Source organism: Mesorhizobium sp. M1D.F.Ca.ET.043.01.1.1, from assembly GCF_003952385.1.
In the GTDB taxonomy this organism is placed as follows: domain Bacteria; phylum Pseudomonadota; class Alphaproteobacteria; order Rhizobiales; family Rhizobiaceae; genus Mesorhizobium.
Window position 1 is genome coordinate 280540 of record NZ_CP034444.1, and the last position, 57671, is coordinate 338210.

The 57671-nt window shown below is 64.7% G+C and carries 47 protein-coding genes and 1 pseudogene (1 of these 48 running past the window's edge); 28 read left to right on the forward strand and 20 right to left on the reverse strand.

Annotation, left to right across the window (positions count from 1 at the left end):
* The 5 genes from EJ067_RS01490 to EJ067_RS01515 all read left to right on the forward strand — a co-directional run.
* Positions 1-693: the 3' portion of a GlxA family transcriptional regulator gene (locus EJ067_RS01490; RefSeq protein ID WP_126084345.1), read on the forward strand. The gene continues 276 nt to the left of window position 1, outside the view; 693 of the gene's 969 nt are visible here — the last part of the coding sequence; its start codon lies off the left edge, out of view; it ends in the stop codon at positions 691-693.
* 324 nt (positions 694-1017) lie between these two features.
* A complete protein-coding gene (locus tag EJ067_RS01495; RefSeq protein ID WP_126084346.1) occupies positions 1018-2322 on the forward strand; it encodes a Xaa-Pro peptidase family protein in 1305 nt (434 codons plus the stop codon).
* Positions 2323-2590: 268 nt separating this feature from the next.
* Positions 2591-3268, forward strand: a complete 678-nt coding sequence (locus EJ067_RS01505; protein WP_126084347.1) for an isochorismatase family protein — start codon at positions 2591-2593, stop codon at positions 3266-3268.
* 5 nt (positions 3269-3273) lie between these two features.
* Complete coding sequence (locus tag EJ067_RS01510; protein WP_126084348.1) at positions 3274-4236, forward strand: alpha/beta hydrolase; 963 nt, start codon at positions 3274-3276, stop codon at positions 4234-4236.
* A gap of 250 nt (positions 4237-4486) precedes the next feature.
* Entirely contained in the window at positions 4487-6127 is a 1641-nt protein-coding gene (locus tag EJ067_RS01515) for an ABC transporter substrate-binding protein (RefSeq protein WP_126084349.1), read from the forward strand.
* Between the two features lie 75 nt (positions 6128-6202).
* Here EJ067_RS01515 and EJ067_RS01520 read toward each other — a convergent pair whose 3' ends face one another.
* Positions 6203-7282 carry a LacI family DNA-binding transcriptional regulator gene (locus EJ067_RS01520; protein WP_126084350.1) on the reverse strand — a complete coding sequence of 360 codons (1080 nt, stop codon included), beginning with the start codon at positions 7280-7282 and terminating at the stop codon, positions 6203-6205.
* Between the two features lie 190 nt (positions 7283-7472).
* On the opposite strand from EJ067_RS01520, the gene EJ067_RS01525 reads away from it, so the two are divergent.
* The 4 genes and pseudogenes from EJ067_RS01525 to EJ067_RS01540 all read left to right on the forward strand — a co-directional run bounded on the left by EJ067_RS01525 (position 7473) and on the right by EJ067_RS01540 (position 12988).
* Complete coding sequence (locus EJ067_RS01525) at positions 7473-8309, forward strand: ABC transporter substrate-binding protein (RefSeq protein WP_126084351.1); 837 nt, start codon at positions 7473-7475, stop codon at positions 8307-8309.
* Between the two features lie 167 nt (positions 8310-8476).
* Positions 8477-10000: an amino acid ABC transporter permease/ATP-binding protein gene (locus EJ067_RS35615; RefSeq protein ID WP_126084352.1), complete on the forward strand. Its 1524-nt coding sequence runs from the start codon at positions 8477-8479 to the stop codon at positions 9998-10000.
* 72 nt (positions 10001-10072) lie between these two features.
* Positions 10073-11197: an FAD-binding oxidoreductase gene (locus tag EJ067_RS01535; RefSeq protein WP_126084353.1), complete on the forward strand. Its 1125-nt coding sequence runs from the start codon at positions 10073-10075 to the stop codon at positions 11195-11197.
* Between the two features lie 105 nt (positions 11198-11302).
* Positions 11303-12988, forward strand: a pseudogene (locus tag EJ067_RS01540) (hypothetical protein).
* 26 nt (positions 12989-13014) lie between these two features.
* Here EJ067_RS01540 and EJ067_RS01545 read toward each other — a convergent pair.
* From EJ067_RS01545 to EJ067_RS01555, 3 genes are read right to left on the reverse strand one after another with little or no spacing between them, the layout of a single operon-like run.
* On the reverse strand, positions 13015-13878 hold the full coding sequence (locus tag EJ067_RS01545; RefSeq protein ID WP_126084354.1) for a hypothetical protein: 864 nt from the start codon (positions 13876-13878) through the stop codon (positions 13015-13017).
* A gap of 12 nt (positions 13879-13890) precedes the next feature.
* Positions 13891-14652, reverse strand: a complete 762-nt coding sequence (locus tag EJ067_RS01550) for a glycerophosphoryl diester phosphodiesterase membrane domain-containing protein (protein WP_189510301.1) — start codon at positions 14650-14652, stop codon at positions 13891-13893.
* Between the two features lie 24 nt (positions 14653-14676).
* Entirely contained in the window at positions 14677-15468 is a 792-nt protein-coding gene (locus EJ067_RS01555; RefSeq protein WP_126084356.1) for a hypothetical protein, read from the reverse strand.
* A 148-nt stretch (positions 15469-15616) separates the two neighbouring features.
* Here EJ067_RS01555 and EJ067_RS01560 point away from each other — a divergent pair, with 148 nt between their 5' ends.
* From EJ067_RS01560 to EJ067_RS01590, 7 genes are read left to right on the forward strand one after another with little or no spacing between them, the layout of a single operon-like run.
* Positions 15617-16249 carry a DUF4129 domain-containing protein gene (locus tag EJ067_RS01560; protein ID WP_126084357.1) on the forward strand — a complete coding sequence of 211 codons (633 nt, stop codon included), beginning with the start codon at positions 15617-15619 and terminating at the stop codon, positions 16247-16249.
* Entirely contained in the window at positions 16246-17460 is a 1215-nt protein-coding gene (locus EJ067_RS01565) for a DUF4350 domain-containing protein (RefSeq protein ID WP_126084358.1), read from the forward strand. Before EJ067_RS01560 ends, EJ067_RS01565 begins: the two co-directional genes overlap by 4 nt.
* Positions 17447-18403: a MoxR family ATPase gene (locus tag EJ067_RS01570; protein WP_126084359.1), complete on the forward strand. Its 957-nt coding sequence runs from the start codon at positions 17447-17449 to the stop codon at positions 18401-18403. The genes EJ067_RS01565 and EJ067_RS01570 overlap by 14 nt, the downstream gene beginning before the upstream one ends.
* Positions 18400-19704, forward strand: a complete 1305-nt coding sequence (locus tag EJ067_RS01575) for a DUF58 domain-containing protein (protein WP_126084360.1) — start codon at positions 18400-18402, stop codon at positions 19702-19704. Before EJ067_RS01570 ends, EJ067_RS01575 begins: the two co-directional genes overlap by 4 nt.
* Positions 19701-20720, forward strand: a complete 1020-nt coding sequence (locus tag EJ067_RS01580; RefSeq protein WP_126084361.1) for a stage II sporulation protein M — start codon at positions 19701-19703, stop codon at positions 20718-20720. Before EJ067_RS01575 ends, EJ067_RS01580 begins: the two co-directional genes overlap by 4 nt.
* On the forward strand, positions 20707-21570 hold the full coding sequence (locus tag EJ067_RS01585; RefSeq protein ID WP_126084362.1) for an RDD family protein: 864 nt from the start codon (positions 20707-20709) through the stop codon (positions 21568-21570). The genes EJ067_RS01580 and EJ067_RS01585 overlap by 14 nt, the downstream gene beginning before the upstream one ends.
* A gap of 21 nt (positions 21571-21591) precedes the next feature.
* Positions 21592-21867, forward strand: a complete 276-nt coding sequence (locus tag EJ067_RS01590) for a hypothetical protein (RefSeq protein WP_189510303.1) — start codon at positions 21592-21594, stop codon at positions 21865-21867.
* 17 nt (positions 21868-21884) lie between these two features.
* Here EJ067_RS01590 and EJ067_RS01595 read toward each other — a convergent pair whose 3' ends face one another.
* On the reverse strand, positions 21885-22571 hold the full coding sequence (locus tag EJ067_RS01595) for a D-lyxose/D-mannose family sugar isomerase (RefSeq protein ID WP_126084363.1): 687 nt from the start codon (positions 22569-22571) through the stop codon (positions 21885-21887).
* A gap of 211 nt (positions 22572-22782) precedes the next feature.
* Between EJ067_RS01595 and EJ067_RS01600 the strand changes: the two genes are divergently transcribed.
* Positions 22783-23841: a D-TA family PLP-dependent enzyme gene (locus EJ067_RS01600; RefSeq protein ID WP_126084364.1), complete on the forward strand. Its 1059-nt coding sequence runs from the start codon at positions 22783-22785 to the stop codon at positions 23839-23841.
* Positions 23842-23952: 111 nt separating this feature from the next.
* On the opposite strand, the gene EJ067_RS01605 is transcribed toward EJ067_RS01600, so the two are convergent.
* The 3 genes from EJ067_RS01605 to EJ067_RS01615 form a co-directional block, all read right to left on the reverse strand.
* Entirely contained in the window at positions 23953-24753 is an 801-nt protein-coding gene (locus EJ067_RS01605) for a heme ABC transporter permease (protein ID WP_126084365.1), read from the reverse strand.
* 247 nt (positions 24754-25000) lie between these two features.
* Positions 25001-26770, reverse strand: coding sequence for a glucan ABC transporter ATP-binding protein/ permease (locus EJ067_RS01610; protein WP_126084366.1), 1770 nt, complete (start codon positions 26768-26770; stop codon positions 25001-25003).
* A gap of 373 nt (positions 26771-27143) precedes the next feature.
* The gene (locus EJ067_RS01615; RefSeq protein WP_126084367.1) at positions 27144-35723 is read right to left on the reverse strand and encodes a glucoamylase family protein; all 8580 of its coding nucleotides are present in this window, start codon (positions 35721-35723) and stop codon (positions 27144-27146) included.
* A 355-nt stretch (positions 35724-36078) separates the two neighbouring features.
* Here EJ067_RS01615 and EJ067_RS01620 point away from each other — a divergent pair, with 355 nt between their 5' ends.
* Positions 36079-36624: a DUF4019 domain-containing protein gene (locus tag EJ067_RS01620; protein ID WP_126084368.1), complete on the forward strand. Its 546-nt coding sequence runs from the start codon at positions 36079-36081 to the stop codon at positions 36622-36624.
* A 50-nt stretch (positions 36625-36674) separates the two neighbouring features.
* On the opposite strand, the gene EJ067_RS01625 is transcribed toward EJ067_RS01620, so the two are convergent.
* Genes EJ067_RS01625 through hutI form a run of 5 tightly spaced genes read right to left on the reverse strand, consistent with a single transcriptional unit; the run spans position 36675 to position 42603 of the window.
* Complete coding sequence (locus EJ067_RS01625; protein WP_126084369.1) at positions 36675-37262, reverse strand: HutD family protein; 588 nt, start codon at positions 37260-37262, stop codon at positions 36675-36677.
* A gap of 4 nt (positions 37263-37266) precedes the next feature.
* Positions 37267-38937: a urocanate hydratase gene (gene hutU / locus EJ067_RS01630; RefSeq protein WP_126084370.1), complete on the reverse strand. Its 1671-nt coding sequence runs from the start codon at positions 38935-38937 to the stop codon at positions 37267-37269.
* Between the two features lie 36 nt (positions 38938-38973).
* A complete protein-coding gene (gene hutG / locus EJ067_RS01635; protein ID WP_126084371.1) occupies positions 38974-39789 on the reverse strand; it encodes an N-formylglutamate deformylase in 816 nt (271 codons plus the stop codon).
* A gap of 52 nt (positions 39790-39841) precedes the next feature.
* Positions 39842-41377 carry a histidine ammonia-lyase gene (gene hutH / locus EJ067_RS01640; protein ID WP_126084372.1) on the reverse strand — a complete coding sequence of 512 codons (1536 nt, stop codon included), beginning with the start codon at positions 41375-41377 and terminating at the stop codon, positions 39842-39844.
* Positions 41374-42603: an imidazolonepropionase gene (gene hutI / locus EJ067_RS01645; RefSeq protein ID WP_189510683.1), complete on the reverse strand. Its 1230-nt coding sequence runs from the start codon at positions 42601-42603 to the stop codon at positions 41374-41376. The genes hutH and hutI overlap by 4 nt, the downstream gene beginning before the upstream one ends.
* Positions 42604-42702: 99 nt before the next feature.
* Between hutI and EJ067_RS01650 the strand changes: the two genes are divergently transcribed.
* On the forward strand, positions 42703-44058 hold the full coding sequence (locus EJ067_RS01650; protein ID WP_126084374.1) for a formimidoylglutamate deiminase: 1356 nt from the start codon (positions 42703-42705) through the stop codon (positions 44056-44058).
* 14 nt (positions 44059-44072) lie between these two features.
* Entirely contained in the window at positions 44073-44819 is a 747-nt protein-coding gene (gene hutC, locus EJ067_RS01655; protein ID WP_189510304.1) for a histidine utilization repressor, read from the forward strand.
* 204 nt (positions 44820-45023) lie between these two features.
* Here hutC and EJ067_RS01660 read toward each other — a convergent pair whose 3' ends face one another.
* The gene (locus EJ067_RS01660) at positions 45024-45368 is read right to left on the reverse strand and encodes a RidA family protein (RefSeq protein ID WP_041000950.1); all 345 of its coding nucleotides are present in this window, start codon (positions 45366-45368) and stop codon (positions 45024-45026) included.
* Between the two features lie 226 nt (positions 45369-45594).
* Between EJ067_RS01660 and aztA the strand changes: the two genes are divergently transcribed.
* From aztA to EJ067_RS01690, 6 genes are all read left to right on the forward strand, one after another.
* Positions 45595-46425, forward strand: a complete 831-nt coding sequence (aztA, locus tag EJ067_RS01665) for a zinc ABC transporter ATP-binding protein AztA (protein ID WP_126084375.1) — start codon at positions 45595-45597, stop codon at positions 46423-46425.
* Positions 46425-47300, forward strand: a complete 876-nt coding sequence (aztB, locus tag EJ067_RS01670) for a zinc ABC transporter permease AztB (RefSeq protein WP_126089454.1) — start codon at positions 46425-46427, stop codon at positions 47298-47300. The genes aztA and aztB overlap by 1 nt, the downstream gene beginning before the upstream one ends.
* 34 nt (positions 47301-47334) lie before the next feature.
* Positions 47335-48276, forward strand: a complete 942-nt coding sequence (aztC, locus tag EJ067_RS01675; RefSeq protein ID WP_126084376.1) for a zinc ABC transporter substrate-binding protein AztC — start codon at positions 47335-47337, stop codon at positions 48274-48276.
* A 123-nt stretch (positions 48277-48399) separates the two neighbouring features.
* Positions 48400-48822 carry a YeeE/YedE thiosulfate transporter family protein gene (locus EJ067_RS01680; RefSeq protein ID WP_126084377.1) on the forward strand — a complete coding sequence of 141 codons (423 nt, stop codon included), beginning with the start codon at positions 48400-48402 and terminating at the stop codon, positions 48820-48822.
* 3 nt (positions 48823-48825) lie between these two features.
* Positions 48826-49263: a DUF6691 family protein gene (locus tag EJ067_RS01685; RefSeq protein WP_126084378.1), complete on the forward strand. Its 438-nt coding sequence runs from the start codon at positions 48826-48828 to the stop codon at positions 49261-49263.
* A 91-nt stretch (positions 49264-49354) separates the two neighbouring features.
* On the forward strand, positions 49355-49693 hold the full coding sequence (locus tag EJ067_RS01690; protein WP_126084379.1) for a TIGR01244 family sulfur transferase: 339 nt from the start codon (positions 49355-49357) through the stop codon (positions 49691-49693).
* Positions 49694-49848: 155 nt separating this feature from the next.
* Here EJ067_RS01690 and EJ067_RS01695 read toward each other — a convergent pair whose 3' ends face one another.
* Positions 49849-50316 carry an Lrp/AsnC family transcriptional regulator gene (locus EJ067_RS01695; RefSeq protein WP_126084380.1) on the reverse strand — a complete coding sequence of 156 codons (468 nt, stop codon included), beginning with the start codon at positions 50314-50316 and terminating at the stop codon, positions 49849-49851.
* A gap of 139 nt (positions 50317-50455) precedes the next feature.
* On the opposite strand from EJ067_RS01695, the gene hppD reads away from it, so the two are divergent.
* The gene (gene hppD / locus EJ067_RS01700) at positions 50456-51571 is read left to right on the forward strand and encodes a 4-hydroxyphenylpyruvate dioxygenase (RefSeq protein ID WP_126084381.1); all 1116 of its coding nucleotides are present in this window, start codon (positions 50456-50458) and stop codon (positions 51569-51571) included.
* 21 nt (positions 51572-51592) lie between these two features.
* On the opposite strand, the gene EJ067_RS01705 is transcribed toward hppD, so the two are convergent.
* The 3 genes from EJ067_RS01705 to hmgA form a co-directional block, all read right to left on the reverse strand.
* Positions 51593-52129, reverse strand: a complete 537-nt coding sequence (locus EJ067_RS01705; protein ID WP_126084382.1) for a DinB family protein — start codon at positions 52127-52129, stop codon at positions 51593-51595.
* Positions 52130-52156: 27 nt separating this feature from the next.
* Positions 52157-53170, reverse strand: a complete 1014-nt coding sequence (locus EJ067_RS01710; protein ID WP_126084383.1) for a fumarylacetoacetate hydrolase family protein — start codon at positions 53168-53170, stop codon at positions 52157-52159.
* A gap of 109 nt (positions 53171-53279) precedes the next feature.
* Positions 53280-54593: a homogentisate 1,2-dioxygenase gene (hmgA, locus tag EJ067_RS01715; protein ID WP_126084384.1), complete on the reverse strand. Its 1314-nt coding sequence runs from the start codon at positions 54591-54593 to the stop codon at positions 53280-53282.
* A gap of 129 nt (positions 54594-54722) precedes the next feature.
* On the opposite strand from hmgA, the gene EJ067_RS01720 reads away from it, so the two are divergent.
* Positions 54723-55166 carry a MarR family transcriptional regulator gene (locus EJ067_RS01720; protein WP_126084385.1) on the forward strand — a complete coding sequence of 148 codons (444 nt, stop codon included), beginning with the start codon at positions 54723-54725 and terminating at the stop codon, positions 55164-55166.
* Between the two features lie 109 nt (positions 55167-55275).
* Here the strand turns inward: EJ067_RS01720 and tdh are convergent, their stop codons facing one another.
* Together tdh and EJ067_RS01730 are read right to left on the reverse strand one after the other, a co-directional pair.
* Positions 55276-56310: an L-threonine 3-dehydrogenase gene (gene tdh, locus EJ067_RS01725; RefSeq protein ID WP_126084386.1), complete on the reverse strand. Its 1035-nt coding sequence runs from the start codon at positions 56308-56310 to the stop codon at positions 55276-55278.
* Between the two features lie 52 nt (positions 56311-56362).
* Positions 56363-57550 carry a glycine C-acetyltransferase gene (locus EJ067_RS01730; RefSeq protein WP_126084387.1) on the reverse strand — a complete coding sequence of 396 codons (1188 nt, stop codon included), beginning with the start codon at positions 57548-57550 and terminating at the stop codon, positions 56363-56365.
* Positions 57551-57671: the final 121 nt, after the last annotated feature.

The window sequence follows — 57671 nt, forward strand, 5'->3', positions numbered from 1 at the left end:
GTCGTCGCCGACGAGGCAATGAGCTGGATCCGCAAGAGCCTGCGCGGCGGCGCGCATATCGGCGCCGTGGCCGATGCGGCGTTCTTCCTCGCCCGCGCCGGCCTGCTCGACGGCCATGCCTGCACCTTGCACTGGACCAGCCAGGCCGCCTTCACCGAGGCCTTTCCGGAGATCGAGCTCAGACGCGATCTCTTCGTCATCGACCGCAAGCGCTTCACCTCGGCCGGCGGCGTCGGCAGCCTCGACATGATGCTGGAAATCATCACGCGCGACTATGGCGCCGAACTCGCCGCGGGCGTCGCCGAATGGTTCGTGCACTCTCCGCTGCGGTCGAGCCTCGACCGCAAGCTGATGCCGCTGCGCCTGCGCACCGGCGTGCAGAACGAGCTGGTGCTGTCGGCCATCGCCGTCATGGAGGACGCGGTCGAGGAGCGGCTTGGCATGGCTGAACTGGCGGAACGGCTCGGCGTTTCGCCGGACAAGCTCGAGCGCAATTTCCGCGCCGAGCTCGATATCTCGCCCAACGGCTACTACCGGCGGCTCAGGCTGAAGCGGGCGGCGGACCTTCTTGCGCATTCGACGCTGATGGTGCGCGACGTGGCGCTGGCCTGCGGATTTGCCTCGATGTCGAGCTTTGCACGGGCCTTTCGCGAGGAGCACGGGCAGGCGCCGAAGGCGATGCGGCGGCATTAGCCAGCGTCGGGCGCAGCCGCCTGCTTCGTCATCCTAGGGCGAAGCGACGCGCAGCGGAGCGAAGACCCAGGGATCCATGCCGTTACTTCCGAGCTTCACAGCCGTGCAGAACTGGGAGACCGTGATTCCTGAACATTTTTTCTGCAGCGTTGTGCTTTGCGGCCAACGTCACGGCATGGATCCTAGGGTCTACGCGCGTCGCTTCGCTCCTTGCTCGGCCCTAGGATGACGAAGGGAACGGCGCGGCGCCCGGCACAACATCTGCGGAATACCGCACAAGCTCAAAACCCGGCCCGGCTATGTTCGCACGAACAGGAGGCACCCATGAGCATCGTTGTTTTCGATCCGGACAGCACCGAGGATGTGGACTTCAAGGACCGCATGCGCCATCCGGCCGCGGCCGATCCGGCCGGCGGCATGTGGCTTTCCGACACCGAGCCGTCCTTCATCGACGCAGATGCACTCCGTAAGGGTCGCCTTACCAAGCTGCGCGCCTGGATGCGCGAGGCGGGCTATGGCGGCGTCGTTTTGTTCGATCCCTACAACCAGCGCTACGCCACCGGCTCGCGCAACATGTTCGGCTATTTCCTGCGCAACTCGACCCGCTACTTCTTCATCCCGACCGAAGGGCCGGTCGTACTGTTCGAATATCCGCAGAGCTACCATGTCTCCATGGTGCTCGACACGATCGACGAGGCGCGGCCTTCGAAACTGGTCTGGTCGTCGGTCTCCGGCCGCGACGACGAGACCGCGGGACCGTTCGCCGACGAGATCATCGAGCTTCTGAAGAAGCATGGCGGCGGCTCGATGAAGCTCGGGCTCGACCGCTGCAGCCATCTGCAGGCGCTGGCGCTGGAAAAGCGCGGCTGCGAGGTAAAGGACTGCCAAGGCGAGATTCTCGCCGTGCGCGCGGTGAAGACGCCGGAGGAGGTGAAATGCCTGCAGGCTTCGATGGCGGGCGCTGAAGCCGCGGTGGCCGCCGTGCGCGAGGCTATCAAGCCCGGCGTTTCCGAGAACGAGCTCTTCGCCATCATGTATCACGAGGTGATCCGCCAGGGCGGCGAGTTCATCGAGACCCGGCTCTTGACCTCGGGTCAGCGCACCAATCCGTGGTTCAACGAGGCGAGCGGCCGCAAGATCAGGCCGGGCGAGCTGGTCGCGCTCGATACCGACACGATCGGCTGCTACGGCTATTATTCGGACTTCTCACGCACGTTCCGCTGCGGCCCGGGCAAGCCGACGCCCTACCAGAAGTCGCTCTACCGCATGGCGCATGACCAGGTGCAGCACAATATCGGGATCGTGAAGCCCGGCATGGCTTTCCGCGAGATCGCAGAGAAAGCCTGGAAGATCCCGGACCGCTTCGTCGACCAACGCTACACCTCGGTCATGCACGGCGTCGGCATGCATGGCGAGACGCCGTTCATCGCGCATTCGATGGATTACGAGACCTATGGCCGCGACGGCATTATCGTGCCGGACATGGTGGTGAGCGTGGAAAGCTATATCGGCGAGAAAGGCGGCCGCGAGGGCGTCAAGCTGGAGGACGAAATCCTGATCACCGAGACGGGAACCGAGCTGCTTTCGCGGTTTCCTTATGAAGACGAGTTTCTGGAGCCGCAGGTTTGAATCGGGTACGCAGTATTTGGTTCGGCGCGATGTCACAGAGTTTCGAAACTGGCCACGGCAACCGCGCCTTCGTCATCCTAGGGCGCAGCAAGGAGCGTAGCGACGCAGCGCAGACCCTAGGATCCATGCCGTTCCATCTCCGCTTCGCCACGGTGCGGAATTCTGTTAGGCAGCGATCGACGATCACGGTAACGGCATGGATTCCAGGGTCTTCGCGACGCCGCCTCGCGGCTGCTTCGCCCTGGAATGACGAAGTCTGAGAAACCGCATGAAAAATCCCGTTTCCATCCGGCGCGGCACCGTGGCCGCGGTGTTCATCGATCTCCAGGAGGAGCATCGCAGGGACAAGCGCTATCTGGTCGAAGGGTTCGGCGACATTCTCGCCAATGTCCAGCGGCTGCAGGAGGCGGCGCGGCGCAATTTCGTGCCGCTCCACCACTGGGCCTATATCGTCGACCTCGCCGAGGCGCGGCCGTTCCACCCGATCGACGAGAGCGGCAAGTCGGCTTTCTCCGACAAGGGCGATCCGCTGACAGCAATCTGCCATGAAGTAACGCCGCAAAACGGCGAAGCCATGCTGGTCAAGCAGGAAGCGAGCGCCTTCGGCAAGAACGATTTTGGCGACAAGCTCAAGGCAGCCGGCATCGAATGGCTGGTGATCGCCGGCGTGTGGACCGAAGCCTGCATTGACGCCACGGTCAAGGACGCGGTGTCGCGCGGTTTTCGCGTGCTGCTGGTCAAGGACGCCTGCGGCAGCGCGAGTGCCGCCATGCACCAGACCGGCATCCTCAACCTCGCCAACCGGCTCTATGGCGGCGCCGTCACGAACACGCTCGACGCCTGCCGGCTGATGGCCGGGGACACGGTGAACGTTTGGCAGGTCGAAGGCTCGGTGCCGCTGCGCTTCACCTTCGAGAATGCGGCGCGGCTCTACGCAGAGCTCTGACGGCGATGGCCGGCGACCCAGCTGACCAGGGCAGCCGCGGCAAATATGCCGCCCTAGTCGATCCGGAGCTTTGGGATTACATCGACAAGGTCAATTCCTGGTACCCGTCGGAGATCGTCGCCGCACCCATCACCGAGCAGCGCGCGGTCTACGACCGGATGTGCGTCGCATTTCACCAAGGTCGCCCGGAAGGCGTGACCGCCATTGATGGCCTCGTTGCCACGACGGCGCAAGCGATCCCGGTGCGGCGCTACCGCATGGCAGACAAACCGGCGGCGACGATCGTCCTTTACTACCACGGCGGCGGCTTCGTGCTCGGCAACCTGGACAGCCATGACGACATCTGCGCCGGGATCTGCGCTGGCACCGGCTTCGAAGTGGTCTCGGCTGACTATCGCCTTGCGCCGGAGCACCTGCATCCCGCCTCCTTCGACGACGCTCTGGCGGTATTCGAATGGGTCGCGGCCACCAGTGCGCTGCCGATCGTGCTGTGCGGCGAGAGCGCCGGCGGAAACCTCGCCGCGGCGGTGGCGCAGGCGGCGCGGCACCATGCCCGCCAAGCCGTCGGCCAGGTGCTGATCTATCCCGGGCTGGGCGGCGGCGAGACGGGGCGCTCCTACGCCGAGCATGCCGAAGCGCCGCTGCTTACACTCGCCGATATCGACTTCTACCGCCGCGTCCGCTCAGCGCCAGGACAGTCGCCGGACGACCCGACCTTCTCGCCGCTCAAGGATCGCGATTTCTCCGGCCTGCCGCCGACCGTCATCGTCACCGCGGAATGCGATCCGCTGTCGTCCGACGGCGAGGCCTATCGCGACAAGATCCTCGCCGCCGGCGGCCGCGCAGTGTGGCGCGAGGAGCCCCGGCTGGTGCACAGTTTTCTGCGCGCCCGTTCGACGGTGCCGCGCGCGGCGGAGGCTTTTGCGAGAATCATCGGCGATATCGCCAGGCTGGGCGCCGGTGATTGAGCGCTAATCTCCCCCCTTGTGGGAGGTCGGCTGTTTCCGCCCCCTGCGGAACAGCGCACAAGAACTGCGGAAAACCAGACATTTCGCTGCGGAAAGCGGCCCTATCATCCCCTCGCAGGCAACGGCGCCCCGGAGGCCGTCCCCGCCCCCGCGTCTGACGGCAGCGGGGCGCCCGTTGGATTTTTGTGCGCGTCGCTGCTGCCAAGAACCGCCGCGCGGGCGACACGCACCAATGACAGAGGGAACGACGATGAAATTCATGCTGACCGACAGAAAACTGCACCCGCAAGCCAAGCCGACCGCCGACGATTTCAGGAAAGGCGCGATCAGCCGGCGCGAATATCTGGCGCTCATGGCGGGCCTCGGCGTCAGTGCCGCCGGCGCGCTGGCGCTGGGAGGGCTCGTACCCTCGCCTGCCCGCGCCGAAGAGCCGAAAAAGGGCGGCGTGCTCCGCGTCGCCATGAACGTCAAGGGTTTCAAGGACCCGCGCACCTTCGACGGCGTCGAGATGTCGAATGTCGCGCGCCACTGCAACGAATATCTGGTGCGCTGGAAAACCGACTTCAGCTTCGAGCCCTGGCTGCTCGAGAGCTGGGAGACCAGCGACGACGCCAGGACGATCACGCTTCACGTGCGCAAGGGCATCATCTGGTCGAACGGCGACGCCTTCAATGCTGACGACGTGATCCACAACCTCAACCGCTGGTGCGACGCCACGGTCGCCGGCAATTCGGTCGCGGCCCGCATGGGCGCGCTGGTCAATGCCGACACCAAGAAGCCGGTCGACGGCGGCATCCAGAAGGTCGACGACTACACCGTCAAGCTCAACCTGCCGAAGCCCGACATCTCGCTGGTCGCCGGCATGGCCGACTATCCGGCGCTGATCATGCACCGCTCCTATGAGGGCGACGGCGATCCGAAGAAGGCCCTGGCCATCACCACCGGCCCCTGCGAGCTGGTGAGCTGGGATGCCGAGACGGGCGCAGAGGTGAAGCGCAAGGACAAGCCGTGGTGGAAGGGCGAATTCCATCTCGACGGCATCAAATGGGTCGACTACGGTTCCGACCCGAACGCCATGCTGTCGGCCTTCGAGTCCGGCGAGATCGACACCGACCACGAGACCGCGTCGGACGCCGTGTCGCAGACCGAGCAGATGGGGCTCGAAAACTCCGAGATCGCCACCGGTTCGACCATCGTCGCGCGCTTCAATGTCGGCAACGCCCCCTATGACGACGTCAAGGTCCGCCGCGCCGCCCAGCTTGCCGTCGACAATGCGGCGGTGCTGAAGCTCGGACTCGACGGCAGGGGCAAGCCCGCCGACAACCACCATGTCGGCCCGATGCACCCCGAATACGCCGATATCGGCCCGGCCAAGCGCGATGTCGAGGCTGCCAAGAAGCTGCTCTCCGAGGCCGGCAAGGCCGACCACGAATATGAGCTGATCTCGGTCGACATCGAATGGCAGAAGAGCACCGCCGACGCCATCGCCGCCCAGATCCGCGAGGCCGGCCTCAAGGTCAAACGCACCGTGCTGCCGGCCGCGACCTTCTGGAACGACTGGAGCAAGTTCCCCTATTCCTGCACCGAATGGCTCGGCCGCCCGCTCGGCGTCCAGGTGCTGGCACTCGCCTACAAATCGGGCGCGGCCTGGAACGAAAGCGCCTATTCGAACAAGGAGTTCGACGAGCTTCTCGACAAGGCGCTGGCAACGCCCGACGCCGCCCAGCGCAAGGAGATCATGGCCAAGATCGAGCAGAATTTGCGCGACTCCGGCGTCATCATCCAGCCCTACTGGCGCTCGGTCTACCGCACCTACCGCAAGGGCGTGCATGGCTGCGAGCAGCACCAAGCGCTCGAGCAGCATTTCGAGAAGGTCTGGCTGGAGTCCTGATCCTCCCGGGGCCGAGCCGGCCGGTGTGGCTCAGCGGAGCCGCGCCGGCCTTTCCGCATGTTGCGTTCGATCTGGTCAGGATTGCGCCTGCCCTATCGCCTTCGGCGCCTCGCCGACCGACATCCGCTCGATGATCGTCGTCGGCAGCACGATCCTTTCAGGCGGCCGGTCATCGCCTTTCAGGCGGCGTATCAGCAGCTCCGCCACGGATTTTCCGAGCGCATAGACCGGCTGGTCGATGACGGTGATGGGCGGCGTCGTCACGCTCGTCCAGTCGGCGTCGTGGAAGGTGATCAGCGATATGTCGCGCGGAATGCCGAGGCCGCATTCGCGGATCGCCTTGAACAGATCGAGCGCCACGACACTGTCGGAGGCCAGGATCGCAGTCGGCCTGCCGTCGCTCCGAAGCAGTTGCAGGAGCGCGGCGTGCGCGCTCTGCGAGCGGCCGCTGCCGAAATGGATGTTGCGCTCCGCCCCATCGATGCCGGCTTCGCGGCAGGCATCGAGGAAGCCCAGGATGCGCTCGCGCACGGTGGAGGTGTTGATCCTCGACTGAGCGCCGCGAAAATCTCCGGACAGCACAGCGGCGGTGACATAGGCGATCCTGCGGTGCCCGGCTTGCGTCAGCATGCGCGTGGCGCGCAGCGCGGCACTGCGGTCATCGACCGTCACCGTGTCGACATCGAGCCCGGGAAGTGCCCGGTCGAGCAAGGCCAACGGGCAGGCGATCTCCTTGAGATGGGCGATGTCTCCGGACTGGGCGGGCGTCACGATCAGGCCGTCGACCTGCTTTGCCATCAAAACGCGTATCACGCTCTTCTCCGCTTCGAGCTCCTCGCCTGAATTGGCCAGGATTACGTTGATGCCCGAAAGACGCGCCGCATCGCTTATGCCGCGCACCGCCAGCGAGAAGAACGGGTTCTCGATATCGCCGACGACGACGCCGATGCTGCCTGAACGGCCGGTCGTCATGCTGCGCGCCAGCTCGTTCGGCCGGTAGTCGAGCGCCTTCGCGGCTTCGAGCACGGCGGCATGCACCGTCGTGCTCACGCGGCCATAACCGCCCAGCACGCGCGCGGCGGTCGCCTTCGAGACCTTCGCCTCGCGAGCGACGTCGCTGACGGTGACAGATGGAGTCTTGGGTGGGCGCTTCATTGTGGAAAGTCGCTTTCAAATTCGTTTGACGGATCGTCGTTGCTGTGTCTACAAATGTCAAGAGACCGGTCTCATTCACGTTTGAGACCGGTCTCACAAACAAAGAACGCCCGGAGGCGTCGATTGCAGGCCGTATCGAAATTGTTCGCTGCGTCCCCGCGCGGACCGATCTTCAGAGTGGAGAACAACCATGAGCATCAGAGGTCTTTTCACATCGAGCCGGCGGCAGCGCATCGGCTCCTTCGTCTTCGCAATAGCACTTGCCGCCTTGTCGCTGCCCAAAGCCTGGGCGGCGGACAATCCGTACAATCTCATCGATCCCAAGACGATCAGCGTCGGCACGATGGGCGACGCCAAGCCCTATTCCTTCACCACGGCCGACGGCAAGTTCACCGGCTTCGATCTCGAATTCTTCCTGAACGTGGTGGGCCGGATGGGCTTCAAGCCGGACCAGGTGACCTTCACCGGCCAGGAATTCTCGGCGCTGATGCCCTCGGTCGCCAACCAGCGCTTCGACGTCGCGGTCGCGGCGATAGGAACGACCGAGAAGCGCAAGCAGACGGTCGATTTCTCCGATGGCTATCTCGCCGGATACCTGTCGGTGCTGACGTCCGACCCCAAGATCACCGGCGCCGAGGGCCTGGCCGGCAAGCGTCTCGGCGTCGTGCAGGGCACGCTGCAGGAAATCTACGCCACCAAGAACTTCAAGAACACCGACCTGGTGAAATTCCCGGACAACAACTCGGCCATCGCCGCGCTCAACAACGGCACCGTCGACGGCCACTTCCTCGACTATGAGGCGGCCAAGCAATATGGCGAGCGCTATCCGGCCCTGAAGATCGCGATCAACATCCCGTCCTTCGACGCACCGGCGGGCTTTGTCGTGCGCAAGGGCAACGACGCCTTCCGCGAGGCGCTCGACAAGGGCATCCATGAAGCCATGCAGGACGGCACCTGGCGCGACCTCTACCAGAAATGGTTCCCCGGCTCGCCGATGCCGGAGCAATATCTCCCCAAGAAGAACTGAGCCGCACTCGGCCGCCGGCGCGAATGCCGGCGGCCCCTTCTGGCAGGCCGTATGAGATCGCGCGGGCGGCGATTGCGCCGCCGCGCTTCTAAATCAAAGAAATAAGCATGATGTCGTCCGACAACCGCGTCACACTTTTCGGCATCATGCTCCAGGCAGGTTGACGGATGGACTGGGTAGAAAACCTTCAGCGCAGCTTCTTCGACTGGGACGCGATGGCATCGGTGTTGCCGGCGCTGCTTGCCGTCGGGTTGAAGAACACCCTGATCCTCGCCGCGGCTTCGACGGTGCTTGGCATCCTTATCGGCATGATCCTTGCCGTGATGGGCATCTCGCGCTCCGCCTGGCTGCGGCTCCCGGCACGCGTCTACACCGACATCTTTCGAGGGTTGCCGGCGATCTTGACCATTCTCCTGATCGGACAAGGCTTCGCCCGCATCGGCCGCGAAATTTTCGGGCCCTCGCCCTACCCACTCGGGATCGTGGCGCTCAGCCTGATCGCCGGCGCCTATATCGGCGAGATCTTTCGCTCCGGCATCCAGAGCGTCGAAAGCGGCCAGATGGAAGCCTGCCGCGCGCTCAGCATGAGCTACGGCCAGGGCATGCGGCTGATCGTGATCCCGCAGGGCGTGCGCCGCGTGCTTCCCGCCCTGGTCAACCAGTTCATCGGCAACGTCAAGGATTCCAGCCTTGTCTACTTTCTCGGCCTGCTCGCCTCCGAGCGCGAGATATTCCGCATCGGCCAAGACCAGGCGGTCGTGACCGGCAACCTGTCGCCGCTGCTCCTGGCCGGCATGTTCTACCTCATCATCACCGTGCCGCTGACCCATGTCGTCAACCACATCGACAACCGCCTGCGGCTCGGCAAGCAGAAACCTGGCGGCGTCGTCAGCGGTCTCGTCGAGGTCGGCGAGTTGAAAGACACGGCGGGCAAGGCCTTAAGCGAGGCGGCACAGCCCGCCATCAAGGCCGGCAGCCTCGAGGTGCGCGATCTCGACATGGCCTATGGCGAGTTGCAGGTCCTGAGAAAGATCCGGCTCAAGGTCGAGCCGGGAACGGTCACCTGCGTCATCGGCCCGTCGGGCTCCGGGAAATCGACGCTGCTGCGCTGCCTCAACCGGCTGGTCGAGCCCAAGGCCGGCGACGTGTTGCTCGACGGCGAAAGCATCCTGGCGATCAAACCGGAGACGCTGCGCCGGCGCGTCGGCATGGTCTTCCAGCATTTCAACCTGTTCCCCAATCACACCGCGATCGAGAACGTCATGCTGGCGCTGACCAGGATCAAGAGCATGGCAAGCAGCAAGGCTCGGCGCCTTGCCGAGGCGCGCCTCGCGGAAGTTGGCTTGGCAGCGCGCGCGGACTACCGGCCGAGCCGCCTTTCGGGCGGCCAGCAGCAGCGCGTGGCGATCGCCCGCGCGCTGGCGATGGACCCCGAGGTCATCCTGTTCGACGAAGTGACGAGCGCGCTCGACCCCGAACTCGTCAAGGGCGTGCTGAACCTGATGGCCGATCTCGGCCGGCGCGGCATGACCATGATCGTCGTCACCCATGAGATGGGCTTTGCCCGCAAGGTGGCCGACCAGGTCGCCTTCATGGACGAAGGCCGCATCGTCGAGGTCGGCCCGCCGGCGGAGATCTTCGACAGGCCGAAGAGTCCCAGGCTCAAGCAATTCCTCGCCGAGGTGCTGTGAACGATTTTTACCGCGCCGGCCGAGCTCGGCGCATCTCCCAAAACTAAAGTCTGATCATCGAAAGCTGTATCCATGACCGATAAATCCGCCCTCAAGGTCGCCGTCATCGGCGGCGGCATCTTCGGCGTCTCCACTGCCGTTCATCTCGCCCGGCTTGGCGCGGCAACGACCATCGTCACCGACGGCCCGATCGCCAATGGCGCATCGTCGCGTTCGCTCGCCTGGCTCAACTCGGCGCGCAAGCGTTCGGCGGCCTATCACAAGCTGCGCGTGGCAGGCCTTGAGCGCTACCACGTATTCGCGGCGAAGCACGATTGCGGCGCCTGGCTGCGCCTCGAAGGCGGGCTTACCTGGGACGCCGACGATGCTTCAAACCAGATCCAGCAAATCTTCCGCCACGAACAGTCGATCGGCTACCAGACGCGCCTGCTTACGCCGGGCGATATCACCGCCGTCACGCCGGGTGTCGACGCAAGGGCCGTTTCGCCTCAAGGCGCGATCTTCAATGCCGGCGAAGGCTGGGTGGACCTGCCTTCGCTCATCGGCCTGCTGCTCGGCGAATTCCGCGACCGCGGTGGCCGCATTCTAACCGACGCCGGCTCCGCCGACGTCACGCTGGCCAATGGCCGCGTCAGTGGCGTGAAGACGGCCTCCCGCCAGACAGCCGATTGCGATGCCGTTGTCGTCGCGACGGGCCCGGCCGTCCCCGGCATGGCAGCCAAGGTCGGCAGGCGGATCGGCGACGGCACGACGCGCGCGCTGCTCGTCTTCAGCAAACCGGTCCAGCATCCGCTGCGTGCGGTGCTCAACACGCCGCGCGTCGCCATCCGGCCGACACCAAACGGCGCCTTTGCCCTCGACTCGGCCTGGTCCGAGGATGAAGTCATTCTGCGCGACGACGGCACCTATGAAGCCAAGCCGTCCACGGTTGCCGGGCTGCTCGAGGAAGCCTCGAAGGTGCTGGAGGGCAACCCGACGCTCGCGCTGGAAAGCCTTCACATGGGGCCGAAGCCAATTCCCGCGGACGGCGAGCCGGTGATCGGCCAGTTGACCGGCATTCCCGGCTATCACGTCGTCTTCAGCCATAGCGGCGCCACGCTTGGCCTGATCGCGGGAGAATTGCTGGCCGGCGAGATCGTCAGCGGCACGCCCAGTCCGTTGCTCGAGCCGTTTCGCCCCGCGCGGTTCGACAGATGAGATGGGATTGCACCGGCCGAACGCCGTTTGCCAAGTTCATGCTTTTCGGCACAGATTGTGCCAGAGGGGCCTCACGCCGGCTCGGAATGCGAGAAGCGATCAGGGATGGACCATTTCGACCTCGGCACCTATCGCCGTCCCATCTCCACAGCCTCGGCGGGAACGCAGCGCTGGTTCGATATCGGGCTGAACTGGTGCTACGGCTTCAACCACGAGGAAGGGATAAAGTGCTTCGAGAAGGCGCTGGAGACCGATCCCGGCTGCGCCTTTGTGCATTGGGGGATCGCCTATGCCGCCGGGCCTTTCTACAATCTGACCTGGAAGGAGCACGGCAAGGATGAGGCCAACCGCGCGACAAGGCGCTGCTTCGACCATGTGCAGCTCGCGCGTTCAAAGGCGGCCGGCGCCAGCGCTGTCGAGCGGCGGCTGATCGAGGCGCTGGCCGCACGTTTCCAGCAGCCGCACGGCGTGAGCGCAGCGGAATTCGAAAAATGGGACGATGCCTATGCCGCCGCGATGCGTCAGGTCTATGGTGACTTCCCCGACGACCATGACGTGATGGCGCTGACCGTCGAAGCGCTGATGATGCGCACGGTCAGGCGGCTATGGAACCTCAAGACCGGCGAGCCGGCGCCGAACTCGGATGCGCTCGAGGCGCTGGAGATCTGCGAGCGCTCGATCCGGCTTTCGGACGAATCAGGCGCCGCGCCGCATCCGGCGGCCCTGCATCTGCACATCCATCTGCTTGAGATGTCGACGCAGCCGGAGCGCGGCATGCGCTCGGCCGAGCGGCTTGGCACAATGTGCCCGGACGCCGGCCACATGAACCATATGCCTGGACACATCCATGTGCTCTGCGGCGAATATGAGAAAGCAAAGCTTGCCAGCGAGAAGGCGGTGCGCGCCAACGACCTTTACCTCGCCTATGCCGGCGAGACGACCTACTACCTGCTCGGCTGCTGCCACGACCTGCATCTGATGATGTTCACCTGCATGTTCCTCGGCCAGTACCGGCCGGCGCTGTGGGCAGCCGACAAGGTGCGCAGCCTGGTGACGCGCGACGTCGTCAGCATCGCCGACCGGCCGAAGCTGACACAGACGGTCGAAGGCTATCATGCGATGAAATCGCATGTTCAGGTGCGCTTCGGCCGCTGGCGCGAAATCATCGACGAGCCGATGAACGGCGATCCGGAACTCTATGTTCTGACCACGGCCATGCAGCATTACGCCAAGGGCGTGGCGCATGCGACGCTGCGCGAATTTGCGAACGCTAAGCGTGAGCGCGATCTATTTAGCCGGCAAATCGAAGACATCCCGCCGGAGCGGCGTTTCCTCAGCAACCCGACGCGGGCCTCGCTCGCCGTCGGCGCCGCGCTGCTCGATGGCGAGCTTGCCTACCATCAAGGGCGGCACGGCGAGGCCTACGAGCACCTGCGCCGCGCGGTCGAGCTTGATGACAACCTCTCCTACACCGAGCCGTAGGCCTGGATGCATCCGCCGCGCCACGCGCTGGCAGCACTTCTGCTCGACCAGGGCCACGCGGCGGAGGCCGAGCAGGTCTATCGCGACGATCTTGGCTTGAGCGGCGCCGTGCAGCGCTGCACCCAGCATCCCGACAATGTCTGGGCGCTGCACGGACTGGTCGAATGCCTGAAGCTGCGTGGTGAGAGCGAGGAACTGCCGGGGTTGCAGGCGAAGCTTGAGGTGGCGCTTGCCAAGGCGGATGTGGCGATCACGTCGTCGTGCCTGTGCCGGACGAATGTTGAGGTGGAGCATAGCTGCTGCCGCTAGGCCGACCAACAAGCGACATCGGGCCCCTACGAGAAGATTTCCGCCAATTTGTCGGCGCCCCCACCTTCCTTGACCCGACGCAGTTCGGCATAGGTCGTTGCGAGAATGATCGAAAGGACCGTCCAGACGATCGCCGACACCATCGCCCCCTGGAATGTGAGCAGGACTATCACCAGCGGCGAAAGGCTTTGTAGCGATACAAAGGCAAGTCCTAACTCAGTGGCCAGCCGCAGGCCTAGCAGCAGCCCAATGACGACAACCGAGATCAAGCCGAAAATCCACCAGCGATACCCTTTCGTCAGGTCGCCGCTGCGCGACATCGAAGCAACCGTCCCTAGCCCCTCCTGCACGGAAACAGGAACCGCAACCGAGATTGCCACTCCCCACACGATACACGGTACGATCAACAGCAGAAACACCGGGCCTCTCGCTTGAGGCGAATAGAATAGTTCAACCGCAGCCGACCCGGATCGCACGACAAAAAAGGCGAGGTAAATCGCGTAACCTATGCCCAACACCGGAAAAATGTGCTGGAGCGCGGTCTGAACGCAGTTTGCAACCGATGGACGATTGCCATCGATGTCGCCAGCCGCGGCCTTCGACAAAACCGCCTGGCCGACAAGGTTCGGCACAGCACCGATCAACCCCGACGCCATGCTGAAACCCAAGTTGACCGACATTGGCCAAGGGCCGCTGCCAACCGCACCCAAATGAAACGAAAGCGTGGGCCAGTAGCGGGTCGACAGATTGATCAGCGCCAGCGGCAAGGCGAAGAAGAGCGTGCCTGCTGCGATCGAGAAGATCGCGTTCCGCCGCAGGAAGGCGGCGGTATTGCCGACTACGTTGCCCAGCCGGAATTTTTCGCCTTTTCCCTGCGTTACCAACGACACAACTTGCACCTGCTAGGAGAAGATTTCCGACAGTTCGTCGGCGCCCGCACCTTCCTTGACCCGGCGCAACTCGACATAGCTGACAGTGCTGGCCACGGACGACAGCACCAGGAACGCGGCCCTCATCGTGGCCTCCGCCAACAGTCCGAACGTGACGTTCAAGGGAATGGCGACGCGGTTGATCACAAGGCCCGCCAACGCGCCCGTCACAATGAGGATCAGCCACAGTCCGAGCAGCGGCCAGCGATTTCCCTTGGTCAGGTCGCGGCTGCGGGCCATGCTGTCGAGAATGCCCCGTTTTTCCTGGATAAGGACAGGCAAGGCGACCGCCCAGCGAAGCACAAGAAGAATGCCGGGCACGATCAGCAGTAGCAGCCCGACTATGATGCCAAGAGTCGCCAGCAACGAGACGCCAAGAATCGGGAACAACAGAGCAAGCGCAACACCGAAGCAATCCGCGAAAGCCGGCTTTTCGCCACGCAAATCCACGATCGTCGCACGGATGACGGACGTTTGCAGGACGGCTGTGACAAGGAGGTAGAGTGGCAGGCCCAACAGGACGATTGTCACGTGCTCAGAGACAAAAGCCTCGAACGACAGTTGGGCCGCGCCGCTATTGACGTACCAAAGCCATGCGGCGAACCTTGGTAGGGCGTAGAATACCGCCCCCAGACCCACAAACAGGACCGGATCGCGGCCAAGTACCGCAAAGCTGTCATAGAAGACACCCCCGATCTGGAACCGATCGGGAGCACTGGGAGCAGTCGACGCCACGGAGATCCTCTCCGGTAATGTCTGTTACGAGAAGATCTCAGCCAGTTCGTCGACGCTGGTGCCTTCTTTCACTTGGCGAAGCTCCACATAGCTGACCGCGGTGGCGGTGGACATTACCGTCGACATCACGGCGGAAACCACGGCGCCGATCGCGGAGGCGACAATGCCGGACCCAAAAAGAAAGACGATGGTGCCAAGAACCGCCTCGATGACCATTGCGAGTATGAAAAGGATGACGAACAGACCGAAAAGAGACCAACGGTTGCCCTTGGCCAGCGCCCGGCTGCGCGACATCGAGCCGAAAACACCGCGACGCTCCTGCACCAGAACGGGTATGGATACCGACCAGCCAAGCCACAGGATGATGCCGGGGATCAGCAGCGCAAAGGAGGCAATGCCGGCGCCGAGGGCGACCAGAATTCCGATACCGACCGTGGGCAAAAGGCACTGAAGGGCAATCTGAACGCTGTCGCCAAAGCCGGGTTTCTTGCCGTTCAAGTCTTCGATCGTTGCCCTGACCAAGGCCGACTGCAGCAGCAGCGACAGCAGGAAATAAACAAGACCAAAGGCAAGGGTGACGAGCGAATCACGGATCACCACATTTGGGTCAGCCAGCGCCACGTTGGACGGATCGACGCCTGCCAGCTTGCTCATCCGAGCTTCATTCCAGAGCTGAAAAAGAAACGTAGGCAGCCCTGAAAACAGCAGTGCCAAGCCAACGCAAAGCCCGATGTTGCGAGTAATTACACCGAAAGTAGTGTTGAATACCCTGCCGATCTCGAATCTGCCGGGTTGTCCCAGTGTCGCAGTGGTCATGATATTTTCCCCCTGGTCACCGCGGATCCAATCGGTGACTCCAAAGTAAATTTGCCAAGATTGACGGGCTGCGTCCAGTGCACTTGCAATTGTCTTTCCATATTGCCAGTGTCGGCGCCGAACCGCAGGTTGCAGGGGGAACGCGCGGGTGACTGTCGCACAGCCGGGCACGGCCGACGCCGAATGGCTGACCAGAATGCACAAGCAGCTGCTGACGGATGATTCGATCCAGTTCGACCTGCCGGCGCTGGTGCGGCCGGAACCGCCGGAATGGCTGAAGCCCTTTCTGGAAGCCCTGGCCAAGCTCGGCCCCTACATGATCTATCTGTTCTGGGGCGCGGTGATCATCGGCGTCGCGATCATCGCGTTCCTGCTGGTCCTCGAGGCGAAGGGAGTCGCCTGGCGGCTGCCGTGGCGGCGCGCCCGCAAGCAGGACGAGACGAAGGAAGAATGGCGCCCGGATGCCGGTGCGGCGCAGATCCTGCTCTCCGAGGCCGACGCGCTCGCCGCGCGCGGCGACTATGACGAGGCGGTGCATCTTCTCTTGCGCCGCAGCGTCGCCGACATCGCCACCCACCTGCCCGATTTCCTGCGCCCTTCGCTCACCGCGCGCGACATCGCGGCCGCGAGCTCCATCCCTTCCCGCCCCCGCACGGCCTTCAGCGAGATCGCGCGCATCGTCGAGGCGGCGCTGTTCGCTCGCCGGCCTGTCGGCGCCGAGGGTTGGCAGCAGGCCCGCGGCGCCTATGAACGCTTCGCCTTCCGGGATGCCTGGGCATGAGCGCGGAGGCGAGCGAGACAGCCGAGGCACCGTTCAGCGGCAGGACGCTGTTCTGGGGCATCTTCGCCAGCCTGCTGGCGGCAGCCGGATTTTTTCTCCTCTCCACCTACGCCCCGGATTTCCGCCAGCCTCAAGGCGGCGGCACGCCGTTCTCCAAAGGCGGCACCGGTTATGCCGGGCTTGTCGAATGGCTGAAGCTCACCAACGGACAGGCGCCGCCCATGGCGCGCAGCGAAAAGGAACTGGAATCCTCCCTGGCGTCCACCTTCCTGCTCATCGTCACCATCGCTCCGGAAAGCGACCCGGCGGCGCTGCAGCGCATCATCAAGCTGCGCTCCGGCAAGGACACGCTGTTCGTGCTGCCCAAATGGGTGACCTTTCCGCAGCCAGAGCATGAGGGCTGGGAGACGAAGGTCGAACGGCTGCCGAATACCGTCGTCAACGACTGGCTCGGCCGCATCGCCAAGGCGAAGCTCGGCGAAGGCAAGCCGACGGTCGATCAGATCGATGTCGATGGCCGCAAGATCGCCGTGCCCGGCGAATTGCAGTGGGTGGCCGACGAGCACCCGCTGATCGCTGCCGGCGACGGCAGGGCCGTTCTCACCGAGCTCGACAACGAGCCGTTCTACATCCTGACCGATCCCGATCTCATCAACAACGCGGCGCTGAAGGACGAGCAGAAGGCGGCCGCAGCGCTCGACATGATTGCTATGCTCGAGCCCGCCAGGGGCGCGGTGATGTTCGACCTGACGCTGCACGGCATCGGCCACAACTATGACCTCGCCAAGCTTTTGGTCGAGCCACCCTTCCTGGCGCTGACGCTGTCGGTGCTGACGGCGGCAGCACTTGCCTTCCTGCACGGGCTCGGCCGGTTCGGCCCGGCGCGCGCCGAAGGGCGCGCCATCGCCTTCGGCAAGCGGGCGCTGGTCGACACCACGGCGATGCTGCTCAGGCGCGCCGGGCGGCTCGGAGGCCTTGGCGACCGCTACGCGGCGCTGATGCGCCAGCGCGCCGCCGCGTTGCTTGGCGCGCCGCACGGGCTGCAGGGCGAAGCGCTCGACCGCTGGCTGGATAGCCGCGATAAAAGCGAAGCGCACGGCTTCACCGCGCGGTTCAAGGCGGCGAACGATTCTAATAGTTTGGCCGGAATGCATGAAGCAGCGGAAAAGCTGCATGACTGGATGGCAAGGAGGCTTGGTGAACGTCGATGAAGTGAAGGCCCTGGCGAGCGCGATCAGGGAAGAAGTGGCGAAAGCGATCACCGGTCAGCGCGACACGGTCGATCTGATGCTGACGGCGCTGTTCGCCGGCGGGCATATATTGCTCGAAGGCCCGCCGGGCACGGCCAAGACCATGACCGCGCGCTGCTTCGCCCAGGCGCTGGGTGTCGCCTATGGACGCATCCAGTTCACGCCCGACCTGATGCCAGGCGACATCGTCGGCTCCAACATCTACAATTTCCAGACCGGGCAGTTCACGCTGACGCGCGGCCCGATCTTCTGCGACGTCCTGCTCGCCGACGAGATCAACCGTACGCCGCCGAAGACGCAGGCCGCCCTTCTGGAAGCCATGCAGGAACACGCCGTCACCTTCGACGGCACGACGCACTCGCTCGGCCGCAACTTCATGGTGGTGGCGACGCAGAACCCGATCGAGCATCAGGGCGTCTATCCGCTGCCCGAGGCGCAGCTCGACCGTTTCCTGTTCAAGCACCGGGTGAGCTATCCGGATGCGCAGGAGGAACGCGCCATCATCGTCCACCACGGCGGCGGCTCGGCCTCGCACGACATCAAGCAATACGGCATCGAGGCGCAGACCGACCGCAAGACGCTCGAGGCGGCGCTGGCTACCGTCGGCGACGTCACACTGGTCGACGACGTCGTCGGCTATATCGCGGCGCTGGTGCGCGGCACGCGCGAAAGCCCGGACCTCGAAGTGGGCGCCAGCCCGCGCGCTGGCGCCATGCTGGCGCGCGCCGCGCGCGCACGGGCAGCGCTCGACGGCCGCAACTATGTCATCCCCGACGACGTCAAGGCTTTGGCCGTGCCGGCGCTGCGCCATCGCGTCGTCCTCTCGCCGGCGGCGCAGATCGACGGACGCCTGGTCGAGCAGATCGTTTCCGACCTCGTCGACCAGACGGAAGCGCCGCGTTGATCTATCCGAGCGGCAGAGCGGTGTGGGCAGCGGCGGCTGGGGCGATCCCCGCCTTCCTGATCGCGCTGGCGCTGCCGCACGTCTGGTATCTCGGCCTGTTGTGGATCTGCGCGCTGCTTGCCTTCCTGGCGGTCGACGCCGCGGCCGGGCGTGGACGTGCCTCGCTCGACGCCGCACTGACCGCGCCGCCGCAGGTCGGCGTCGGTGGGCGCTTCACGCTCCACATCGCGGCCGGTCTCGGCGCGAGGCCGCGCCGGCTGCAGGCGCGCGTCGGGCACGACCAGCGACTGACGCCGGTCAACGGCACCGGCGGCGCCCTGCCCGCGAACGGCGGCACGCTCGATCTCGAATTCGACGCCGTTCGGCGCGGCATCGCCAGCTTCGATCGGCTGTGGCTGCGCTGGCAGGGACCGTTCGGGCTGGTCTGGAACCAGGCCGTGCTGCGGGTGGACCGCAAGATAGCGGTGCTGCCCGATGTCAGCCGCGCGCGCGACGAGGCGATCACGTTGCTGCAGCGCTCGGCGCTTGCCGATGGCCACGCGCAAAAGCGCGCCGGCCAGGGTCGCGAGTTCGAGGCGCTGAAGGACTACCAGCCCGGCATGGGCCGGCGCATGATAGACTGGAAGCGCAGCGCCCGCCACGGCAAGCTGCTGGCGCGCGAGTTCCGGATCGAGGAGAACAACAACATCGTTTTGGCCATCGACTGCGGCCGCCTGATGTGCGAGCCCGTCGACGGCGTGCCGAAGGTCGACCGCGCGGTGACGGCGGCGCTTCTCTCGGCCTTCATCGCGCTCAAGGGCGGCGACCTCGTCAGCCTGTTCTCCTTCGACGCCAGGCCGCGCGTCTCGAGCGGCGCCGTGCGCGGATCGCCGAGCTTCTCGATGATCCAGAAGCGCGCGGCCGAGATCGACTATTCGACCGAGGAGACCAATTTCACCCTGGCGCTGACCACGCTTGCGGCAAAGCTCGACCGCCGATCGCTGGTCATCATCTTCACCGATTTCGTCGACCCGATCAGCGCCGAGCTGATGCTGCGCACCGTCGGCCGGCTGACCGAGCGGCATCTGGTGCTGTTCATGCTGATGAAGGATGTCGAACTGGAGACCTTGGCCGACATGGCGCCGGCGATGCCGGAGGATGTCGCCCGCGCGGTGACCGCCGGCGACCTGTTGAAACAGCGGCAAGTGGTGATCGGGCGCCTCAGGCTGCTCGGCGCGCATGTCATCGAGGCCGACCATCAGCGGCTCGGTCCGGCGCTGGTCGAGCGCTATATCCAGCTCAAGGAGGAAAACCTCTTATGACGCTGCCCGCCGGCACCGATGCGGTGCGCCAGTCGCTGGCGAGCTTCCGCCAGGAGCGCGAGGCCGACTGGAAGGCCTTCGAGGCGTTGCTTGCCCGCGTCGAGAAGCGGGCGCCGCGCGCCCTGTCGGAGGATGAACTCTTGTCACTGCCGCTCCTCTATCGCTCGGCGCTGTCCTCACTGTCGGTGGCGCGCGCCACCTCGCTCGACAGCGCGCTGATTTCCTATCTCGAAGCGCTCTGCCTGCGCGGCTATTTTTACCTTTACGGCGCACGGCGATCGTTGAGAACACGCGTCGGCGACTTCTTCCTGCGCGATTGGCCGGCGGCGATCCGCGACCTGTGGCGCGAAGTCTGGACGTCGATCGCCCTTACGGTGATCGGCGCCATCGCCGGCTACTGGCTGGTCGCCTCCGACAAGCGCTGGTACGACGCCATCATCGCGCCGAGCCTGGCCGGCGGGCGCAATCCGGATTCGTCCGTCGAGATGCTGCGCAGCGTGCTTTATGGCGATGGCGGCGGCCATTTTCTCTCAGGCTTCGCCGCCTACCTCTTCACGCACAACACGCAGGTGTCGATCCTGGCTTTCGCGCTCGGCTTCGCCTTCGCGGCGCCGAGCGTTCTGATCATCCTGATGAATGGCTGCATGCTGGGCGCGCTGTTCCAGGTCTACGCGGCCAAGGGGCTCGGTTTCCAGCTCGGCGGCTGGCTGTCGATCCACGGCACCACGGAGCTGTTCGCGATCGCGATCGCGGGCGCGGCCGGCATGCGCATCGGCACCAGCATCGCCTTTCCCGGCGAGTTGACGCGCATGGCCGCGGCCGCTCGAGCCGGGCGTGTGGCGGCGACCGCCATGGTCGGTGTGGCGGTGATGCTGTTGTTTGCCGGCCTGCTCGAAGGCATCGGCCGGCAGACGATCACCAGCGACGTCGCCCGCTATTCGATCGGCGGCGGCATGCTGGCGCTGTGGATCTGCTATTTCTACCTGTTCCGGATGGTGCGGCATGGCAACGGCTAGGAACCCTGCCGCGCTCGTGCGTCCGCTGGTCACGCCGGAGGGCGTGGACCTGCGCGTGAAGTTGGCGGATGCCGGCACGCGGGCTTCCGGATTCCTGCTCGACGTGGTGATCATCATCACCGCCGCGGTCGTGGTCAGCCTTGTCGCGATCTTCGGCCTGGGCGGGCTCGGCGTTCAGGACGCGGAACCGCTCTTCATCGTCTGGATCATCTTCATCTTCCTGCTGCGCAACGTCTATTTCATCGCCTTCGAGGCAGGCCGACGAGCGGCGACGCCCGGCAAGCGCATGGTCGGCGTACGGGTTGCCTCGCGCAGCGGCGCCGGCCTCACCCTCGACCAGGTGATCGCGCGCAACCTGATGCGCGAGATCGAGGTTTTCCTGCCGCTGTCGATCCTTGCCGCGCGCGGCAGCGCCGGCGTCGCCGACACGCTGTCGACGATCTTCGGCCTGGTGTGGGCGCTGCTGTTCTCGCTGTTTCCGCTCTTCAACCGCGACCGCTTGCGGATCGGGGACCTGCTCGCCGGCACCTGGGTGGTCGAGGCGCCGAAAGTGGCGCTGGTCGAGGATCTTTCGCTGCGCAAGGATCCGATCGCGGCCCGCTTCCAGTTCAGCGCCGCGCAGCTCGACGCCTATGGCATCGCCGAATTGCATAAACTCGAAGAGGTGCTGCGCCGCGACGACTATTTCGCGATGAAAGCGGTGGCGGAGACGATCGGCCGCAAGATCGGCGCCAGGGTAGAGCCGGTCGATTCAAAGGCCTTCCTCACCGCCTATTACGGGGAGCTCAGGGCGCATCTGGAACGCAAGCTGCTGCTTGGGAACCGCAAGGCGGACAAGCACGCGCGGTAGGCGCGCCTAGCGAGGCTGAGGATGAAGACGTCGTTGTCTGAACTCGAACTTCAGGAAATGGAAACGCGGGCGGCAGCAGCCCAGCCCGGTCCGTGGAAGTCTTGGGTCGAAGGTCGGGACTTCGACGGAGGATCGAACTTCATCCAGACCGGCAGCGGAGCAGAGCGCGGCGAAGACATTGAGATTTCCGGTGCGACCGTCGCAGACCAGGATTTTATGGCCGCCGCACGCCAGGACATCCCTCGCCTGATCGCGGAAGTGCGCCGTCTGCGCGCACTTCTCAACCAGATCAAATAAGGTTTCGGCGTCCTCGCCTACCCCACCCACTTCTCGTAATCCGACACCAGGAGGTGCAGCGGCGCGACGTCCTCGTCGATGTTGGAGAAACGGCCGATCGGCTCACGGAAGACATTGTCGGTAAGGTCGTCATTGACGGTAGAGACCTCGCCGATCAGCACGTCCTTGCCCTCGGCCCAGAAGGCGTGCCAGACGCCGGGCAGCAGCGTGACGCTCTGGCCCGGGTCGAGCTTCAGGAGCCCGCCCGCCGGCAATCTGTGGATGGTGCCGTCGACCGGCACGGACACTTCGGCCTTCGGGTCGATGCCGCCGTCGCGGTCGTGCATGAACAATTCCAGCACCAGCTTGCCGCCGCCGCGGTTGATGATGTCCTCGGCCTTGATGTTGTGGCGGTGCATCGGGGAGAGCTGGTCCTTGCGCGAGATCATGATCTTTTCCGCATAGAGCATGCCCATGCCGAGCTTCATGTCCTCGTAGCGGCCGTTGCGCACGGTGAACAGGAACAGGCCGAGCTCGTCGAATTTTTCCTGGCCGTAATCGGTGATGTCCCAGCCGAGGCGCGAGGTGAAGATGGCGGAGGAGTCCGCCTTGTGAGCCTTCATCTCCTCCGGGCTCCAATAGGCGAAGGGCGGCATGATGTAGCCGAAGGAACGGATGAAGGCGTCGGCGTCGCGGATGATGTCGTTGATGGTGGATCGTTTCATGGTCTTTTCCTCCGGCCGCTGCCTGCTGAAATCGTCCCATTCGCATAGCCCAATGCCGTTCCGCTGTCGACGCAAACTGACGGCTCTGGCCCCGTGACAACCGGCAGTATCAGGCCCATAACGCCACGCGGAATCTTTTTGAATTTGCGCATGTCTTTGTCCCGAAACCGGTTTCCACTTTCGGGAGACATGCCTTTGAGCGGTGATCTTCATGCCAAGCATAGACGACCTCGACACGCCGGCGATCCTGATCGACGCGGCCCGCGCCGAAGCCAACATCAAACGCGCGCAGGCGCATGCCGACAGCCACGGGTTGAAGCTGCGCCCGCATATCAAGACGCACAAGCTGCCCTATTGGGCAAAGAAGCAGGTCGCCGCCGGCGCGGTCGGCATCACCTGCCAGAAGATCGGCGAGGCCGAGGTGATGGCCGATGCCGGGCTCGAGGACATTTTCCTGCCCTACAACATCCTTGGCCGCGCCAAGCTGGAACGGCTGAAGGCGCTGCATGGCAGCGTCACGCTGTCGGTGACGGCCGATAGCCACGAGACTTTGGAAGGGCTTGCCGCGACCTTCACCGATGCCGGCCATCTGCTGTCGGTGCTGGTCGAGTGCGACACCGGCATGGGCCGCTGCGGCGTGCAGAGCCCCGATGAAGCGCTGGCGCTGGCAAAGATGATCGACCGGTCAAAAGGCCTCAGCTTCGGTGGGCTGATGACCTACCCAGCCGCCGGCCGCGCCGCCGAGGCGGAGACCTGGCTGAGGGGCGCGCGCGGCACGCTTGCCGAGGCCGGGCTCGAATGCCGGCGCATCTCCAGCGGCGGCACGCCGGACATGTGGCGCTCGGGCGACGACAGCATCGTCACCGAGTACAGGCCCGGCACATACATCTATCTCGACCGCTACCAGGTCGCCAAAGGCGTCGGCACGCTCGACGACTGCGCGCTGACGGTGCTCGCCACCGTGGTCAGCCACCCGACGCCGACCCGCGCCATCCTCGACTCGGGCAGCAAGGCGCTATCCTCCGACACGCTGGGGCTGCCCGATTTCGGCGAGCTGCTCGGCGTACCCGGCGCGCGTGTCACCGGCTTGAGCGAGGAACACGGCAACGTCACGCTTGCAGAAGGCGCCAGGCTTCGCATCGGCGAGCGTGTGCGCGTCGTGCCCGACCATTGCTGCGTGGTGACGAACCTGTTCGACCAGGTGCACCTGATCGACGGCGACCAGGTGCTGGAGACGCTGCCGGTCACGGCGCGCGGGCGGATGGGGTGAGAAGCACCTTTCCCTTCTCCCCTTGTGGGAGAAGGTGGATCGGCGCGCAGCGCCGAGACGGATGAGGGGTGTTCCAGCGGAGTGAGGCGTTGGCGTTCCCTGGAACACCCCTCATCCGTCGCCTTCGGCGACACCTTCTCCCACAAGGGGAGAAGGAGGAGCCCGATCCGCCTGCCTCGCCGCAACCCGGCGCATGGCAATCACCCGGCGGCGGAAAATCTCCGTGCGTATCGCCATCAGGTGCAGCGCGAAGAACAGGACGGTGAAGCCGAGCGCCATGACGGCGAGCGGCCAGAGCATCGAAGGATCGATGGTCGGGCCGCCGAGGCGGAAGACCGAGGCCGGCTGGTGCAGCGTGTTCCACCAGTCGACCGAGAATTTGATGATCGGGATGTTGATGAAGCCGACCAGCGTGATGATTGCCGCGGCCCAGGCGGCGCGGCTTGCGTCATCCAGCGCGCGCGTCAGTGCGATGATGCCGAGATACATCAAAAAGAGCACGAAGACCGAGGTCAGCCGCGCGTCCCACACCCACCAGGTGCCCCACATCGGCTTGCCCCAAATGGAGCCCGTGATCAGCGCAAGCGCCGTGAAGGTGGCGCCTATCGGGGCGGCCGACTTCAGCGCCACGTCGGCCAGCGGATGGCGCCAGACCAGCGTGCCCAGCGCCGAGATCGCCATGATCGTGTAGCACATCATGGCGAGCCAGGCGAAAGGCACGTGGATATACATGATGCGCACCGTGATGCCCTGCTGGAAATCGTCGGGCGCGGTGAAGCTCATGTAAAGGCCAACGCCGAGCAGGATCGCCGCGATCGCCGCCAGCCATGGAACGACCTTGTCGGCCAGTCCGACGAAGCGCGTCGGATTGGCGAGATCGGTAAAACCGAGGCGTGAAGAGGTGTCGCTCATGCCGACCTAGATAGACCGGCAGCGCGTCCGGGGCAATCGGACGGTTGTCGAAGCCTTCCCTTCTCCCCTTGTGGGAGAAGGTGGATCGGCGCGCAACGCCGAGACGGATGAGGGGTGCTGGAAGGAACGAGGCGTCGGTGATCCGACGCGATCCGTCTGGAAAAGGGGCACTGCCAAGCTGGAGCACCCCTCATCCGGCCGCTTCGCGGCCACCTTCTCCCACAAGGGGAGAAGGGAAGACCTGAACTTACGCCGCTTCGTTCACCGGGCGGCTGAGGCGACGGACTTCCTCGTCGTTGAGCAGGCCGCCGGCGCGCAGCAGGGCTGCGAAGCGGCCGTTGCGCAGGGACAGCTCGGTGAAGCCGCCATACTCGACCACCTTGCCCTTGTCCATGAAGACCACCAGGTCGGCGTCGCGCACAGTGGTCAGGCGGTGGGCGATGATGAAGGTGGTGCGGTCGCGGCGCAGCTCGTCGATCGCTTCCTTGACCCGATCCTCGGTCTCGACGTCGAGCGCGCTGGTCGCCTCGTCGAGGACGAGGATCGGCGCATCCTTGAGCACCGCGCGGGCGATGGCGATGCGCTGGCGCTCGCCGCCCGAAAGCTGGCCGCCGCGCTCACCGACGACCGTGTCGTAGCCGTCGCTCTTCGACAGGATGAAGTCCTGCGCTGCGGCGGCGTCGGCGGCGGCGTGGACCTCGTCATTGCTGGCATCGGCGCGGCCGACGCGGATGTTGTCCTCGATCGAGCGGTTGAGCAGGCCGGCGTCCTGGAAGACGGTGGCGATCGAGTGACGCAGCGACTTGCGGGTCACCGTGCGGGTGTCGATGCCGTCGATCAGGATGCGGCCGCTGGACGGCGCGAAGACGCGCTGCAGCAAGTTGATGAGCGTCGTCTTGCCTGCGCCGGTCGGACCGACAATGGCGACCGTCTTGCCGGCCGGCACCTCGAACGACACATCCTCGATGCCGTGGCCGGAGTTGGCGAACTCGAAGCTGACATCCTCGAAACGCACATGGCCGGTGACGTTGGTCAACTCGCGCAGGCCGTCCGACTCGGCGCTTTCGGCAGCCGAGTCCTCGAGGCGATAGAAGTCCTCGAGCTTGGCGCGGGCCTCGGAAATCTGGGTGGCGAAAGCCGACATCTGGTCGAGACGAGCGATCAGCATTCCGGCAAAGCCGGTGAAGGCGACGACGTCGCCGACGCGAAGCTGGCCGCGAGTGACGAGATAAGCGCCAATCGAGAGCACGATCATCATCGAGATGGTCGACGAGAGACGGTTCAGCGCATTGGCGACCGCCCACCAGTCGAGCACCGGGTTCTGCGCGTCGAGCAGGTTCTTGACGTAGCGCTTCAGCGTCGCGGTCTCATGGCCGATGCGGTTGTAGCTCTGCAGCACGGCGACGTTGCTGACGCTATCGGTCACATGGGCAAACACGGTGTGGTAGTGGCGTTCGACCGCAGTCTGCCCTGACTTGGTGCGGCGCATGACGATACGGCCGATGCCAACGTAAAGCACGCCGAGGCCAAGCAGCACGACGGACATGCGGATGTCCATGGCAAGCGCGGTCGGCACAAGCAGCACCAGCGCGATGGCCGTCGAGAGATGCACGCGCATGAATTCGAGCCACAGGCTGAACAGGGTCTCGACGGCGCGCAGCAGCGTGTGCAGCGAATTGGAAGTGCCGCGCTGATGGTGCCAGGCAAGCGGCATGGTGATGACGCGCTCGAAGGACTGGCACAGCACTTCCGAGCGGCGGGCATGGGCAAAGCGATCGGCGCCCCGCGCCACCATGACGAAGGCGATGACGTTGAAGGCGCCGAGAGCGGCCCAGACGGCGAGCGTCGAAAACACGGGGCCTTTTTCGGAGATGGCACCGATCACCCGGCCCAACAGGATCGGCTCGAGGATTGCGATCGCTGCGAGCGCGATGTTGGCGCCGCAAATCAGGGCGACCCGCTTCTTGTCGGCCGCCAGATAACCCAGCGCTCTAAAGTAGATCTGCAGAAGTGACACTTCAGCTACTCCGCCAAACTCTTGTGTGTGCTCAATTCCGGAATTGTGCACCGCAGCATTTTTTGACACGTACCGGTTAACGCGTCGCAAAACAATGCCCGTCTATCGCTTCCGTTCCCATTTAGCGAACAAAAGATGACGACGGTGCGAAATCTGACGTGATCACCTAACGGTTTGAGATAAAAGGTGAAATGTCAGCCTTGCGGCAAAATAATGGCAGGTGCATCGCGCTGCCACATTTTTAATCACAAGGCGCTTGCTTAGCCGGAGCTAAAGCAGTTTGGGGCCGCGGGCCGCGATTATTGCCAAGTAAAACGCCAAGCATGGCCGCGCATCCCGGGAGATGCGCGGCCTATAAGCCAAGCCTTTGATTTTACGCAGGTATCTTGACGACGACCTCGGTCTTCTCGCCGGGCTTCGGCTCGAAAGACCCCGATCTCGTCTTCGAACCATTGACTTCGAGCGCGATCGACTTGGTCTTTTTGTCGCGGATGACGCGAACGTTGATTTCGCCGTCGAACATCTTGAGCGTGGCGGCGTAGCCGTCCCAATGGCCGGGCAGCTTCGGTCTAAACGTGATCTGCTTGCCGCGCCGCTCGATGCCCAGAATTCCCTCGACCGCCGCTCGATACAGCCAGCCGGCGGAACCCGTGTACCAGGTCCAGCCGCCGCGGCCGCCCTTTCCTTCGCCGGCGTAGATGTCGGCCGCCACCACGTAAGGCTCGACGCGGTAGTGCTCGGCCGCCTTCTCGTCCGAGGCGTGGTTGACCGGGTTCAGCATCGAGAAGCAGCGATAGGCCTCGTCGGTGCGTCCCATCTCGGCCAGCGCGATGACGAACCACGTGGCGGCATGCGTGTACTGGCCGCCATTCTCGCGCACGCCCGGCGGATAGCTCCTGATGTAGCCGGGATCCCTCTCGCTGTTCGAGAAGGGCGGCGTGAACAGCTTGACGATCTGGAGTTCGTCGTCGACCAGCATCCTGGTCGCCTGTTCCATCGCCGTGGTCGAGCGGGTCGGGTCGCCCTCGCCCGACAGCACGCTCCACGATTGGGCGATCGAGTCGATCTTGCACTCATCCGAGTTGCGGGAGCCGAGCGGCGCACCATCGTCGAAGCTGCCGCGCCGGTACCACTGGCCGTCCCAGGCCGTGCTCTCCAGCGCCCGCTTCAGCAGGTCCGCGTGCTTGGTCCAGGCCTGCGCCCGCTTGGCATCGCCCTGTCCCTTGGCGACGGGAGCGAAGTCGCCCAGCGTCTTCAACAGGAACCAGCCCAGCCAGACGCTCTCACCCTTGCCGCCCTCGCCGACACGGTTCATGCCGTCGTTCCAGTCGCCGCCGAGGATCAGCGGCAGGCCGGCCGGGCTGCTGCGCTTGATGGCGAGATCGAGCGCCCGCGCGCAGTGGTCGTAGAGCGAGGCGGTGGTCTTGGTGATCTCGGGCGTGAAGAAGGCGTCGTGCTCACCCTCGCCAAGCTCCTGCCCGTCGATGAAGGGCAACTGCTCCTTGAGGATCGCCACGTCGCCCGTCACCTCGATATAGCGGGCCGTCGCATGCGCCAGCCAGACGACATCGTCGGAGATCATGGTGCGTACGCCGGCATCCGTGCGCGGCAGCCACCAGTGCTGCACGTCGCCCTCCGGGAACTGCCGGCGCGCGGCGTTGAGGATCTGGTCGCGCGCAAGCTTCGGATCGTGGGCCAGCAAGGCCAGCGTGTCCTGCAACTGGTCGCGGAAGCCGAAGGCGCCGCTGGCCTGGTAGAAGGCCGAGCGCGCGCGGATGCGGCAGGCCAGGCTCTGGTAAGGCAGCCAGTGGTTGACCATGGCGTTGAGCGCCTTGTCCGGCGTCTCGACCTGGATGGTGTCGAGGAAGCCGCGCCAAACGCGCTCGTTGTCGGCCAGACGCTGGTCGAAGTCCTTGCCGCGATGGGTCTGCACCAGGGCGCTCGCCTCGGTGGCGGTGGCGGCATCGCCGAGCAGCCAGAACAGCGTCACGTCGCCGCCGGCCGGAATGTCGATGTCGCTGGCGATCACCGCGCAGGAATCGTCGCCTGCCTCGACACGGCCGGACAGTCCGACTCCGCCGAGCACGGCCTGCGGATATTCCGTGGTGCCGTGCCTGCCGATGAACTCCGTGCGGTCAGCGGTCACCGAATGAACGGGCGCAGCGGCGGCGAGGAAAGCCACCCGTTCGCCGAAATCGAGACCATAGGGGTTCTGCGCCAGCATGGCGCCGGTCGCGGCGTCCCGCGTGGGCACGATGGTCGCCGCGGTGCGCGAACGATGGCCGCCGAGCACCCATTCGGCATAGGCGTAGACGCGCAGCCTTGCGGGCGCCGGGCCGCCATTCTGGATGCGCAGCCGCGTGATCTTGACCGGATCCACCGGGTCGACCACCTGCGTCAGATCCATCGACAGCGCCCCGCGCTTCGACCGGAAAGTCGAGAATCCCTGCCCGTGCCAGGTCTCGTAGGTCATCGAGGGATCGCGCACCACCGCGGCCATCGGCGAGAATGCCTTGCCACTCAGCTGATCGTATATGTAGAAGCCTTCGCCGGGCCGGTTCGACACCGGATCGTTCGACCACGGCGTCAGCTGGTAGTCGCGGCTGTTGCGGCTCCAGGTGAAGCCGGAGCCTTCGGCCGAAACGTGGAAGCCGAAGGACGCGTTGGAGATGACGTTGATCCAAGGCTGCGGGGTCGTGCGGCGCCCGGTCAGCCGCGTCACATAGTGGCGGCCGTCGCCGTCGAAGCCGCCGAAGCCGTTCCAGAGGCTGAGGCCGGCGCCGTCGGCGGCGATATCGGCTCCTCCCTGGCTTGCCGGCGTCGGCACAGGCAATGGCGGCACCGGCTGGCGGGTCGGAATACCCTCCGCCTGCTGCAAGGCGTCACGGGCCTGCAATGCCGCCGTTTCGGCCCGCTCGAGCTGGTCGAAGATGGTGCCGTTGCGGGTGTGGAGCGCGACGCGCGCGACCGACAGCAAGGTCTTGTAGGTCGGCTCGTCCATCAGGTCGCGGCGCACCGCGAAGATGTGCTGGCGAGGCCCAAGCTCGCGGCCGCGCAGGCGGCTGTTCTCGCACAGCGTCTCCACCGCGCGCTGCAGGTCTTGCACATACGAGGAAGCCTGCTCGTTGACGACGACGAAGTCGATCATCATGCCGCGGGCGCGCATATACTCCTGGAAACGCAGTGCCTGGGCGACGATCTCGAGGTCGGCAACATCGCCGATGCGCACGAGGAAGATCGGGAAATCGCCGGAGATGCTGGTCGGCCACAGGCTCGACTGGCGGCCAAGGCCCGAGGCGATAGATTCGGCCGGCAGGCGCAGGAACGGATCGGGATAGATCAGGTAGCGCGCCAGCGTCTGCACATTGGCGGCATCGGTCAGGCTGAGGCCGAGATGGCGCGTCTGCACCTGGCTGCGCGTCCAGGCGAGCATCGCCTGGCGGGCGAAGCTTTCCTGGTGGTCGAGGCGGCCCATCGCCTCGTCGAGCTCGCCGCGGTTGGCGCCGACAATGGTCCAGAAGGTGAGCGAGATCTTCTTGTTGGCCGGCACGCGCACCTGGCGGCGGAGCGCCGCCACCGGGTCGAGCGTGAAGCCGTGGCCGCCGGAGAGCCGGGCTCCGGGATCGAAGGCGGCAGCGTCGGCGATGGTGCGGCCGCGGCCGATGAAGGCGCGCCGGTCGGTCTCGGCCTCCGCGTCACGCGAGGGCCCCGACGGATCGGTGACGAAATGCACCATGGTGAGGTCGGGCTCGTTCTTGTCACGCTTGCGCCTGGTGGCGAAGATGGCGCCGTTGTTCGCCGCGATCTCGGTCTCGACAAACATCTTCGAGAATAGGGGATGGGCATTGTCCGAGGCCTCGTTGCCCAGCACCAGCTCGGCGAAGGAGGTCACCTCGATGTGGCGGTCCGTGGCCCCGTCATTGTAGAGCGTGATGCGGCGGCCCTCGCCATTGCCTTCGGAAATGACGATGCATTCGACTTCCGAACGCAGCGAGCCGACGGACTTGGTGAAGCTCGCCTTGTCATCGGCAAACAGCGTCTGCACGCGCTCGTTCTCGGCGCGCTTCGGCTCGGCGGTCGCCGACCACCAGTCGCCGGTCGCGGTGTCGCGCAGGAAGATGTAGGAGCCGAGGCGATCCTCGCTCGGGTCCGGCTGCCAGCGGGTGACGGCAAGCTCGCCGAAGCGGCTGTAGCCGGAGCCGGTGGCGGAGACCATGACCGAGTAACGGCCGTTCGACATGACATTGGTCGCGCGCAGCGCCCTGATCGGGTCGAGGATGATGCGGCTGTCCGGGCTCTCGGTCTCGGTCTCGTCCTTGGCGCGCTCGTCGGCCTCCGTCCTGACGGTCGCGGTCGGAATGTCGCGCGGCGCCTTCTCCTGCAGCAGGAGCTCCGCCGACTCGATCACTGGATCGCTGTGGAAGCGCTCGCGCAGCCGGCCCTCGAAGATGGCGTCAGCAACAGCGGCGATCGACATGCCGGAATGGTGGGCCATGTAGTTATGAACGACCGCATGGTCGGTGCCTTCCGGCACGCGTTGCGGCGTGAAATCGACCGCGTCGTAGTAGCCGTGGCGGCCAAGCGCGCCGATCGAGCGCAGCCGCATGAGATTCTGCACCGCCTCGCGCGGGTAGAACTGCGCCGCCAGGATAGTGGCGTAAGGCGCGATCACCGTATTCTGGCCGAGGCCGCGCTTCAGCCCGAGGCCGGGCACGCCGAAATTGGTGTATTGGTAAGTGAGCTCGCGGTCGCGGGCATTGTAGGCCGCTTCCGAAATGCCCCAGGGCACGTTCTTCGAGCGCGCATACTGGATCTGGCGCTTGATGATGAGCTTGCTGGTCTGGTTGAGGATCGAGCCCTGCGGCTCCTTCATCACCAGCGGCGGCATCAGGTACTCGAACATCGAGCCCGACCAGGACATCAGCGCGCCCTTGAAGCCGATCTCGACGATCGGCCGGCCGAGCCGGAACCAGTGCTCCGTCGGCAGGTCGCCCTTGGCGATGGCGAACAGGCTGGTCAGCCGCGCTTCGGAAGCGAGCAGGTCGTAGCAGCTCTCGTCGAGTTGGTGCTCCTCGACGCGGTAGCCGATCGACAGGAGCTTGCGCTCGTGCCGCATCAGGAAGGAGAATTCCATCTCGAAGGCATAGCGGCGGCAGCGCCCGCGTAGCGCGAGCAGCTTGGTGCGCAACGCCGTGACGGCGCTTTCGTCATTGTGCGAATCGTGCACATGCGCTTCGCAGGTCGCCTCCAGCCTTGCGGCCCAGTCGGCGATGACGTCGCTCTTCGGCGACGCCGCCTCGACGTGAATGGCGGTGGCGAGCTTGCGGATCTCGCCGGCCAGCACCGCGAGGTTGATGGTGCGGATCGAGGCCATCTCGGGCTGGGCCTTGATGGTCATGACCGCCCGGCGCATGCCGTCGAGGCGGTCGGCGAGCCGCTGGCGCAGCGGCCTCAGCTGCCGGCGGTCGTCAGGCAGGTCCTCCAGGCTCTCGTCGAGGATCGTGACGGTGTCGAGGATGCCTTCGAAATCGCCCTGCAGGTGGACGGAAGGCGCTTCGGCCCATTCGGCGCAGGCCGCGGCCACGGCGACCAGATGGCCGGCAAGGTTGCCGCTGTCCACCGCCGAGATATAGAGCGGATAGAGCGGCTTCAGCGTCGTCGTGTCGTACCAGTTGTAGAGATGTCCGCGATCGCGCGGCATGCTCTCGATCGTCGTCATCGTGGCGTCGATGCGGGTGATAGCGTCGGACAGGCTGATCCAGCCGAAATCGCGCGCCGACACCACCGACAGCAGATAGACGCCGATGTTGGTCGGCGAGGTGCGCGGCGCCACCACGGGCGCAGGGCTTTCCTGGAAATTGTCGGGCGGCAGATGGTGGTGCTCGGCCGTCACGAAAGTCTCGAAATAGTGCCAGGTGCGTCGCGCCACGGTGCGCAGCGCATGGATGTCGGACGCCGAAATGCGCAGCCTGTCCTCGGTTTCGGCCGAGCGGCTGATCCAGCAGGCAACGGCGGGCGAGCCGATCCAGAAAATCGCGAAGAAGAAGGCGACGAACGCGCCGGTGGAATCGGCGAGCACGGGAATGGCAAGGCCGACGACGCCGATGATCACGGCGCCATACATCATGCTGTAGTAGGCGCCGAGATCGCTGCCGCCGCTCTTGTGCGCCTGCGAGGCGGTGCGCCATTCAAGAAGGTTCTGGCGGCTGACGAAGAGCCGGTAAAGCGTGCGGATGATGGCGTCGCCCATCATCCAGGCAAGATGCGCCATCAAGAGCACCTTCAGCGCCACCAGCGCGGTGCCGAACACGGTGTCGCGCGCAAGCGCCGAGAAATGGCCGCGCGGCGTCTGGTCGCCGCTCTTCGGCAGGATGCCGTTGACGATGTCGAAAGTGGGCGCCATGAACAGGCTGAGGATCAACAGCGCCTGCCACTGCGCGGCCTGCGTGAAGGGCAGCAACGTCCAGCCGGCGATACAGGCCATCACCCAGAAGATCGGGGTCAGCGAGCGGCGGAGGTTGTCGACCATCTTCCAGCGCGACAGCGCCGGAACGCCGGAGCGCGGGTCGAACATGAAGCCGAGCAATTGCCAGTCGCCGCGCGCCCAGCGGTGATGGCGCGAGGCGTCGACCGAGTAGCGGGTCGGATAGTCCTCGACGAGCTCGACGTCGGTGACCAAGGCGGCGCGCGAGAGCGCGCCTTCGAGCAGATCGTGGCTGAGGATGGTGTTTTCCTCGATGCGGTTCTTCAGCGCCGCCTCGAAGGCATCGACATGATAGAGACCCTTGCCGGTGAAGGAGCCGTCGCCGAAGACGTCCTGATAGACGTCGGAAACGGCGAAAACATACGGGTCAAGGCCGCGATTGGCCGAGAAGACGCGCTGGAAGAAGGAGGCATCGTCGCCGCTGGTGAGCGATGCGGTGATGCGCGGCTGCAGGATGGTGTAGCCCGCGGTGACGACGCGCTTCACGGGATCGAAATGCGGACGGTTGAGCGGGTGCGCGAGCTTGCCGACCAGCGTCGAGACGGCGTCGCGCGTGGTGCGCGTGTCGGCGTCGAGCGTCATCACATAGGTGACTTTATCCGGCAGCGGCACGTCGAGCGGCAGGAAGGTTGTGTCGCTGTCGCCGCGCACCAGGAGATTGAGCTCGTGCAGCTTGCCGCGCTTGCGCTCCCAGCCCATCCAGCAGCCCTGCGCCTGATTGTAGAGGCGGCGGCGGTGCAGAAGGTAGAAGCGCGGGGCGCCTTCGGACGGGTAGCGGGCGTTCAGCCTGGCGATCTCGTCGCGGGCATATTGCAGGATCTCGATGTCGGCGGCGTCGATCTCGGTCTTGGAATCCGGCCAGTCGGACAACAGCGCGAAATGGATCTCTTCCGCCGTGTTGGCGAGATGATGGACCTCGATGTTGCGGATGTTTTCCTCGACGTCGTCGCGCGAGCCGATCAGCGATGGCACGACGACCAGCGTGCGCGCTTCGGCGGGGATACCGTGCTTGTAGTCATAGCCGACGAGCCGCGTCGGCTTGAGGAAGAGCGCCATGACGGTGTTGAAGAAGGCCAATGCGCCCTCGCTCGCCGGCACCGCGAACAGCGCCAGCATCAGCGCGATCGACTCCGCCGAGAGACCGAGATTGGCCAGCGCGTTGCCGGACAGCACAAGCAGGAGCGCCGTCAGCAGGAAGACGGGCACGACAATGCCCAGCCAGCCCGTTGCGGTGAAGGCGCGCTTGAAAGTCACGTTGATCGGCGGCCGATAGCCGATCGCCTGTTCCAGCTCCGGCCGGCGCGGCCCGACCAGGAAGAAGCCGACATCGGTGTGCACCGCGGGATCGGCGGTTTCCGGCACGCCGGACGCATCGGTGACGCCCGGAACATGGCCGGCGAGCTCGATCGCCTTCTCGGCGACGCGGAATTCGGAAAGGTCGGACCGGCGCGCGAGCTGCTCGATCGCAGTGCGGTACTGGTCGCGCGAGAAGAAATCGAGCGCGGCGAAATCGGTCTTCTCGCGCAGCAGCGTGTCGATGCGGCTGACGCCCTCGAACCAGGCCGTCCAGTCGACGTCGTTGATGAGGCGCAGGCCGCGGATGATGTTGCCGGTGGTGACGTTGCCGCTGGACAGCGTCTGATGCTCGGAGATGATGATCTCCTCGGCGTCGGAACCGGTCTTCTCGAGCTCGCCCTCCAGCCATTCCAGCGCCCGGCCGGCATTCTGCGAGCCGTCGCGCAAGCGGTAGAGGAGCTGGGTGGCGAAAGTCGTGTCCTGCGCATGCGCGGCGTAGGTCGACAGGATCCTCGTCCGGTCGGCGTTGTCGTCGGTCGCCAGAACGCGGTCGGCGACCTCGTTGGCGATGTGGCGCATCTGACGCGTGCGCTCGACACGCACGGCGATGCGGCGGAGGTTTTCGATCAGCACGAAACGCAGCAGCGACGGCAGCGCCCAGAGCTCGCCGATCTTCAGCGGCTCGACCGACTGGAAGCCCTCGACGATCGCCTTGAACATGGTCGCCGAGACCGCGCTGTCGGAATGCTCGACATAGCCCCAGGCGACGACGAAGGCGCGCGGCAGCACGGTCCCGTCGGCGAGCTTGAACGTCGGCAACTGGCGGTAGAAACGGCGCGGCAGGTCGCGCTTGACCTGGAAGATGGTCTCCTCGACCAGATAATTGTTGTCGAGCAGCCATTGCGCCGCTGGCGTGATCGTCTCGCCCTTCGCCTGGGCGGCATTGGTCGAACGGTAGACTTCGAGAATCCTCTTGGCGCTGTCGCGGATGCGGGCCTGGAATTCGAATGGCGCGAACCCGAAAAGGTCCCTGACTTCGCCTTTGGCAAGTGCTGCGCCAAGCACACGCAGCCGGTCCTCAGGCAGGAAATTGGAGCGTATCGGCGCTTCCGTCACGCCCGGGAAGCCGGCGCTCGTGAATTCGATCTTGGCGGGGTTCGTCTGAATGTTCATTGATTATTCCGTAAGGCGGGGCGCAATGCGGCGTCACCGCCACGGCAATGGCCCTAAAACCGGTTCAAATGCAATTGGTTGCATGGCAGGTCCGGTCGAAAGTTTTCTTGCGCTCCATGACAGGGGCGTCCCCTTCGACAACTCAAGGGCGAACGCCCCTCACTTCCCTGCCCCGGTTCCGATCAGGGAAAGGATTCAGGCTTTTTCGTGATGCATGCAAGTGGCCGGGCGATATTTCGCCCGCGCCGCGATCATGTTTGGCAACAGCCGTTAACCATTGGTAGTTTGTCAGATTGAAATATGGCCATAGGCCTGGAATGCCTGTGACGTTTAGACGGAGTGACAAGGTAAGCGGATGCGCGCAGCCGTACCTTTCATTGCATTGGTGGCTCTGACATTGATCGACGGCCAGCCTGCGTGTTCGCAAGAGTGGACGCCGTCTCAGGATTCGGTTCGGGACGCAACACAGACAGTCACCAATTATTTCTCCATGCTCGATAGCGGCAACCCCGAACGAGCATATCAAATGATGGATGATGCCGCCAAATCATCCATTCCGCCGACTATGTTCGCAGAGCAATCCGAGAAGTTCCGCTCACAGGCCGGTCCACTGCTGGAACGGAAATTACTCAAATTCACGTGGCTTAAAGACCCGGTGGATGCTCCCTTTCCGGGCATCTATGCGGCGGTCGATATCGCCACGAGGTTTGAGAAGATCGACCGGCACTGTGGATATATCGTGCTCTATCAGCAGCCTTCAGGGGGAGCTTTCCACGTCATGCGCGCCGAAAGCAACTTCATCGACAACGCGACAGCGAAGAAAATCGAGACCACCAACTCGAAACTTGAATTGGACAAAGCATGGGCCGAGTTGTCGCGGAACTGTCCAAACTTCCGTTGAAAGCCAATCGTTGAACGTTCAGACGGGCTGCCTTCTCCACGGCAAGCGGCCTAGTCGTTGGCGGTGGTCCGATCGATGCGGATCACAAACAGCAACGCTTCTTCGGCCGGTTCGAGGCGAAGACATGGGGCGCCCTGATCGAGCACCATTACGTCCAGCGGGCCGACGCGGACCGGCTTGTCGCCAGGCACGATGAATTCTCCGCCGAGAGGCAGGACGAGGGTCGTGCCCGCACTCGCCTCCACATCCAGCGGCGCCGAGCGCGCCAGGCGTTCAACCTGGTGTGTCATCCGCCCACGACGCGTCATGACGTTGAGATCGGTGATAGGGCCGCCTATCAGCGCAGCGCTGGTGGGCGCGTCGCCCGGAAAGGCAAGCGGCGCTGAGGCCGTGGTCAGGCGCGCCGAGGGCCTGCCGGCGATATCGAGCACGATGCCTTCGCCTTCGAGCACTGACAGCGTGCGGTCGATGCCGGCAAAGCTGGAGAACGGCCCGCTTGTCTCGACGCGGGCCATCGAGATGCGCCAGTCGAAATCGTCGAGACCGGCGCCGTCAGGCGAGACGGCGATCTCGGTGGTCGTGCCGCCACCATTCTTCCACGGCATGACGCGGTAGCCGGCGGCACGAAGGATGCGCATCGCGTCAGCCCAGGATGCCCGGCAGGTTGAGCTGGTGCTCTTTTGCGCACTGGATGGCGATGTCGTAGCCGGCATCGGCATGGCGCATGACGCCCGTCGCCGGATCGTTCCACAACACGCGTTCTAGCCGCTTGGCGGCTTCCGGCGTGCCGTCGGCGACGATCACCATGCCGGCATGCTGCGAAAAACCCATGCCGACGCCGCCGCCATGGTGCAGCGACACCCAGGTGGCGCCGGACGCGGTGTTGAGCAGGGCGTTGAGCAGCGGCCAGTCGGAAACCGCGTCGGAGCCGTCCTGCATCGCTTCCGTCTCGCGGTTCGGCGAAGCGACCGAGCCGGAATCGAGATGGTCGCGGCCGATGACGACCGGCGCCTTCAGCTCGCCCTGGGCCACCATCTCGTTGAAAGCGAGGCCGAGACGGTGACGATCGCCGAGGCCGACCCAGCAGATGCGCGCCGGCAGGCCCTGGAAGGAGATGCGCTCGCGCGCCATGTCGAGCCAATTGTGGAGATGGGTGTTGCCGGGGGTGAGCTCGCGCACCTTGGCGTCGGTCTTGTAGATGTCCTCGGGATCGCCGGAGAGCGCGGCCCAACGGAACGGGCCGATGCCGCGGCAGAACAGCGGCCGGATATAGGCCGGCACGAAGCCCGGGAAGGCGAAGGCATTCTCGAAACCCTCGTCCTTGGCGACCTGGCGGATGTTGTTGCCGTAGTCGAGCGTCGGCACGCCGGCATTCCAGAACGCCACCATCGCCTCGACGTGCTCGCGCATCGACGCGCGTGCGGCTTTCTCGACGGCCTTGGGATCGCTGACGCGCTTCTCGCGCCATTCGGCCATGGTCCAGCCCTTCGGCAGATAGCCGTTGATGGGGTCGTGCGCCGAGGTCTGGTCGGTGAGGATATCGGGGCGGATGCCGCGCCTGAACATTTCCGGCACGATCTCGGCCGCATTGCCAAGCAGGCCGACCGACTTCGCCTCGCCGGCTTTGGTCCAGCGCTCGATCATTTCCATGGCCTCGTCCAGCGTCTCGGCCTTCTCGTCGACATAGCGGGTGCGCAGGCGGAAATCGATCGAGTCCGGATTGCATTCGATGGCGAGGCAAGAGGCACCGGCCATGACGGCGGCCAGCGGCTGGGCGCCGCCCATGCCGCCGAGGCCGCCGGTCAGGAGCCATTTGCCCTTGAGGTTGCCGCCATAATGCTGGCGGCCCGCTTCCACAAAGGTCTCATAAGTGCCCTGGACGATGCCCTGCGTGCCGATATAGATCCAGGAGCCGGCCGTCATCTGGCCGTACATCATCAGGCCCTTCTTATCGAGCTCGTTGAATTTTTCCCAATTCGCCCAATGCGGCACGATGTTGGAGTTGGCGATCAAAACACGCGGTGCGTTGGAGTGGGTCTTGAAGACACCGACCGGCTTGCCCGACTGCACCAGCAGCGTCTCGTCCTCGCCGAGCGTCTTCAGCGAGGCGACGATGCGGTCGAAGTCGTTCCAGGTGCGCGCTGCACGGCCGATGCCGCCATAGACGACGAGCTCGTTCGGGTTCTCGGCAACCTCGGCATCGAGGTTGTTCATCAGCATGCGCAGCGGCGCCTCGGTCGTCCAATAGCGGGCGTTGAGCTTGTCGCCGCGGGGTGCACGCACTTCGCGGATGTTGTGGCGGGGATCGGTCATATGGTCAGTCCCTTTCGATAAGGTGCGGCGGGCGCGTCAGCGCGCGGCCCAGGCAATCGCGGTTTCGAGGATTTTCTTCAGCGTGGCGCGGATCGGCGCGGCGTAGGCGGCGTCATAGGGCACCGGCCAGTTTTCCGGCGCGCCCTTCTCGGCGGGCTCGCGCATATAGCCGCGGTTGGAGAGCTCCATCTGCAGCGCGTGGACGCCGTTTTGCGGCTGGCCGAAGCTGCGCGTGATCCAGCCGCCCTTGAAGCGGCCGTTGACCACCCAGCTCTCGCCGGTCGCGGCGAGGATCGCGGCCACCTTTTCCTGCAGCGACGGATCGGTGCTCTTGCCGTCATTGGTGCCGAGATTGAACACCGGCAGCGTGCCTTCGAAGAGACGCGGCAGCACCGAGCGGATCGAGTGGCAATCATAGAGCACTATGTTCTCGTGCATACCGCGCAGCCGCTCGATCTCGGCCTGCAACGCGGCATGGTAGGGCGCGAAGTATTTCTCTCGGCGCTGATCGATCTCGGATGGCGTCGGCTCCTCGCCCATGCGGTAAAGCGGATCGCCGTCGAACGTGTCCGTCGGGCACAGGCTGGTCGTCGCCTGTCCAGGATAGAGCGAGACGCCGGACGGATCGCGGTTGACGTCGATGACGGTGCGCGAGATGGCGGTGTGGACGACCGTCGCGCCAAGGTCGGCGGAGAACTCGTAGAGCTTGTCGATCCACCAGTCGCAGTCGCGGCGGCCGAGCCAGGTCGAGACCAGCCGGCCGTCGAGCCCGGCAAGATCGATGCCCGTGTGCGGGATGGAGACCAGCAGGGGTGCGGTGCCGCGGGTGACGGTGAGCCAGGAAGACGTCATGACAGATCTCCCAGCGCTGGAGTTCCACGGCGGCCTATCAATAAATACCCCCTCACGACGTGATCCCCGGCAGCACGATCGCATTGGCTGCAGCCACCGCGGCTCCGCTGCGCACCATCGCGATCGCCTTTTCCATGTCGGGATGGAAATGCCGGTCGTTATCGAGATGCGGTACCTCCGAACGGACCAGCTTGCGCACCGCTTCCAACGCTTCGCTCGAAGCCAGCGGCGCGTGGAAATCGCAACCTTGCGCCGCAGCCAGCAATTCGACGCCGATGACGGCGGTCGCGTTCTCGATCATGCCGAGCAGCCGGCGCGCGCCGTGGGCGGCCATCGAGACATGGTCTTCCTGGTTGGCCGAGGTCGGGATGGAATCAACGCTTGCCGGATAGGCCTTCTGCTTGTTTTCGGAGACAAGCGCCGCGGCCGTCACCTGCGGGATCATGAAGCCGGAATTCAGGCCAGGCTTCGGCGTCAGGAATGCCGGCATGCCGGAGAGCGCCGGATCGACCAGCATGGCGATGCGCCGCTCCGACAGCGAACCGATCTCGCAGACGGCGAGCGCGATCATGTCGGCGGCGAAGGCCACCGGCTCGGCATGGAAATTGCCGCCCGAGAGCGCGGTGTCGTCCTCGGCGAAGATCAGCGGATTGTCGGTCACGCCGTTGGCCTCAGTCTCGAGTGTGTCGGCGGCCTTGCGCAGCACGTCGAGCGCCGCACCCATCACCTGCGGCTGGCAGCGCAGGCAATACGGGTCCTGCACGCGCTCGTCGCCGACGCGGTGGGACTCGCGAATGGCGCTGCCGGCCATCAGATTGCGCAGCGCATCCGCCGTTTCGATCTGGCCGCGATGTTTCCGCAAGAGGTGGATGCGCGGATCGAAGGGCGCGTCCGAGCCCTTGGCGGCGTCGGTCGACAGTGCGCCCGCGACCAGCGCCGACTGGTAGAGCGTCTCGGCCTCGAACAGGCCGGCCAGCGCGAAAGCGGTCGAGAACTGCGTGCCGTTGAGCAGCGCCAGGCCCTCCTTGGCGCCGAGCGTGACCGGCTCCAGCCCATGCGAGACGAAGGCGACCTTGGCCGGGAAGCGGCCATGCGGCGTGAAGCATTCGCCGACGCCGATCATGACCGCGGTCATATGCGAGAGCGGCGCCAGATCGCCCGAGGCGCCGACCGAGCCTTGCGCCGGCACCACCGGAATGACGTCGTTGGCGAGCATCCCCTGAAGCAGATCGACGGTCTCGGCGCGCACGCCGGAAGCACCCTGGGCGAGGCTGGCGAGCTTCAGCGCCATCATCAGCCGTACCACCGCGACCGGCATCGGCTCGCCGACGCCGGCGGCATGCGAGAGCACGATGTTGCGCTGGAGCGTTTCGAGATCGTTCGCCGGGATACGGACGCTGGCGAGCTTACCGAAGCCGGTGTTGATGCCATAGACCGGCTCGCCCTTGGCGACGATGCGCGCGACCGCTTCGGCGCTGGCCTTGATCTTCGGCCGGCAGGCGTCGTCGAGCTTCGGCACAGCGCCGCGGTAGATGGCGCGCCAGTCGGCAAGCGTCGCGCTGCCGGGCTTCAGGATCAGTTCGGTCATTGTCCTCTCCAGATGCGGGCATGGAGCGGGTTGAAGCCCATGCGGTAGACGAGTTCGGCCGGGCGCTCGATGTTCCAGATGGCAAGGTCGGCCGATTTGCCGGCCTCCAGCGTGCCGGTCTTGTCGAGCAGGCCCAGCGCCCGCGCAGCCTCGCGGGTGACGCCGGCCAGGCATTCGTCGACGGTCAGACCGAAGAGCGTCGCGGCCATGTTCATGGTGAGCAGCAGCGAGGTCAGCGGCGAGGTGCCGGGGTTGCTGTCGGTGGCGACCGCCATCTTCACGCCGTGGCGGCGGAACAGGTCGACCGGCGGTTTCTTGGTCTCGCGGATGAAGTAATAGGCGCCCGGCAGGATCGTCGCGACCGTGCCGGCCCTGGCCATCGCCGTGGCGCCCTCCTCATCCGTGTATTCGAGATGGTCGGCGGACAGCGCGCCGTAGCGCGCGGCAAGCTCGGCGCCGTGCAGGTTGGACAGCTGGTCGGCGTGGAGTTTTACGGGCAGGCCCAGCACCCTTGCCTTGTCGAAAACGCGGGAAATCTGCTCCGGCGAGAAGGCGATGCCCTCGCAGAAACCGTCGACGGCGTCGGCGAGCTCTTCAGCGGCGACCGCCGGCAGGATCGTGCCGGCGACGAGATCGATGAAGGCATCCTTGTCGCCCTTGGCTTCGGGCGGCAGCGCATGCGCGGCAAGACAGGTCGTGCGGATCGTCACTTGCCGTTCGCCGTCAAGCCGACGGGCGGCGCGCAGCGACTTCTTCTCGTTGTCGAGATCGAGGCCGTAGCCGGACTTCACCTCGACGGTGGTGACGCCCTCGGCCATCAGCGCATCGAGGCGCGGCAGCGTCTGGGCGACGAGCTCGTCCGCGCTGGCGGCGCGCAGCGATTTGACCGAAGAGACGATGCCGCCCCCTGCTCGCGCTACTTCTTCGTAGGTGGCGCCGGCCAGCCGCATCTCGAATTCGTTGGCGCGGTTGCCGGCATAGACAAGATGCGTATGGCAGTCGATCAAACCCGGCGTGATCCAGCGGCCTTCGCAATCGACGGTCTCGGCGCCTTGCCCTAGCGCCGCCGGCATTTCGGCTTCTACGCCGGCAAAGACGATACGCCCGTCGCGCGCGGCAACCGCGCCCTTTTCGACGATACCCAACCCGGCCGCGCCATCGGCCATGGTCGCCAGCCGCGCATTGCGCCAGAGACGAAGTCCGCTCTTTCCGTTCTCTCCACCCATCATCTTTTCCATTTGAAAGGATGGCGATTATGTATATACATATTGGGGCGCGACGCAAGTGATAATGTCGCTCGGGCATTCGTATTTGGGAGTTTGGACGTGACGGCGATCTTTGCGGAACAGGCGCTGCTGCCCGATGGCTGGCAAGGCAATGTGAGGGTCGCTTTTGATGGCGGCCGCATCGCAACAGTCGAAGCGGGCGCCTTGCCGCAGGCGGGTGACGAGCGCCATGCGATCCTCCTGTCCGGCATGCCCAATCTGCACAGCCACGCCTTCCAGCGCGGCATGGCGGGGCTGGCCGAATTGCGCGGACCTTCGGCCGATAGTTTCTGGAGCTGGCGCGAGGTGATGTACCGCTTCGCGCTGTCGATGACGCCAGACCAGGTCGAGGCGGTGGCGGCGCAGCTTTATATCGAGATGCTGGAGGCCGGCTTCACGCGCGTCGGCGAATTCCACTATCTCCATCACGACCGCGACGGCAGGCCTTACGCCAACATCGCCGAGATGGCGGAGCGCATCGGGGCGGCGGCCTCAGAGACAGGTATCGGGTTGACGCTTCTGCCGGTCTTTTACGCCCATTCCGCCTTTGGCGGCGCGGCGCCGAACGAAGGCCAGCGGCGATTCATCAACGATGTCGAGCGGTTCGGACAGTTGCTTGAGAAAAGTCGCGAAAGCGTTAGCCGTTTGAATCAGGCGGTCGTCGGCGTCGCGCCGCACAGCCTGCGCGCGGCGACGCCGGACGAGGTCAACGCGGTCGCGGCGATGGCGCCGGACGGTCCAATCCACATCCATGTCGCCGAGCAGGTGAAGGAAGTGGAAGATTGCGTTGCCTGGTCCAGTGCTCGTCCTGTCGAGTTCCTGCTCGACCGGGCATCAGTGGACAAGCGCTGGTGTCTGATCCACGCCACGCATATGACCGAGGCCGAGACGGTCGCCATGGCAAAGAGCGGCGCGATCGCCGGGCTTTGTCCGATCACCGAGGCCAATCTCGGCGACGGTACTTTTGCCGCGCCCCTGTTCATCGAGCATGGCGGCCGCTTCGGCGTCGGCTCCGATTCCAATGTGCTGATCGGCCTGACGGACGAACTCAGGCAGCTCGAATATTCGCAGCGCCTCGCCCACCGCGCCCGCAACGTTTTGGCGCGCGCCGGCGGCTCCACCGGGCGCGCGCTGTTCGACGCCGCGCTCGACGGCGGCAGCCAGGCGCTCGGCGCCGGTCCATCGCGGATTGCTGCCGGCGGTCCTGCCGATTTCGTCTCGCTCGACGCCAGCCATCCCTCGCTTGCCGGCAAGGCGGGCGATGCGATCCTCGACTCCTGGATCTTCGCCAACGGCAGCAAGGTCGACTGCGTCTGGGCGCATGGCAAAAAGCAGGTCAGCGGCGGCAGGCATGCGCAGCGCGAGACCATTGCCAAGCGGTTCCGCACAGTGATGACCGCACTCTCGCAAGGCTGAGCAGGAAAAGCGCAATGAGCCTGGTTGAAATAGAGGACATGGAAGGCGGCGAGAGCATCTCGCTGCATCAGCGCATCCTGTCGGACATCCGCGAGAAAATCCTGTCCGGCGCCTGGGCACCCGGCCATCGCATCCCGTTCGAGCACGAGCTGACGGCGGAATACAAATGCTCGCGCATGACAGTGAACAAGGCGCTGTCGCAGCTCGCCAAGGCCGGACTGATTGAGCGCCGCCGCCGCTCGGGCAGTTTCGTGCGCCAGCCGCAATCGCAGGCGGCGGTGCTGGAACTGCACGACATCAGGATCGAGGTCGAGGCGCTTGGCCTGCCCTATCGCTACGAACGGCTGGAGCGCCTGAAACGGCGCAGCAGCGTTGAGGACCGGTCGCTGCTCGGACTTGCCTCCGCCGGTCCGGTGCTTTGGCTTGAGAGCCTGCATTTTGCCGGCGAACGGCCGTTCGCGCTCGAACGGCGCCTGATCAATCTTTCAGCTGTGGCCGGGGCGGCCGAGGAAGAATTTCTCGACATCGCCCCCGGCCCCTGGCTGATCGGCCGCGTGCCGTGGAGCGAGGCCGAGCACCGCATCCGCGCCATGGCGGCCGACGAGGCTATCGCCGACGCGCTCGACATCGACCCCGGCGCGCCCTGCCTGGTGGTCGAGCGCCGCACCTGGAGCGCCGAGCACCCGGTCACTCATGTGCGCTTTATCTATCCGGCGGAAAGCCACACGCTGGTGGCGAGGTTTACTCCGTCGCAGGGGTAGCGCCACATCCCCTTCTCCCCTTGTGGGAGAAGGTGGATCGGCGCGCAGCGCCGAGACGGATGAGGGGTGCTGGAAGAAATGAGGCGTGAAAAGATTGAAGGATTATAGGCGTTTAGCTCGCCTAAACCCGCGATCCTTCCAACACCCCTCATCCGGCCGCTTCGCGGCCACCTTCTCCCACAAGGGGAGAAGGAAAGGCCGGCGCTACAGTGCCGCCGTAACGATAATCTCGACCAGATATTCCGGGCCGGCGAGCTTGGCTTCGCCGGTGGCGCGGGCCGGCGTGTGGCCTTGCGGCACCCACTTGTCCCACTCCGAATTCATCTCGGCGAAGGTGCCCATGTCGGCCAGCCAGATGATCGCCTGCACGATCTTGGTCTTGTCGGTACCGGCCTTGGCCAGCAATTCGTCGATGGTCTTCAGGATGTCGCGGGTCTGCGAGGCGACATTGCCGCCGGGCTCGCCAACCTGGCCGGCCAGATAGACGGTATTGCCATGGATGACGATCTGGCTCATGCGTGGGCCGACATCGATGCGACGAATGCTCATTGCAAGGTTCCTTCGTTTTTGGTGTCGCTGCTCTTTAGAGTCCGGGCAGGTTCCGGGCAAGGCCGCCGGAGGCGAAACCAATTGTGCCAATAGCTTGGCCTCGCCCGTTGCGCACACGCCGAGTTGACCGGCCGGGACACAATTCCGCCGATCTGCCGTGTTGACTAATGTAATAACATCACATATCGACGATGCACTCGCTCTAGCGGACCGCCCGGAACGTCTGATGACCAATGCCTGCCTGACCTTCCGCGACCTGACGCTCGGCTACAACAGCCATCCCGCCATCCATCACCTCAACGGCATCGTCGGCAAAGGTTCGCTGACCGCGGTTGTCGGCGCCAACGGCTCGGGCAAGTCGACGCTGATGAAGGGCATTGTCGGCGTGCTGAAGCCGATGGAGGGCACGGTCGTCCGTGCGCCCGGTGTGCGCACCGCCTATCTGCCGCAGCAGTCGGAGCTCGACCGCAGTTTTCCGGCGCGCGTCGTCGACCTGGTCTCGCTGGGTCTCTGGCCGAAGCGCGGCATGCTTGGCCGCTACACCAGGGAGGATCGCGAGTCGGTGAGCAAGGCGCTGATGGCCGTCGGCCTCGGCGGTTTCGAGAAGCGGCCGATCGACACGCTCTCCGGCGGCCAGCTGCAGCGCACGCTGTTTGCCCGCGTGCTGCTGCAGGACGCCGACCTCATCCTGCTCGATGAGCCGTTCAATGCCGTCGATGCCAAGACGGTCGGGGACCTCATCGAGCTCATCAAACGCTGGCATGGCGAGCAGCGCACGATCATGGTCGTCGTGCACGATCTGGACCTCGTGCGGCAGAATTTTCCCGAGACGCTGCTGCTTGCCCGCCAGCCCGTTGCGTGGGGCGAGACGCGCGAGACGCTGCGGCCTGAAAACCTGCTCAAGGCGCGGCGCTTCCATGAGGCCTGGGAAGAGAACGCGCCGTGGTGCGAGCCCGAGCATGACCATCCCGGGCACGATCATGACCATGAGCACGATCACCATGATCATGCCCAGACGCATGATCACCACCACGGCTCCGGTCCCAGGGCGGCATGATGGATTTCCTCTACGGCCTGTTCATCGCACCCTTCGCCGATTTTGCCTTCATGCAGCGGGCGCTGTTCGGCTCGCTGATGCTGTCGCTCGGCGCCTGCCCGGTCGGCGTCTTCCTAATGCTGCGGCGCATGAGCCTTTCGGGCGATGCGATGGCGCACGCGATCCTGCCGGGTGCGGCCGCCGGCTTCCTGCTCTATGGCCTTGAAATCCTGCCGATGACGGTCGGCGGGCTGATCGCCGGCATCATCGTGGCGCTCGGCGCCGGCGCCGTATCGCGCTTCACCATCCAGCGCGAGGACGCCTCGATGGCGGCCTTCTATCTGATCTCGCTTGCTGTCGGCGTGCTGATGGTGTCGATCCGCGGCTCGAGCGTCGACCTGATGCATGTGCTGTTCGGCACGGTGCTGGCGCTCAACAACGAGGCGCTGACGCTGATCGGCGGCATCGTGGTGGTGACGCTCGCCAGCCTTGCCGTCTTCTGGCGCGCGCTCGTTGCCGAATGCCTTGATCCGCTGTTCCTGCGCTCGGTGAGCCGCATGGGCAGCCCCGTCCATTTCATTTTCTTGGGCCTCGTTGTGCTCAACCTGGTCGGCGGCTTCCAGGCGCTCGGCACGCTTTTATCGGTTGGGCTGATGATGCTGCCGGCCGCGGCCGCCCGCTTCTGGACGGTGCGCGTGGAGCCCATGTGCGTGCTGGCGGTGCTGATCGGCTTTGCCTCCTGCATCGCCGGGCTGCTTTTGTCCTATCACGCCTCGCTGCCATCCGGCCCGGCGATCATCCTTTCGGCCGGCGTGGTCTATTTCGTCTCGATCGTGTTCGGCTCGCGCGGCGCGCTGCGCGCCCGCATCGTGCATCACCGTCACCGGACTGCCTGACCTCAATCCCCCGCCCTCTAAGGAGACCTCCCCGATGCTGAAATCCTTCCGCGCCGCCGTGGCGATGAGCGTTATAACATTAAGCGCAGTCGCGACATCGTCGGCCTTCGCGGCACCGCTCAAGGTGGTGGCGAGCTTCACGGTGATTGCCGACTTCGCCAAGAACGTCGGCGGGGATCGCGTCAACATCACCACCATCGTCGGCGCGGACGGCGACGCGCATGTCTATGAGCCGAGCCCGGCCGACGCCGTGGCGATGGCGAAGGCCGATGTGGTCCTGGTCAACGGCCTGCATTTCGAAGGCTTCCTGCAGCGCCTGGTCGACGCCAGCGCCACCAAGGCCGCGATCGTGACGCTCACCAAGGGCGTCACGCCGATCGACTTCAAGCCGGAATTCGCCGATGCGGACGCCGCCGAAGGCGCCGGCACCGGCGGCGGCAAGACGGTCACCGACCCGCACGCCTTCCAGTCGATCGCCAACGCCAGGATCTATGTGAAGAACATTGCCGACGCCTTTTGCGCGGCCGACAGCGAGGGCTGCGACAGCTACAAGGCCAACGCCGCCGCCTATACTACCAAGCTGGATGCCATGGAAGGCGAAGTGAAAGCCGCCATCCAGTCGATCCCCGAAGCGAAGCGCGTGGTGATCACCTCGCATGACGCCTTCGGCTATTTCGAGCATGAATACGGGCTGACGTTCCTGGCGCCGCAAGGCATCTCGACCGATTCCGAGCCTTCGGCCGCCGACGTCGCCAGGCTGGTCGAACAGGTGAAGCAGGACAAGGCGGCGGCGATCTTCATCGAGAACATCACCAATTCGCGGCTGATCGAGCAGATCGCCGGCGAAACCGGCATCAAGGTCGGCGGCACGCTCTATTCGGATGCGCTGTCGGGCTCGGACGGTCCGGCCTCGACCTATATCGACATGATGCACAACAACATCACCCAGATCAAAGGCGCCATCCTCGGCAGCTGAGCCGGGCTTGTCGGCGAAACGGCCAACGCCGCCTTTCCAGCCGGACCATTTCCGGCTGGATTCCCATGCGAAAATGTCTATCTGCTGATTAGTATATCCTGATCGACGCGGATTGGCCTTTCCATGACCGACTTCACGCCTTTCCAGTCTCTGCTTGGCGGAGCCCTTATCGGCCTGTCGGCCGTGCTGCTGATGGCATTGCATGGCCGAATTGCTGGAATGACCGGGATACTGACCGGCGTTATCCCGCCGGTGTCCGCCGACTGGAAGTGGCGCGCTGCCTTTCTCGCCGGCGCGATCGGCGCGCCGTTGCTGATCCAGCTCGCCGGCAAGGATATCGAATTCAATGTGCCGGTACCGACGTTGGCCCTTGTCGTCGGCGGCTTTCTCGTTGGTGTCGGCGTGCATTTCGGCGGCGGTTGTCCGAGCGGGCACGGCATTTGCGGCATCGCGCGACTGTCACCGCGCTCGTTCGTCGCCGTCGCGACCTTCATGGCCACCGCCTTCGTCACTGTTTTTATCTCCCGTCATGTGATTGGAGGCTGAACCATGAGCAAGCTCGCCTCGGCCTTCCTGATCGGCGGACTTTTCGGTTTGGGCATCGCTGTGTCCGGCATGATCAATCCGGCGAAGGTGCTGAATTTCTTCGACATTGCCGGAACCTGGGACCCCAGCCTGGTCTTCGTGATGGGCGGCGGCCTGGCCGTCGCCTTCGCCGGTTACCGCCTCATATTCGCCGGACGCGAGAGGCCGGTGTTCGAAACGGCGTTCGCCTTGCCGAGCAGGAAGGACATCGACAGCCAATTCGTCTGCGGCGCCGCGCTGTTCGGCATCGGCTGGGGCATTGCCGGCTTTTGTCCAGGCGGCGCCATTCCGGCGCTCGGCCTTGGCCGCACGGAGACGCTGATGTTCGTCGTCGCGATGGTGGCGGGCATCGCGGTGGCGCGCTTGGGCAGGACCCGGCTTGTCCGCGTGGCGACCACATAGGAAATCTCCACGGCAGTGGTTGCCCGCCGGTCCGGGGAGTGGCAGAACTGCGCCCAAGCGAACAGGCGTCTAGGATTGCGAGGATGACACCATGGAATACCGCCAGATCAGCGACGACTATTCGGTCTCCGGCCAGATCCAGCCGCAGGACATCGCCGCCATCAAGGAGGCCGGCTTCAAAAGCGTGATCTGCAACCGGCCGGACGACGAGCAGCCTGGCCAGCCCTCGGCCGAGAGCGTTCAGGCGGCGGCCGAAGCCGCCGGGCTCGCCTTCCGCTACATCCCGGTCATCAGCGGCCAGATCACCATGGACAATGTCGAGGACCAGGCCGCGGCGCTCGATGAGCTCGAAGGCCCGGTCTTCGCCTATTGCCGCTCCGGCGCGCGCTGCACCAACCTCTACGGACTGATCCAGCAGCAGCGCGGCTGAAGGTTTGTTGCGAAACTGTGCTGAGATTCAGGTCAAGGCCGAGCCGAAAATGGTGGGTTTCGAGAATCGGAGCGGAGCGTACTTAAAGTACGTGAGTGCCTGAAGCGCGGGAAGCCGCCATTTGCAGTCCGGGCTCACCTGAATATCGGCACACTTTAAATCGGCAACGCGCCGGTCTCCTTCAATGTTTCCAGCACGATCGCCGTCTTCACGTGCTGCACGGATTCGTGCGGCAGCAGCACGCCGTTGACGAACTCCGACAGCGATTTGAGGTCGGGCGTCACGACCTTCAAGATGTAGTCCATCTCGCCGGTCAGCGCATGCGCCTCCTGCACTTCGGGCAGGCGCGCCACCAACTCGCCGAAGCGCCGCGCATTGTCGCGATTGTGGGTGGCCAAGGTCACCGAGATCACATTGACCAGCGAAAAGCCCAGACGGTCGCGGTCGAGCACGGCGCGGTAGCCTCTGATGTAGCCGTCCTCTTCCAGCCGCTGGCGGCGGCGCGAGCATTGCGAGGCCGAGAGATTCACCCGCTCCGAAAGGTCATTGTTTGTGAGCCGCGCATCGGCCTGCAGCAGCGCCAGTATCTTGCGGTCAAATTGATCAACGCGCGCATCATCCATGGATATTCCTCCAACCATGCACGATCTGCGCACATCAAGAGCATTTCAAGCGGTTGAATGCAAGCACCGTGCGACCATCCGGCGCTATCATTTCGCGAAGATGGCCAAGATCGGCCGCAACAGTTTTCGGAGAACCGCCATGGGCCCCTTCCCGCACGACGCCCCGCCCGCCAAGATCAGCAAGCAAAACCCGGCCGGCACCGACGGTTTTGAGTTCGTCGAGTTCGCGCATCCGGAGCCCGCCAAGCTCGCCGAACTCTTCACCCGCATGGGTTACGTCGCGGTGGCAAAGCACCGCGCGAAGAACATCACCGTCTGGCGGCAAGGCGACATCAACTATGTCGTCAATGCCGAGCCCGGCTCGCATGCGATGAAGTTCGTCGACAAGCACGGCCCCTGCGCCGCATCGATGGCCTGGCGCGTGGTCAATGCCAAGCACGCCTTCGACCATGCCGTGTCGAAGGGTGCTGTGCCCTATGAAGACGCCGACAAGGCTCTCGATGTGCCGGCCATCGTCGGCATCGGCGGCTCGCTGCTTTATTTCATCGAAGCCTATGGCGAGAAGGGCTCGGCCTATGATGCCGAGTTCGAATGGCTGGGCGAGCGCGACCCGAAGCCGCAAGGCGTCGGCTTCTACTATCTCGACCACCTCACCCATAACGTCTATCGCGGCAACATGGACGAGTGGTGGGATTTCTATCGCGACCTGTTCGGCTTCAAGCAGATCCATTTCTTCGACATCGACGGCAAGATCACCGGCCTGGTCAGCCGCGCCATCACTTCGCCTTGCGGCAAGATCCGCATTCCCCTGAACGAGTCCAAGGACGAGACCAGCCAGATCGCCGAGTACCTGAAGAGGTACAATGGCGAGGGCATCCAGCACATCGCCGTCGGCACCGACGCGATCTACGAGGCCACCGACAAGCTTGCAGCCAATGGGCTGAAATTCATGCCCGGCCCGCCCGACACCTATTACGAGATGTCGCATGAGCGCGTGCACGGCCATGACGAGCCGATCGAGCGCATGAAGAAGCACGGCATCCTGATCGACGGCGAAGGCGTCGTCGACGGCGGCATGACCAAGATCCTGCTGCAGATATTCTCCAAGACCGTGATCGGCCCGATCTTCTTCGAGTTCATCCAGAGGAAGGGCGACGAGGGCTTCGGCGAAGGCAATTTCCGCGCCCTGTTCGAGTCGATCGAGCAGGACCAGATCAAGCGCGGCGTGATCAAGCTGGACGGCAAGGCGGCGTGAGTCTTGAGAGTGTCGAGCGGCTTACAGCCCCAGCCGCTCGACCTCGTCCTTCCTCAGCTTGATGTCGTAGTCGAGCAGAAACTCATCCAATTGCGGCGGGGCGACGGAAGTGCCGGAGAACATGGCATGCACCTGGCCGCGATGGTGGATGTCATGCAGGAAGACGTGGCCGAGAATGTCGCCGATCCGTTCGGGGATCATGCCGTCCTCGCGCCTATCAGTGATGACGCGGCGGTCGAGATCGGCATCCGTCAAGCCATCGCAGAAAGCGATGAGCTTGCGGTCGAAATCGGCTTGGGCCGCCGCCAGGTCGGCCGCATTGTCGAAGGGCACGAAGTCGTCGTAGGCCGCGGCGCCCCGGCCGCCGTCCGTCAGGAAATCGAGATAGAGATGGTCAACCGCAAGGATGTGGTTGAGCGTCTCTTTGATCGATGGGAAGAAGCTGGTGCGCTCGGCCTCGAACTCGCCGGGCTGGAGCGCCAGCACAGCGCGATAGAGGCGGTCGTTCGACCACAGATTGTTGCGCGCCATGCGCCGCAGATGCTGGAGCAAGGTCACCGCTTCGCCCTCCTCCCCGGCCCGTGCTTATCTGACGTATTTCTCGACCTTCTGCTCGATGGCGCCGAAGATCGAATGTCCGGTTTTGTCCTTCATCTCGATGCGCACAGTGTCGCCGAAATGCAGGAAAGGCGTCTTCGGCTCGCCTGTCTCGATGGTCTCGATCATCCGCAATTCGGCGATGCAGGAATAGCCGGCGCCGCCGGCCGAAACCGGCTTGCCCGGCCCACCATTCAGCTTGTTGGAGACGGTGCCCGAACCGATGATGGTTCCCGCGGCGAGCGGCCGGGTCTTTGCGGCATGCACGATCAGCGTCGGGAAATCGAAGGTCATGTCGATGCCGGCATTGGCCCGGCCGAACGGCTTGCCGTTGAGATCGGCAAGCAGCGCAAGGTTGACCTTGCCGCCATCCCAGGCATCGCCCAACTCATCCGGTGTCACCGCGACCGGCGAAAAGGCGGAAGACGGTTTCGACTGGAAGAAGCCGAAGCCTTTGGCCAGTTCCGGCCCGGTGATGGCGCGGAGCGTCACGTCATTGACCAGCATCACCAGCCGGATCGCGTCTCTCGCCTCGTCGAGCCCGGCGCCCATCGGCACATCGTCGACAATCACGGCGACCTCTGCCTCCATGTCGATGCCGAAGGCCTCGTCCGCCATGCGGATCGGGTCGCGCGGAGGGATGAAGGAATCCGAGCCGCCCTGGTAGATCAGCGGGTCGGTCCAGAAGCTCGCCGGCATCTCCGCACCGCGTGCTTTCCGCACCAGCTCGACATGGTTCACATAGGCCGAGCCGTCCGCCCATTGATAGGCGCGCGGCAGCGGCGAATGCGCGTCATGCTCATGGAAGCGCGCAGAAGGCACCGCGTTGCCCTCCAGCGATTCCGCCATCGCCGCCAGATGCGGCGCGATGCGACGCCAGTCGTCCAGCGCGGCCTGCAGCGTCGGCACCAGGAAGGAAGCGTCGGTGAACCGCGTCAGATCGCGCGAGACCACGACCAGCTTTCCGTCGCGCGTTCCGTTCTTCAAAGTGGCAAGCTTCATGCGGTCTCCTCTCCCGATGCGGCCCTCTCACCGCGTGGCTCCACAACAAGGCCGTTACGGACGATCGTCAAGCCGCCCGTTCAAGTTTTCCTGACACTGATGCCGGCGGTCAGGACCAGTCGCCTTCAAGCGTGCCATTAAAACGCTTCTTCAGATCGGCCCAGCAGTCGATGTAGTTCTCCTGCAAGGTGCCGAGCTCGGCGGCGTAGCGGGTCAGCATCTGCGGGAAGCGCGTCTCGAACATGAAGGCCATGGTGTTGTCGAGCTTCACCGGCTTCAAGTCGGCCCGCGTCGCCTTCTCGAATCCGGAAGCGTCCGGTCCATGCGCCAGCATCTGGTTGTGCAGGCTGATACCACCGGGAACAAAGCCTTCTTCCTTGGCGTCATACTGGCCGTGGATCAGGCCCATGAACTCGCTCATGATGTTGCGGTGGTACCAGGGCGGCCGGAACGTGTTTTCCGCCACCAGCCAGCGCGGCGGGAAGATGACGAAGTCGACATTGGCCGTGCCCTCCTCGCCGCTCGGCGCCGTCAGCACCGTGAAGATCGATGGATCGGGATGGTCGAACAGAATGGCGCCGACCGGCGAAAACGTCGCCAGATCATATTTGTAGGGCGCGTAGTTGCCGTGCCACGCGACGACGTCGAGCGGCGAATGGCCAAGCTCGGTGACGTGGAAAGTGCCGCACCATTTGACGATCAGCCGGCACGGCGTCTCCTTCTCCTCGAACCAGGCGCAGGGCGTCTTGAAGTCGCGCGGGTTGGCCAGGCAGTTGGCGCCGATCGGGCCGCGGTCCGGCATGGTGAATTTGGCGCCGTAGTTCTCGCAGACATAGCCGCGCGCTTCCTTGTCGGCGAGTTCGACCTTGAAGACCAGGCCGCGCGGCAGCACGGCGATCTCGCCGGGGCGAAGCTCGATCACACCCATCTCGGTGACGAAGCGCAGCGCGCCGACCTGCGGCACGACCAGCAATTCGCCATCGGCGTTGAAGAAATGGTCATCCACCATCGAGCGGTTGGCGACATAGACATGCGCGGCCATACCGGACTGGCCGACGGCGTCGCCAGCCGTGGTGAAGGTTCGCATGCCGGAAATGAAGTCGGTCGGCTCGCTGGGCATCGGGGTGGGATTCCAGCGATACTGGCCAAGCGCAAGCTCATGATCGCCGATGTTGGGCCCGGTCTTCCACAAGGGATAGCTCGCGCCCTTGAAGCGCCCGGTGTGCCGGACGCTCGGCCGGATGCGGTAGAGCCAGGAGCGCTCGTTGGTGCCGCGCGGCGCGGTGAAGGGCGAGCCGGAAAGCTGCTCGGCGTAAAGGCCGTAAGCCGGCCGCTGCGGCGAATTGCGGCCCTGCGGCAGCGAGCCGGGCAGCGTCTCGGTCTCGAAATCATTGCTGAAGCCCGGCATGTAGGAAAAGCCCATCCGATCCTCCGTGATCTCGGCTTCCAGGCCTCATGAAGCGTGGCTTGCCGGCGATGTTGACCAAACTGGTTTCATTTGTAACCATCGAAAATGTAACTATCAACGGCGAACGCATTCGTGGTGCGCATCATGGAACCGGATATCCTCGAACTGGAAAGCTTCCTGCCCTACCGGCTCTATCGGCTGGCCGACGCTGTCAGCCGCGAGTTCTCCGCCATCTACAGGGACCGCCACGGCCTGACCCGACCGGAATGGCGCACGCTTTCTGGCCTTGGCCAGCGCGGCACGATGACGGCGACGGAGCTCGGCGAGCAGTCGGCCATGCACAAGACCAAGGTGTCGCGCGCCGTGGCCGAACTGGAGCGCCGGCGCTGGCTGGTGCGGACGCCGGACGAGAACGATCGGCGGGTGGAGCACCTGGCGCTGACCAAGGCGGGACTTGCGGCTTATCGTGAGATGGTGCCGCTGGCGAAAGCGTTTGAGGGAGAGTTGTTGGCGAGGCTGAGTGAGGAGGAGCGGACGGCGATTGCAAGGGGCGTGGCAGCGCTGGAGACAGCTCTTTACGGATTGTAGCAAAAGGACTCCTCCTACCCTTCGTCATTCTAGCGCGGAGCAAGGAGCGAAGCGAAGCGCGCAGACCCTAGAATGACGAAGGACGGGAGGCGTCCTCCCGGAGGGCCTCCTACCAATCCATCACCACCTTGCCCGAACTCCCACTCCGCATCGCATCGAACCCAACCTGGAAATCGTCGATCCCAATCCGGTGCGTGATCAGCCCCGAGACATCCAATGGCCCCTGCACCAGGGCGATCATCTTGTACCAGGTCTCGAACATCTCGCGGCCGTAGATGCCCTTGAGATGCAGCATCTTGAAGATGACCTTGTTCCAGTCGATCTCGAAGCCGGTCGGCGCGATGCCGAGGATGGCGATCTTGCCGCCATTGTTCATGGTGTCGATCATGTCGCGGAACGCGGGCGCCGCACCCGACATCTCCAGGCCGACATCGAAGCCTTCGGTCATGCCCAGCTTCGGCATGACGTCGCGCAGCTTCTCCTTCGAGGCGTCGACGACATGCTGGACGCCGAGCTTGCGCGCCAGATCCAGCCGCACCGGGTTGATGTCGGTGATGACGACCTTTCGCGCGCCGACGCATTGCGCGACCAAGGCGCCCATGATGCCGATCGGCCCGGCGCCGGTGACCAGCACGTCCTCGCCGACCAGGTCGAAGGACAATGCCGTGTGGACCGCATTGCCCAGTGGATCGAAGATGGCGGCGATCTCGTCCGGCACGTCGTCGGGGATCGGCACCACATTGTGCTGCGGGATCACCATGTACTCGCCGAAGGCGCCGGGGCGGTTGACACCGACGCCAAGCGTGTTGCGGCAGAGGTGGCCCCTGCCCGCCCGGCAGTTGCGGCAATGGCCGCAGACGATATGGCCCTCGCCCGAGACGCGCTGGCCGATCTTGTATTCGGTGACCGCCGCACCGAAATCGGCGACGGTGCCGACGAATTCGTGACCGGTCACCATCGGCACCGGCACCGTCTTCTGCGCCCACTGGTCCCAGTTGTAGATGTGGACGTCGGTGCCGCAGATCGCGGTCTTCTTGACCTTGATCAGCACGTCGTTGGGGCCGATCTCCGGCACCGGCACCTCTTCCATCCAGATGCCCGGCTCGGCCTTGGCCTTCACCAGCGCCTTCATCATGTTGGACATTCTTTTGTTCCTCGAATCTCTTGATCGGGAGCGGCTTTTCGATGTCGGCCGTTCAGGAAATCACACCCAGTTCCTTGCCGACTTCGCCAAACGCCTCCACCGCGCGATCGATGTCGGCGCCGGAATGGGCCGCCGACATCTGCGTGCGGATGCGCGCCTGGCCCTTCGGCACCACCGGGAAGGAAAAGCCGATGACATAGATGCCGCGCTTCAGCAACTGCGCAGCCATCTCCTGCGCGAGCGCAGCATCGCCCAGCATCACCGGGATGATCGGATGATCGGCGCCGGCAAGCGTAAACCCCAGCTTACCCATTTGAGACCGGAAACGTTGCGCATTGGCATATAAGTGCTCGCGCAGCGCGTCGCCATTGCGGATCAGCTCGAACACTTTCAGCGAGGCGCCGGCGATCGCCGGCATCAGCGTGTTGGAGAAGAGATAGGGCCGCGAGCGCTGGCGCAGCCAGTCGACCACCTGCTTCTTGCCCGAAGTATAGCCACCGGATGCGCCGCCCAGCGCCTTGCCGAGCGTGCCGGTGATGATGTCCACCCTGCCCTCGACGCCGCAATGTTCGGCCGAGCCGCGGCCGTTCTTGCCGACGAAGCCGACAGCGTGGCTGTCGTCAACCATGACCATGGCATCGTATTTCGCGGCGAGGTCGCACACCCCTTCAAGGTTGACGATGATGCCGTCCATCGAGAACACGCCGTCGGTGGCGATCAGCCGGAAGCGGCAGTCCTTCGCTTCCCTCAACCGCGCTTCGAGATCGGCCATATCGTTGTTGGCGTAGCGGAAGCGCCTGGCCTTTGAGAGCCTGACCCCGTCGATGATCGAGGCGTGGTTCAGCGCATCCGAAATGACGGCGTCCTCCTCGCCGAGCAGCGTCTCGAACAGGCCGCCATTGGCGTCGAAACAGGAGCCGTAGAGGATGGTGTCGTCCATGCCGAGGAAAGAGGAGATTGTGGCTTCCAACGCCTTGTGCTCCTCCTGAGTGCCGCAGATGAAGCGCACCGAGGCCATGCCGTAGCCGTAGCGGTCGAGCGCCTGCTTTGCCGCCTCGCGCAGTTCGGGGCTGTCGGCGAGGCCGAGATAATTGTTGGCGCAGAAATTCAGCACCTTCTGGCCAGCCACCTCGATCTCGGCCGATTGCATCGAGGAAATGACCCGCTCCGACTTGTAGAGGCCGGCCGATTTCAGGCCCTGAAGCTCGTTGTCGACGTGGGAGAGAAACGCTGCGCTCATGGTCAGGCCCTGTTCGTTTGACGCGGACTGTCGCGCCGCGGACAAGAAAAATCCACCGCAAAAACGACCGCTTCGGTGGCCTTGCGAAAGCTTTGCGACGGCGGCGGAGGACGATGCGCTC

Coding starts and splice junctions, on each gene's coding strand:
- EJ067_RS01520 (WP_126084350.1), bottom strand. CDS start 7,282: ATGAAGCGCCCACCCAAGACTCCATCTGTCACCGTCAGCGACGTCGCT.
- EJ067_RS01565 (WP_126084358.1), top strand. CDS start 16,246: ATGAGCGCGGAGGCGAGCGAGACAGCCGAGGCACCGTTCAGCGGCAGG.
- EJ067_RS01495 (WP_126084346.1), top strand. CDS start 1,018: ATGAGCATCGTTGTTTTCGATCCGGACAGCACCGAGGATGTGGACTTC.
- EJ067_RS01625 (WP_126084369.1), bottom strand. CDS start 37,262: ATGCGCATCCTTCGTGCCGCCGGCTACCGCGTCATGCCGTGGAAGAAT.
- EJ067_RS01525 (WP_126084351.1), top strand. CDS start 7,473: ATGAGCATCAGAGGTCTTTTCACATCGAGCCGGCGGCAGCGCATCGGC.
- EJ067_RS01680 (WP_126084377.1), top strand. CDS start 48,400: ATGACCGACTTCACGCCTTTCCAGTCTCTGCTTGGCGGAGCCCTTATC.
- EJ067_RS01580 (WP_126084361.1), top strand. CDS start 19,701: ATGACGCTGCCCGCCGGCACCGATGCGGTGCGCCAGTCGCTGGCGAGC.
- hutU (WP_126084370.1), bottom strand. CDS start 38,937: ATGACCGATCCCCGCCACAACATCCGCGAAGTGCGTGCACCCCGCGGC.
- aztC (WP_126084376.1), top strand. CDS start 47,335: ATGCTGAAATCCTTCCGCGCCGCCGTGGCGATGAGCGTTATAACATTA.
- EJ067_RS01585 (WP_126084362.1), top strand. CDS start 20,707: ATGGCAACGGCTAGGAACCCTGCCGCGCTCGTGCGTCCGCTGGTCACG.
- EJ067_RS01690 (WP_126084379.1), top strand. CDS start 49,355: ATGGAATACCGCCAGATCAGCGACGACTATTCGGTCTCCGGCCAGATC.
- hmgA (WP_126084384.1), bottom strand. CDS start 54,593: ATGGGCTTTTCCTACATGCCGGGCTTCAGCAATGATTTCGAGACCGAG.
- EJ067_RS01615 (WP_126084367.1), bottom strand. CDS start 35,723: ATGAACATTCAGACGAACCCCGCCAAGATCGAATTCACGAGCGCCGGC.
- EJ067_RS01535 (WP_126084353.1), top strand. CDS start 10,073: ATGACCGATAAATCCGCCCTCAAGGTCGCCGTCATCGGCGGCGGCATC.
- EJ067_RS01695 (WP_126084380.1), bottom strand. CDS start 50,316: ATGGATGATGCGCGCGTTGATCAATTTGACCGCAAGATACTGGCGCTG.
- EJ067_RS01620 (WP_126084368.1), top strand. CDS start 36,079: ATGCGCGCAGCCGTACCTTTCATTGCATTGGTGGCTCTGACATTGATC.
- tdh (WP_126084386.1), bottom strand. CDS start 56,310: ATGTCCAACATGATGAAGGCGCTGGTGAAGGCCAAGGCCGAGCCGGGC.
- EJ067_RS01720 (WP_126084385.1), top strand. CDS start 54,723: ATGGAACCGGATATCCTCGAACTGGAAAGCTTCCTGCCCTACCGGCTC.
- EJ067_RS01555 (WP_126084356.1), bottom strand. CDS start 15,468: ATGACCACTGCGACACTGGGACAACCCGGCAGATTCGAGATCGGCAGG.
- hutH (WP_126084372.1), bottom strand. CDS start 41,377: ATGACCGAACTGATCCTGAAGCCCGGCAGCGCGACGCTTGCCGACTGG.
- hutC (WP_189510304.1), top strand. CDS start 44,073: ATGAGCCTGGTTGAAATAGAGGACATGGAAGGCGGCGAGAGCATCTCG.
- EJ067_RS01510 (WP_126084348.1), top strand. CDS start 3,274: ATGGCCGGCGACCCAGCTGACCAGGGCAGCCGCGGCAAATATGCCGCC.
- EJ067_RS01515 (WP_126084349.1), top strand. CDS start 4,487: ATGAAATTCATGCTGACCGACAGAAAACTGCACCCGCAAGCCAAGCCG.
- EJ067_RS01730 (WP_126084387.1), bottom strand. CDS start 57,550: ATGAGCGCAGCGTTTCTCTCCCACGTCGACAACGAGCTTCAGGGCCTG.
- hppD (WP_126084381.1), top strand. CDS start 50,456: ATGGGCCCCTTCCCGCACGACGCCCCGCCCGCCAAGATCAGCAAGCAA.
- EJ067_RS01505 (WP_126084347.1), top strand. CDS start 2,591: ATGAAAAATCCCGTTTCCATCCGGCGCGGCACCGTGGCCGCGGTGTTC.
- EJ067_RS01685 (WP_126084378.1), top strand. CDS start 48,826: ATGAGCAAGCTCGCCTCGGCCTTCCTGATCGGCGGACTTTTCGGTTTG.
- hutG (WP_126084371.1), bottom strand. CDS start 39,789: ATGACGTCTTCCTGGCTCACCGTCACCCGCGGCACCGCACCCCTGCTG.
- EJ067_RS35615 (WP_126084352.1), top strand. CDS start 8,477: ATGGACTGGGTAGAAAACCTTCAGCGCAGCTTCTTCGACTGGGACGCG.
- EJ067_RS01710 (WP_126084383.1), bottom strand. CDS start 53,170: ATGAAGCTTGCCACTTTGAAGAACGGAACGCGCGACGGAAAGCTGGTC.
- EJ067_RS01595 (WP_126084363.1), bottom strand. CDS start 22,571: ATGAAACGATCCACCATCAACGACATCATCCGCGACGCCGACGCCTTC.
- aztA (WP_126084375.1), top strand. CDS start 45,595: ATGACCAATGCCTGCCTGACCTTCCGCGACCTGACGCTCGGCTACAAC.
- aztB (WP_126089454.1), top strand. CDS start 46,425: ATGGATTTCCTCTACGGCCTGTTCATCGCACCCTTCGCCGATTTTGCC.
- EJ067_RS01600 (WP_126084364.1), top strand. CDS start 22,783: ATGCCAAGCATAGACGACCTCGACACGCCGGCGATCCTGATCGACGCG.
- hutI (WP_189510683.1), bottom strand. CDS start 42,603: ATGGGTGGAGAGAACGGAAAGAGCGGACTTCGTCTCTGGCGCAATGCG.
- EJ067_RS01660 (WP_041000950.1), bottom strand. CDS start 45,368: ATGAGCATTCGTCGCATCGATGTCGGCCCACGCATGAGCCAGATCGTC.
- EJ067_RS01590 (WP_189510303.1), top strand. CDS start 21,592: ATGAAGACGTCGTTGTCTGAACTCGAACTTCAGGAAATGGAAACGCGG.
- EJ067_RS01605 (WP_126084365.1), bottom strand. CDS start 24,753: ATGAGCGACACCTCTTCACGCCTCGGTTTTACCGATCTCGCCAATCCG.